Raw genomic sequence first — 48,875 nt, 5'->3', positions numbered from 1 at the left:
TTCAGACGCAAATTTGGATTGCCCTGATTGCCTATTTACTGGTGAGTTTTGCCCGGCATTTAGGACAAGAAGGCTGGACGGTTCAACGGTTACTAAGAATGATCCAAGTAAATCTGTTTGAGAGAAAAACCTTAAAAGCTTTATTCATGCCCGATAAAATACCGATAAAACAAAAGGAAGCTCAATTGAGCCTCCTTTTATGAAAAATTGTGGGACAGCAGTGGATGTTCCCTCTCTTTTTAGGAGAGGGCTAGGGAGAGGTTATAAATTCTGCTAATCTAAAGAAAACAATAAAAACAAAAACTCATGAACAAAAAGATCGATCCTCAACTTTTAATATTCGCCAAATCCATGCGCCATACCGCCACAGATGCAGAACAGCTCATGTGGCAAATCTTACGTGCCAAGCGTTTTATGAATCTTAAATTCCGTCATCAGCATGTGATTACGCCGTATATTGTGGATTTTTACTGTCATGAGCTTAGTTTGGTGATTGAGCTTGATGGTAGTCAGCATGGAGTGGATGATGTTATTGAATACGATGCTGAGCGAACCAAGTTTTTAGAGGCATTAGATTTGAATGTGGTACGGTATTGGAATCATGAGGTTTTGGGGCAAACGGATATGGTGTTGGAGGATTTATGGAATGTGTGTTTTGAGCTTAAAAGCAAAAGCACCTCTCCCTAACCCTCTCCTAGAAGGAGAGGAAAATTTCATTGTGTATCGAACAATAATTAAATTCAAAAAGGATGCTTCCTCTCCCTATGGGAGAGGACTAGGGTGAGGGAAAAGAAAAGGATAATAAGAATCGAAATTTGATACCCAATTATTAGAATTCACCAAATCTATGCGTAACACTGCTACTGATGCAGAAAATTTGATGTGGCAAATGCTTCGCACCAAACGTTTTATGAATCTGAAATTTCGACGTCAGCATGTCATTCAACCTTATATCGTGGATTTTTACTGTTATGAAATTGGTTTAGTGATTGAGTTAGATAGTGAGCAAAGCCCCCAAGGGATCATAAAAACTTGATTTTTAAATTTTGACAGCTATTATTAAACATAGGTGTCCACCTTACTTACACACGAGTAAAAAAAGACAAAAATCAATTTTATATTGAATAACTATCGCTTTTAATGTTTTCTTTATTTTGTTTCATTATTAGATTCAAAAAGTTTAAACGTGTGTCGAAATTTGATTCTAAGAAACAATCTTAAGGATAAACATGTCTACAATTAGTACTTTAGCTGTTGAATTACACCATGTTATTAAAACACATGGCATCGAGATAAAACGCTCCCATCTACATGAAATCATTTCAGCACTTTTTGGTTTTAAAACATTTAATAGTTTAAAGCTGAGTTCTTATCCACTTTTTACAGACTCAATAGATGATCAATTAGATATCGAGCTATTTCAAAAGCGTTGCCAAGAATTAAATATTTCATTTGCTTTAGCACCAGTTATTCAAAAGCATATTTCTGATTATCATCTTTTATATTTAACGGATGAGAAAATCAGTGAGCTTGTTCGAGCAGCATTAGATGATGATTTACTGCAAAATGATGTTCTAGAACGACTAAAGAAAACATTTATAGATTTTTCGAAATTTTCTATCTATCCGTATTTGATTGCACAATTTTATAGTGATTGTGAAAATAATTTTGATGAAAGAAATACTGATATGCATTATCTCTACCAGAGATATTTGCAAGGTAAAGAAATTAGTCCAACTTGGAAGCCAAGCTTAGATTACTTCATTAAAGAAATAGAACGTAATGATGAATATAAAGAAAATTACATGATGTATTTGAAAAAAGCTGCTGAATTGGGAAGTTTTCCTGCTCAATTGCAACTTTATCAATTTGAAAATAATAATCATTATTTTGAGGAAGATACAGGACACTATATTTATTCAACCTATGCACCAAATATTGAATTGGCACTAGCAAAGCGCGGTGATAAAGAATGTCTAAGAGAAATATTTGATCGGATAGTCTACTGTGGTAATTATGAGGAGATCAAAGAATTAACTGAGGATGAGTTAATTGAAGCATGGAAATGGCAGAAATTTGCTGAATATTTGGGTTATGATTTAGCGAAAGGCAATTATAAAACAACAGCGATATACGATCAGGGTAATATTTTTGCTGCTGAAAGTGGTCGGCATGATGTAAATTTATCAAAACTAACATTAGAACAAGAAAATATAGTTAATCAAGAAGTGAAAAATTTGATTAAATTTTATGAAAACTTAAATGAATTTACTTTTAGTCGCTATTTAAATCATTCATCGTATGTAGATTGGGATGGCGAAGATGATTTTAATTGGGAAGATGACTAATTAAAAAATCCCCTCAATTGAGGGGATTTTTTGAATCAAACTACAGCATTAAAGCGCCGCAATCTGTTCCATATTCGCTTTAATCTTCACTAACTGGTCAGCAAATTCAGCCAATTTGACTTTTTCGCCTTCAACTACCGCAGCAGGTGCTTTTGCCACAAAACCTTCATTTGAAAGTTTTCCTGCAATTTGGTCATGTTGCTTTTGAACTTTATCAAAGTCTTTTTGCAAACGACCCAATTCCGCTTTAGGGTCAATTAAACCCTTCATTGGAACAAATACAGAGGCGTGACCGACTACAGATGATGAAGACAATGGTGGTTGTTCGCCCTCTGCCAAGTAGGTGATGCTTTCAACTTTCGCCAAGGCTTTAAACAATGGTTCGATACGTGAAATTTGCGCAATTTCAGCATCAGTGATGTTTTGCATCAATACTGGAAGTAAACGCGCATTACCTAAGCCCATTTCACCACGGATGTTACGTACCGCACCAATCAAACCTTGAAGCCAATGCATATCAGCTTCAGCTTGGTCATTAATCAACGCTTGATCTGCAACAGGGTAAGCCGCAGTCATAATGGTTTCGCCGCCCAAACCAATCATCGGCGCAAGGGTTTGCCAAATTTCTTCAGTCAAATACGGCATGATTGGATGCGCAAGACGTAAAGATGCTTCCATCACTGCAAGAAGAACACGACGAACTTCTGCTTTACGTTCTTCCGATACATTTTCATCATTCAGAACAGGCTTAGTCAGCTCGACATACCAGTCACAGTATTCATTCCAGATGAACTCGTAAATCGCTTGAGCAGCCAAGTCTAAACGGTAAGTAGCAAATGCTTGTTGAACTGCAAGTTCCGCTTTTTGTAGACGGCTCACAATCCATTGTTCAGGCAATTCCCAAAGATCAGGACGTGCAGTTTGACCCACAGTTTGACCTTCAACATTCATCAGAACGAAACGTGTACCATTCCAGATTTTGTTACAGAAGTTACGGTAGCCTTCAACACGTTTCATGTCGAACTTGATGTCACGACCAGTATTTGCAAGTGCACAGAAGGTGAAACGAACTGCATCTGTACCGTAAGACTGAATGCCTTCCGGGAATTCTTTACGGGTCGATTTTTCAATCTTCGCCGCCTGTTTCGGGTTCATCAAACCGGTGGTACGTTTTTGTACCAAAGTTTCAAGATCAACACCGTCAATCAAGTCTAAAGGATCAAGCACGTTACCCTTAGATTTAGACATTTTCTGACCTTCGCCATCACGTACCAAACCATGTACATACACAGTTTTAAACGGAACTTGCGGTGTGCCATCTTCATTTTTCATGAAGTGCATGGTCATCATGATCATGCGGGCAACCCAGAAGAAGATGATGTCAAAACCGGTTACCAATACATCTGTTGGATGGAAGGTATTGAGGAAATAGTTTTCCGCATCTTTCTTGGCGTCGCCAGTCCATCCTAAAGTTGAGAATGTCCAAAGACCAGACGAGAACCAGGTGTCCAATACATCTTCATCTTGTGTTAATTGAACATCTGCAGCAATGCCATTTTCTTCACGCACTTCCGCTTCGTTACGACCCACATAAACGTTGCCATCTACATCGTACCAAGCTGGAATACGGTGACCCCACCACAATTGACGTGAGATACACCAGTCTTGAATGTTGTTCATCCAAGCCATGTACATGTTGCTGTATTGCTCAGGTACAAATTTGATGTCGCCATCTTTCACCGCTTTAATTGCAGGCTCCGCAAGCGGTGCAATTTTCACATACCATTGGTCAGTCAATAATGGCTCAACGATTACGCCTGAACGGTCACCGCGAGGTGCTTTCAAGTCGTATGGTTGAATTTGATCTAACCAGCCTTCAGCTTCAGCTTGTTCAACCAGTTTTTTACGTGCAGCAAAACGCTCTAAACCAATGTAGTCTGCAGGCGCAGCAATGGTTTTAGAAATCTGTTCACCTGCTTTGGCAATGTATTCAAATTCAGCCAACACTTCAGCATTTTTGTTGAAGATGTTGATGATTGGCAAGTTACAACGTTTACCCACTTCATAGTCATTGAAGTCGTGTGCAGGGGTGATTTTTACACAGCCTGTACCGAAATCTTTTTCAACATATTCATCCGCAACCACAGGAACCAAACGACCTGAAATTGGCAGAACGATGTTTTTGCCTACAAGATGTGCATAACGTTCATCTTCAGGATGAACCGCAACAGCCGAGTCACCAAGCAAAGTTTCAGGACGTGTTGTCGCAACAACCAAGAAGTCTTTGCCATCTTTGGTGCGAAGGTCTTTATCTTCAAAGAAATATTTGAAATGCCAAAGTGAACCTTTTTCTTCTACTGATTCAACTTCAAGGTCAGAAAGGGCAGTTTGCAGTTTAGGATCCCAGTTGACCAGGCGTTTACCGCGGTAAATCAAACCTTCTTTATGCAAACGTACAAAGACTTCTTTAACCGCGTTAGATAAACCTTCATCCATGGTGAAGCGTTCACGTGACCAGTCTACAGAAGAACCGAGGCGACGAATTTGACGGGTAATGTTACCGCCAGACTGTTCTTTCCATTCCCAGACTTTTTCAATGAACTTTTCACGACCCAAGTCATGACGGCTGATATCCTGTGCTGCCAATTGACGTTCAACCACCATCTGGGTGGCAATACCGGCATGGTCAGTCCCCGGTTGCCATAAGGTATTTTTACCAGACATACGATTATAACGCGTCAAGGCATCCATAATGGCATTGTTAAAACCATGACCCATGTGCAAGTTACCAGTGACGTTTGGTGGCGGAATCATGATACAGAATGAGTCGCCTTTTTGAGACGGCTTAAAGTAGCCATTCTCTTCCCAGGTCTTGTACCATTTTTTCTCGATCTCGGTAGGATCGTATGTCGTAGCAATATTTTGCGCAGAATCAGTCATAGTCAGAACAGATCAAAAGTGAATAAAAAATTAGGGCTATTGTAGCAAAAAAATTACGGAATGAGGCAGCTTCACCAAATGCAAACTTTATGCAATTGGCATAGACTGAATAAGATCTTATGATAAGAGTGGAATAAAAACAGCACGAATGGTCGCAGAACAATTCTAAAAAGGAGATTATCGGTATGAGCTATTTCATTTCTTTAAAATTAACCCGAGAAACCCATCAGCGTTTTCATCAGATTCATCAGCAATTGAATCAGGGTGAAACTCAAAGTTTAGCCAAACCTTTAGGTGAAGTTTTGGCAGATATTTCCTGTGAAATTGTCGATCAGGTTTTTGGTGAAATTGCGCGTTTATCGACTTCTGGCGATCGAGAATCTGAAAAAATGGTTAAACAAATTTTAGAGACTGTACGTAAATATATGCCATGGTCGGTTTCATTCTTTGGCAATGAGCGTTTAATTCCGATGGTGAATTATCTGAAAGATAGGGCCTATGAGAAAAATGGACAAAATTATATTTCTTATAGTGTCGATCATGTCTTGGTGGTGGAATTGCTGGAATGTGTGGAGCAAATGAAAGAGGGAAATACGCATTATGTTTCGCCAGGCTTAAAAGCATTTACCCAGTTGGTCGATCAAGGGGTGACCAGTCTGGTTCGCGAACCTAAAAACATGTTGAAATTCAATTTAGTGGTGGATAAAACTTTAAATGGCGTGATTCATTTGACCACCCAGATGGGCTATAAGCGTTTGGAAAAACTGGGGACACAGTATGATTCGCAAATGACCCCTCGTTATTTTGATCATTTTTTGATGTTTTTGAATCATGAGCAAAAAAATCAATAACAGATCAACGCATTATTAATTGTAAGTGTAAATAGGAACAGCAACATGGCGAAGCAGGACAGTTTGAACAATAAGGTGGTATGGATTACCGGTGCATCTTCAGGTTTGGGTAAGGCGCTTGCACAAGAGTGTGCCTTGCAAGGGGCACAGATTGTACTCACTGCTCGTCGTATGGATGAACTGGAAAATGTGCGTCAAAGTTTAGTTAACCCAGATCGACATATTTGTGTTAGTGCCGATATTACGGATGAAAATCAAGTTCGCCATGCTTATGAACAAGTATTGAATCAAAAAGGGCGTATTGACTGGCTAATCAATAATGCAGGACTCAGTCAGCGTGCCTTAATTGCCGATACGACTATGCAAACTGAACGTGCCATCATGGAAGTCGATTACTTCTCACAAGTGTTTCTGACTAAAACCGTTTTGCCAACTTTCTTAAAACAAAAAACAGGTCGAATTATCTTTGTTTCCAGTGTGGCCGGTTTATTGGGTACGCAATACCGTGCAAGCTATTCAGCAGCGAAAGCCGCGATTCACATGTGGGCAAACAGCTTACGTGCCGAAGTGGCTGACGAAGGGGTCGGTGTTTCTGTTATTTTCCCGGGTTTTGTTAAGACCAATGTGTCATTCAATGCATTAAATGGCGAAGGCAAACCACAGGGCCATCAAGATGAAGCGATTGAAAATGGTTTACAGCCTGATGAATTCGCTAAAACTGTAGTCAAGTCTCTGTTGAATGATGAAGAATATATTGTAGTTGGCGGTACTAAAGAAAAATTGGGGGTATGGGTGTCACGTTTATCTCCAAGCACACTGTATAAAATGATTCGGAAAACCAAGGTGAAATAATTAAAGCTCCCTCCTTTTTAAAGGAAGAAGCTTTAATGTCCCCCTTTGCAAAAGGGGGATTTTAGGGGGATTCTAAATAGTAAAATGTTAGTCACGATATAATCCCTCCCAACCGCCCTTTAAAAAAGGGAGGAGCTCTGCTATTTGAAAAAAGTTAATGAAATATAGAGAGAGTTGGTGAGAATTTACGATTGAATCGCCGTTCCATAAGCAAACACTTCGACCATCCCGCCTTGCATGCCCAGTTCAGTGGTACTCAATCGCAAGCCCATAATATGCGTTGCACCCATTTTTTCAGCTTCCAGTTTTAAACGCACAATGGCTTCGCGTCGCGCACGTTCAACTATACTTTCATAACTGGTTAAACGCCCACCAAAAAAGTTCTCAATATTGGCAATCACATATTTAAAATAGTCATGTGAAATGACCACATTGCTACTCACCAATTGTCCCTCATGAGGGGAGGTTTTAAAGCGACTGTTATCCAGCGTGATATAAGCTAGTCGATGTTCTTGTTCATCCAGTTCATTTAAATGCTTTCTTTCAACATGGCGACCAAAGCCCCAGCCAACCGCAAATAAAATCACAAAGATGGCAATTTTTAAGATCAAGGCATCCATAGCTTAGCCTTGAGTCGGGAAGGGATTAGGCAATTTTTGTGCATTTGCTTCAACCACCACCGCAGTGCCATAAACAAAAAGTTCAGATGCGCCTTGGGCAATATTCGAAGTTGAAAAACGAATACCCACCACAGCGTTTGCACCGATTGATTTGGCTTTTTCAATCATACGGCTCATGGCTTCCTGGCGTGATTCTTCCAGTAATTCTGTATACGCCGTCAGTTCACCACCGACTATATTTTTTAAGCTGGCAAGCAGGTCGCGTCCAACATGTTTACTGCGAACGGTGCTGCCATACACCACATCAATTTGGCGAATAATAGTATGACCCGGAACAGATTCTAGATTACTTAAAAGCATTTTTTGATATTCAAATAAGAGAGGTTGTAGTGAAGATAGGAAATCAGGCTTTAAAAAGCAATAAAAAAGCCTGCATAGTGCAGGCTTTTTAACAACGCTAAATAATTATTCAGCGCTGTTTGCAGCTTTACGTTCAGCAGTAGATGCTGGCTGTTGAACCGCATCACCGGTGTTGGCTTTAATACCGCCACCGAGTGTTTTATAGACTTCAACCTGGTTATTCATGTTGGCTTGTTCAAGCAATAATAAACCTTGTTCAGCAGCATAAGATGCACGTTGCGCATCCAATACCGTCAAGTAACTGTCAATACCGGCACGGAAGCGGGCATTAGAAAGTCGGTAGGTGGTATTGGTTGCATCAACCAAACGGCGTTGTGCAGCCAAGCGGTCGCCAATATTTTGACGTACTGCTAAAGCATCATTCACTTCGCGGAAAGCGGACTGAATCGATTTTTCATAGTCAGATAATGCAATTTGCTGATCTGTTTCTGAAATCTTGATGTTGGCTTTACGTGTGCCCCAATCGAAGATTGGAAGATCAATACTTGGACCAATTGACCAGACAAATCCACCTGATTTAAACAGGTCGCTTAAGCTGGTTGAAGCATAGCCTGCATTACCGGTCAAACTAATGGTCGGGAACAAGCGTGCTTTAGCCGCAGCAATATTTGCACCCGCTGCAGAAAGTTTGTATTCAGCAGCACGTACATCAGGACGGTTATTCAGCAGATCACTTGGTAGACCAGCACTAAAGGCATTGCTTTTGCTAATACGGGTTACGCGTTGAGTCGGTAACAAGTTTGCAGGAACTGCTTGACCTACCAGCAGGTTAAGCAAGTTCTGTGCTTGAGCAATTTGAGTCTTGTAATTGGCAACATCGTTACGCGCAGTTTCTACAGAAATCTGTGCCTGACGAACAGGGAGTTCACTGTCGATACCGACATCAAAACGTTTTTTGTTGAGGTTATAAGACTCAAGTTGAGCTTTTAATGTTTGATCTGCAAGTTTTAAATTTGCATTGGCAAACGAGTAGTTTAACCATGCTTGAGCAACCTGACCGACCAGCGCAATTTGAGTGGCATCACGTGCGCTTGACGTTGCTAAATACGTATCTAAAGCATTGTCTTTTAAGCTACGAACACGACCCCAAAAGTCCAGTTCATAGGCAGTTACACCTAGACCAACATTGTAGCTGGTCATGGCACCGCTGTTGAGCGTGTCTTGACGAAGCACACTGCCACTGGCACCAATGGTTGGAAGCTGGTTGTTCTGGGTAATTTGGTACTGTTGCTGCGCACGTTGAATATTCAATGTCGAAGTACGCAAATCACGGTTATTGGCTAATGCCAAATCAAGCACTTGGAGTAAGCGTTGATCGGCAAAAAAGTCTTTATAACCTTGCTCAGCAATTGAAGGACCAGAAGCTGAGGTTAAATAACCTTGTTCTGGAATATTCGCTTGAGCTACGGGCTCTGGGCCACGCATGCTTTGACAAGCTGTCAAAGCAAGCGCAAGTGCAGATACCGCAATGCTACGACCTGAAATAGACCATACCTTTTGCATCACGATGCTTGCTCCTGATTATTTGTTTTTTTAGGTTTAAATTTAAAGATACTTCGAATCCAGACATAAAACACAGGAATAAAGAAGATACCCAATAACGTCGAACTGATTACGCCACCCAGTACACCATAACCGACTGAGTGTTGGCTACCTGCGCCCGCACCCGAAGAAAGGGCAAGAGGAAGTACACCAAAACCGAAGGCTAAAGTGGTCATGATGATTGGACGTAAACGCATTTTTGCTGCATGAAGAGTTGCTTCAAGTAAAGGCTCGCCTTTATCTTCTTGCAGTTCCTTGGCGAATTCTACAATCAAGATCGCATTTTTTGCAGCCAAACCGATGACGGCAATAATCGCAACCTGGAAGTAAATGTTATTCGACAGGTTTGGATCTTTAAACAGAACCATACCCAAGAAAGTCAGACCTACTGCGCCAACAATACCGAGTGGAATGACCAGCATGACTGAGAATGGAATTGACCAGCTCTCGTACAATGCGGCAAGACACAGGAACACGATCAGCATGGAAAGACCATAAAGTCCCATGGTTTGTGAGCCAGATTCACGTTCTTCTAAAGATAGACCTGTCCACTCATAGTCAAAGCCCTGCATGCCCATTTGTGGAAGCTTGGTAATGATTTCTTCCATTGCCAGCATCGCATCACCCGAGCTGACACCCGGAGCAGGCGTACCTTGAATGTTAACCGATGCAATACCGTTATAACGTTCAAGACGTGGCGAACCGTAAGTCCATTCACCTGTGGCAAATGCCGAGAATGGAACCATTTGACCAGAGTTGCTGCGTACGTACCATTTGTTTAAATCTTCCGGCATCATGCGTGCATCAGGAACGGCTTGAACATACACTTTCTTCACACGATCACGGTCGATAAAGTCGTTAATGTATGAACCACCCCAAGCAATGCTCATGGTGCTGTTGATTTCAGAAATGCTCACGCCCATAGCGCTGGCTTTTTCATTATCTACATAGATTTTGTACTGTGGCGTATCTTCCTGACCATTTGGACGCACACCAGCCAGGCGTTTGTCTTGCGCAGCCATACCCAGGATCATGTTACGTGCAGTGATGAGTTTTTCATGACCATTACCCGCAGCGTCTTTTAACTGCAAGTTAAAGCCGGCAGAAACACCCAATTCTGGCATTGCAGGAAGCTGCAACGGCATGACATAAGATGCATCTTTAGCAATCACATTTAACGCCATACCACGTTGGATAATTGAACCAATCTGTGCTTCAGGTGTAGTACGTTCGCTCCAGTCTTTTAACTTAATGAAAGCCAGACCGGCATTTTGACCGACACCGGTAAATGAGAAACCTGCGACACTGAATACAGAGTCGACATTGGCTTTTTCACCTTCCATAAAGAAGCCAGTCATTTGGTCAATGACTTTCTCGGTACGATTAAGGGTTGCATTTGGTGGAAGCTGAACCAGGGTCATGACCACGCCTTGGTCTTCGTCCGGCAAGAATGAACTCGGCAAGCTTTTAAACAGGAATAACAAGCCTGCGATTACAACTGCGTAAATTACACCTGCAATGACTTTATGAATCAGCAGTTTTCCTACCCATTTTTGGTAGCCACTCGACATGCGGTCAAAGCTATAGTTAAACCAGCGGAAGAAGCGGGCAAAAACACTGTTGCTTTGTGGCTTGTCTTTTTCATGCTGTTTCAGCAATGTCGCACATAAGGCAGGGGTAAAGGTCAGGGCTACAATCAGTGACAGAATCATGGCGGTCACTAAGGTAATCGAGAACTGACGGTAAATTACCCCGGTGGTTCCGCTAAAGAACGCCATTGGGACGAACACTGCAGACAATACAGTAGTGATACCAATTAACGCACCAGAGATCTGACTCATCGACTTTTCAGTCGCTTCCACTGGATCTAGGTGTTCTTCCGCCATAATACGTTCAACATTTTCGACCACAACAATCGCATCATCCACCAGAAGACCGATGGCAAGTACCATGGCAAACATGGTGAGCGTGTTAATCGAGAAGCCAAACAGGTTGATAATCGCGAATGTACCCAATACCACCACAGGCACAGCCATGGTTGGAATAAGCGTTGCACGCCAGTTCTGCAAGAACAGGAACATGACAATGAAGACCAGAATAATCGCTTCAACCAAGGTCTTAACCACACTTTCAATTGAAAGTTTGATAAACGGTGTGGTATCAAACGCCAACTGATCTTTTAAACCACTTGGATAGTTTTTACGTAACTGTACTAAACGTTCTTCTACGGCAGTCGCCGTGTCTAATGCATTTGCACCAGTGGCCAATTTAATCGCTACACCACCAGCAGGCTTACCATTAAATTTAGAGGTAAACTGATAGTTGTCCGAACCTAATTCAACTTTAGCAACATCACCAACAGTGACTTTTGCACCAGTACCGACATTTTTCAAGAAAATGTTTTTGAACTGTTCAGGCGTTTGTAAAAGACTTTGTGCGTTTACAGTTGCATTTAGTACTTGACCTTCAACAGCAGGCGCACCACCGAGTTGACCCACAGCGACTTGCGCATTTTGAGTACGTAAGGCAGCAACCACATCACTTGGAGTGAGTTGATAACTGCTGAGTTTTGCAGGATCTAACCAGATACGCATGGCATATGAACCACCAAATACCTGTACTTCACCTACACCCGCTACACGGCTGAGCGGTTCAGAAATATTTGAGTTTACATAGTCTTTAATGTCGGCATCCGTCAGTTCACCATTTGGCGAATAGAATGCAAGTACTTGTAGAAAGCTCGCCCCTGATTTAGTGACTTTTACACCCTGACGTTGTACATCTTCAGGAAGTAATGCAGTCGCCGACTGTAATTTGTTCTGTACTTGAACTTGAGCAATATCGGGATCGATCCCTTGTTCAAAGTTCAAAGCGATAGATGCTTGACCGTTACCCGCACTATTTGAAGAAATATAGCGTAAACCGTCAAGACCGTTCATTTGCTGCTCAATGATCTGAGTCACTGTATTGGCTACAGTTTCAGCAGATGCACCAGGATATGTTGCAGCAATGGTCACGGTTGGCGGAGCAATGGTCGGATATTGTGCAATTGGCATTTTGCTGAGGGTTAAAATACCCGCCAGCATAATCACCAATGCAATCACCCATGCAAAGATCGGACGATGAATAAAAAAATGAGCCATTTAGTCTACCCCTTATGTATTTGAAGTAGATTTTTGTTCAGTTTTTGGTTGAGCTTGCTGAGCAGGTTGAGCTGCTTTATTTGCTTCTGCTGCAGGTTGACCCGCACCTTGAGGCGCAGCAGCTTGAGGTTGGTAAGGTTTAGCAACCACAGTTGCACCTTCTTTAACCTTGGCAATACCATCAACAATCACTTTCTCACCCGTTTGTAAACCTTTGGTCACAATCCAGTCTTTACCTTGAACACCAGCAGTTTCAACAGGGCGTGTTTCAACAGCACCTTTGGCATTCACGATCATCGCAATTGCTTGACCAGTCGGAGTACGGGTAATCGCTGCCTGAGGAATCAAGATGGCATTTGGAATCACACCTTGTACAATTTTAGCAGTGGCATACATACCTGGAAGCAATAAATGATTCGGGTTCGGGAACACAGCACGTAAAGTCACGGTACCGGTTTCCGGATTTACACTTGCATCGGAAAAGGCAAGACGACCTTCAACAGGGTAGTCGCTACCATCTTCAAGCTTAAGTTTGACTTTGGTATTGTTACTGCTGTCTAAACTGCCTTGGCTCAATTGCTGACGTAAACGCAATAATTCAGCACTCGACTGGTTAATGTCGATATAGATTGGATCCAAACGCTGAACAGTCACTAATGGATCTGCTTGACTAGCAGTCACTAAAGCACCCACAGTCACTGTTGAACGGTTGGTTTGACCTGAAATAGGCGAACGAACTGTTGAATAACCGAGGTTGATTTCTGCATTTTTGAGTTCAGCTTGTGTTGCAGCAACATCGGCTTCAGCCAGTTTTACCTGTGCAGCAATATCATCATATTCTTGTTTTGAAATGGCATTGCTGCCGACAAGTTGACGATAACGTCCTTCTTTCACGCGCAATACGTTCAAGTTGGCTTGTTGACGGTTGAGTGCAGCACGTGCGCTATCGACGCCAGCACGATTGGTGCGTGAGTCAATTTCATACAACGCCTGACCTTCACGAACATAACTGCCTTCGGTAAATAGACGTTTGAGAATCACACCACTGGTTTGTGGACGGACTTCAGAAATTTCAAATGCCGTGGTACGACCTGAAAGTTCTACCGATTGCTCAACGCTTTGTGGTTGAGCAACAATGACACCGACTTCAGTCGGTGGCATTTTTTGGGCTGCTGCAGCTTGCTGCGCATCCTTTGGATCTTTGCTACAACCAACAAGTGCAATACTCGTTGCTAATGCGCAAGCGGTAAGGGCAGGTGCCCATAGCTTTGCAGACATCATTGTTCCACCTCGATTAGATTTTTATCTAAAAATTAATTTGTTTTCGCTCTACTGAATTTGGCGTACAGCAGATAAAGTAGTGTGATCCAAATAAAACTTATGCTCCAACCTGCCAAGACATCAGAGGGGAAATGTACCCCAAGGTAAACCCTTGAAATTCCCATGATAAACAACCATATAAAAGCACACACGCAAATCAGTTGGTGCTTTGGATGTCTGAGACTTAGATAAATTGCAAGACAACCCAGAGTGGCTGCATAAACACTATGCGCACTGGGAAACGACGCACCATAGCTTTGAACCAGGTGATACATTTCGGGTGGGCGAGGTCTTGAAATTATATATTTGAGCAGCCAAACCGTGGCAATGCTTCCTATAAGCCCTAAACTTGTAAAAATAATATTTGTGTATTTTTTATACCATAATTGGTGTAAATACCAGATTGCGGTTAAAAATAGCACAAATGGCATGCCGCCTAGAGTTGAAAGTGTGATAGATATCGTATTCAAATGCGCTGTACGATGCTGACTCATCCATTCAACCATTGCTAAATCGAACTGGTTAAGTGATGGGATGAAAAGCATTAATACACTGAAAATAAATAAAAAAAATCCTACACCAAGCAATAGGTACGGCATGTAAGGAACCTTTGTTATCTTAGTCGATTGGAGTATGACTAATGAATGATTAAAGTGTACTCATCAGTACACTTTATTTCAAGTGTGTGTAAATTATGCTAATTTCTTTTTTACCGATTTTTTAACATGAAGTAAAATAAAAATAACCAATTACTTATAAGCCGATTTTTGTGATGGCAAGGATTCATCCACTTCTAATGGAATTTTCGGTGGCCAAAAAAAGTCACTCGGACGGGTTAAGAAATGGGTCAGCACCAGTTTGGCTAATGGCTTCCATTGTTCAAAACGAACCCGGCGTGCGCGTAGTGCCACAATAATGGTCAGACTAAAACTCACAAATAAGTTAGTCAGGCCAATCAACAACACCCCTAAAAAAGATACAAAAATCAGGCCAACTTCTGGAGTGCCGTTAATATTGATCAAGCCTTGAATAAAGTTGGCTGAAGCAAATGCAATGTGTCGAATATCGAGTGGCAGACCGAAAATAAAACCAATGGTTCCCATGCTTCCGAGCATAATCCCGAATAAGAAGTTCCCTGCTAACGCCCCTAAATTCCGTTCAATATATGCAGCAAAATGATTTAAGTGTTCTTGACCTAATAACCGCTTTAAACGGGCATGGGCCTGTAAGCGCGGACCCACTTTGCGGTACACCGCCATATTGTCAAAATAACCTGCGATCAAGCCGGAGAAAAACAGACAAACACCGGCAATGGCAGCATGGGGAATAGCCAATGAGGTAAACGGATTCAGTGAGTGTAAGGTTGTGGTCGCCTTGGCATGGGACAGCAATGGTTCATCCATTCCGTATTGCCAGAGCAGGGTAATCACTGCCGCAGTAGGAATGGCAATCGAGATATTGCCGAGAATGGCAATAAACTGGGTTCGGATAATATTAATAATTAGTGCGGCAAGTTCGGCAATTTGCGCAGTTTTAGAGCCTTTTTGATGCTGTACCGTGGCTGCAAGTGCAGCTGCCGTCATGGCCGGTTGTTTGGTCGCAACGGTGAAATGCAGCACGTGAATCAACATGAAACCGAGTGAATAGTTCATGCTAAAGATAAATGCCTGCATCAAGGGAGCCATGACCAGACGCGCAGCCAGAATCTTGAAGGTTGCCATGGTGGCAATAATGACGCCAGCACCAGCAGCTGCCTTGTACATCGACCAAAAACCTTTTTTGTCGGTACTGACATAATGCTCACCGGTTTTACTGGCATTTTCGGTCACTTGTAAGGCAATTAATTCACTGTTATTTGCAAGTAAAGAACGAACACTCCGTTCACTATAAATGGCGGAGGTAATATCGACCAGTAAGGCACTGATGGATTCATAACAAACTTCATTTTCTTCAACAATTAAGTTGATTAACAGTTCGATCCGATCCAGACATTGTTCCAAAAGGGATAATAAATAAGTCAGACTGATACTCACGCCAGTGCGTTTAATGGCACGACGAATTTTTGAAGCCACATCCCGACATTGTTCAATCATCACCAAGGCTTGTGAGGCATCCGGTGGGGCAATCACTGCCAGAGGATCGGTATTTTGATGCAGCTTTTTATAATGCTGAATGAATTCGACAATTTCACGGTTCTGAACAAGAAAAGGCGATTCGTATTCAGTTAACTCGGGTTGTGCATTGATAAATTCAGGATACAGTCCAATCCCACTAATCCGGTAAGACAGCACGGTGATGGCTTTGATCAGCTCATTGTTAATCTTAAGCTTTTCAGCCTGATTACCGTGACCTTGATTGAGTAAGGCAAATAACTTTTGCCAATCCTCATTAGAAATGCTGTCCAACCAGTATTTATCACTACGTTGATAAAAGACGCAACGGACTAAATCCTGCAGTTGACTTTCGTCATTAATCAGCGGTAAAAAATGAGCGCCTATGCGTTGTGCGAGCTGATTCCAAAAACCATCGAGAGATAAAATACCGGTATCGGCATACAAACTGGTCTGTTTGTATTGGCTAATCAGTTTTAAGATAAAACTTTGTAAGGTAGAAACTGCATCGGGTGTAATCAGTAGTGCTTGGATGAGTGCACGAAATTTGCAGTTAATTTCTTCAGTATTGGTTGAGTCGCTTGGTCGAATCCGGTTAACCAGTTCAATTAACAGTGAGTCATCAAGAGCAGCTTGATGAGATTCAAGCTGCTCCTGCATTTTTAAAAATAGATCATTAAAATTTATATGCATAGGCGAAGGTTAAGTCTATTTTTTTCAACATCCATCATTGAATTCGGTTTAAGGCAAGTTGGGTCAGGTTAATCAGTGCTTGGCGATATTCACTATGAGGCAGCGCATCTAAAGCCTGCAGTGCAGATTCAGTTTCTTCAGTGGCACGTTGGCGGCAGTAATCCAGTGCGCCACAATTTTGCACAATGTCAATGACACGTTCTAATTGGGTTGTACCACCCGTTGCAATACTGCGGCGAACAATTTCATGTTCTTCATCGGTGGTTTTTTGCAGTGCAGAGATTAATGGCAAAGTGGGTTTCCCTTCCATTAAATCATCACCAATATTTTTACCTAATGTTTCAGCATCTGAGGTGTAGTCTAAAATATCGTCAATAATCTGGAACGCATTGCCAAAGTGACCGGCAAAGATTCGCAGGGGGTCACGGTATTGCGGTGTACCCGATAAAATGGCAGCACCTTCAGTGGCAAGTTCAAATAAACGCGAAGTTTTACCGTGAATAATATCGAGGTAAGTCTGTTCTGTGGTTTCAGGCTGATGTTGTGCTTGAAGTTGTAGAACTTCACCTTCAGCAATTTCACAGGTTCCTGTCGAGAAATCTTTGAGTAAGGTCATATCGTTTAAATCGACCAATAAATCAAAAGCACGCGAAATCAGGAAGTCACCGACTAAAACCGCAGTCTGGTTATTCCAGGTGGCATTGGCTGTAGGGCGGCCACGACGTAAGCCTGATTCATCGACCACATCATCATGAACCAGCGTTGCCGTATGCAGCATTTCAATAATAGCCGCCAATTTACGCTGACGTTCTATATCTTCTGCGCCACAGGCTTTTGCCGCCAATAAACACATAATCGGGCGCATACGTTTACCGCCCGCTTCAACCACGTGTTTACTGACTGCCATGACTAAGGCAACTTTTGAAGTAATCCCTTCATTAATAAAAGTGTCCATCGCAGCAAAGTCTGAAGCAACAGGAGCGAGAATGTCTTGCTTAAAGTCGATGGCCATGTGAAGAGAAACCTCTAAAAATTGAATTGCTTATTCTATAGTGTAACAACTATATCTCATGTTATGAGCTAAGATCTTAATATAGTTGCTTAAAACCTGATTAAGCAAATGGTTTTAAGTGAGTGATAATTCTGACAACTCATTCTATATGTGATTGAATTGGTATTTCGTGGTTTATAGTAGCGAATTGATTTTAAAAATCTATTTCATTTTATAAAATCCAAGATTGCGATGTAAAAACTAATTTATTTTTTAGATTTTGATTGTTTATAAAATAAACATTCGCTCAGCGCAAAAAAACGCTAAAATGGCTTGTCGTTTGATTTATTATCACTTAATATGTTTGCCCTTGTATATACCCCAGTGGCGCTCGTATTAAGATCGGTATATTCCTTTATCGGCACGACGACACGGGCATGTTTGGAGTACATTATGTACGCAGTAATCCAAAGCGGTGGTAAACAGCACCGTGTTGTTGAGGGTGAAACCCTTAAAGTAGAATTGTTGAAAGCTGAAACTGGTACAACTATTACGTTTGATGACGTATTAATGCTTGTAAACGGCGAAAGCATTCAAATTGGTGCTCCAGTTGTTGCTGGTGCTACAGTAACTGCTGAAGTAGTTAGCCACGGTCGTCACGACAAAATCCGTATTGTTAAAATGCGTCGTCGTAAACATTACCGTAAACAACAAGGTCACCGTCAATGGTTTACCGAGTTGAAAATTACTGCTATTTCAGGCTAATTACGAGGATTATGAAACATGGCTACTAAAAAAGCTGGTGGATCGACACGTAACGGTCGTGACTCGAACCCTAAAATGTTAGGTGTTAAAATGTACGGTGGTCAATCTGTGACTGCTGGTAACATTATCGTTCGTCAACGTGGTACAGAATTCCACGCTGGTACAAACGTAGGTATGGGCCGTGACCATACTTTATTTGCTACCGCTGACGGCGTGATCAAATTCGAAGTGAAAGGCCAGTTCGGTCGTCGCTACGTATCTGTTGAAGCGTAAGCTTTAATAGAAAAAAACCCACATCTGATGTGGGTTTTTTTATGCCTGTAAATGGGTCAAAAACAATCTGGGTTCTTCATCATGATGTAGAAAAATCTACATTGAGCATTAATAACAATACAAAACTTCTTATTTTCTCAATTATTAGGAATAAAAATTGGTTTAAGATGGGACATTGAAGAAATTGCGATACAGCAAATAAAAAGGTGATGAGATGAAAATGCTTCGTAAAACCCTATGTGCTATGACATTAGGTGCAGCAACGCTTGCACCGGTAATAAGTACTACTGTTTTTGCTGCGCCTGTTGCAGCATCGGAGCAACAAGCAACCAACAATTTGGTCAAACAGTTAAGTAATATCCGTAGTTTGTCAGCAAATTTTGAACAAACCACAAAAGCGACTTCTGGTAGTAAAGTGGCTCAGAAAAAAGGCTTAACCGGGCAACATATGAATCAAACCTTTAAAGGGGTGATGAAGGTTGCTCGTCCTGGTAAGTTTTTTTGGGAAACCACAAGCCCGTCAAAACAAACCATTGTGACTTCGGGTAAAACCGTCTGGATTTATGACCCTGACTTGCAACAAGCCGTTCGTCAAAGTCTGGATGATCAAGTAGCCAATACGCCAGCTTTGTTATTGTCGGGGAATACTAGCCAAATTATGAAGTCTTACCGTGTGACGCAACCGGATAAAGGCAAGACTTATTACACCTTGCTTCCTAAAGACCGTGATGGGGCTTTCCAAAGTTTGACCATTAGTTTTGGGGTAAACAAAGCGCCAAGTTTGATGATTTTGGAAGACTCACTCGGTCAAACCACTTATGTTCGATTTAATAACGTGAAATTGAATCCTTCAATTCCGGCATCAACCTTTAACTTTACACCGCCTAAAGGCACCGATATTATTGATCAATAATGAATTGATTTATAATTATTAAATTAAGTCGCAAAGTTTATTTAAAAGCAGTCATACGTGACTGCTTTTTTAGTTTATATTCTGCTAAAAATATAGCGATGCTTTTATAGGCAAAGTGCCTTTATGCAAAAATAGTTCTAAGTTGCAGAATAAGTGTTACAACTCACAATACATAAAGACAAAAATTCAGTAATCAGAAGTGAGTGGCAAAATAACCAAGATCAATGCCTCCCTAAGACAAAGAAAAAGTAACAAAGAAAAAATAACAAAGACTAAAGCCACAAAAAAACTCAGGAGAATTAAAAAAGTGCAAAATAACAAGGTAGTGACCCCATCGGTGGATTATCCGCGTTTCACAAAAGTAAAATCAAAATTTAATACTTATCGTCAGAAAGTCATGGGTCTGGGTGTGACTTGGCTACAAAGAAGATCAAAAAATTCATCTAAAAATAAAGCAGAAAATCCTTATCTCGATGGGATATTTGCTCCTGTAGATGAAGTGGAAAAGCGCGAATTCAAAGTCATGGGTGAAATTCCAGCGCAACTCAATGGACTATTGTTAAGAATTGGACCCAATCCTGTTCATATTGAACATCCGGATTCTTATCACTGGTTCACAGGCGATGGAATGCTACATGCTTTAAAAATTGAACATGGAAAAGCAGTCTGGTTTAAAAGTCATTATATCGAAACGGATTCCGTACAAAAGTACAAGAATAAAGCTGTTAAAGCAGGGTTTCGTCGGGGTCCCGGTGATGTGGTCAATACCAATGCTTTTTATCATGCCAATAAAATTTGGGCAAGTGTGGAAGCGGGCACTTTGCCGGTATGTTTAGACTTAAACCTGAATACGGAAGAACACTGTCTTTTTGATACAGATGCCGATCTGCCTTTTACCGCACATCCACATAAAGATAATAAGACCGGATATTTACATGCCATTTGCTATGATGCGCTGGATATCAAACACGCCTATTATGAAGTGATTGATGAGCAGGGACTTTTGCTGCATTGGGCTAAAATTCCCGTGCAACATGGTCCCATGATTCATGATTGTGCCATCACCGAGCAGGAGGTTTTAATTTTTGATTTACCGGTGACGTTCTCTTTCAAGCAACTCATCAAAGGCAATCCTTTGCCTTATGAATGGAATGAACAGCATGCGGCACGCATTGGCATTTTACCTAAATATGGTCGTGCCGATGAGGTACAGTGGATCCCTATAGCCCCTTGTTTTATTTTTCATGCCGCAAATGCTTATCGAAATGAGCAACAGCAAATCATTCTGGATGTCGTCGTTCATCAGTCAATGTTTAAGAAAACCCATCAAGGTCCATTTGAGCAGCAAAAGACTCAATTGGAACGCTGGGCGATTGATCTGAAGCAGAATACTGTCGATCGACATGTATTGGATGAGCAGGCGCAAGAATTTCCAAGAATTGATGAACGCTATACCGGTGAGCAGCATCGTTATATTTATAGTGTCAGTTTTGACCCTTTAAACATGAGTAAAGCCAATAATTTGATTTGTCATGACCTGCAAACTCGTGAAAAAACTACATATGAATTTGGTGAGCAATGGGTAACGGGAGAAGTCGTCTTTATCCCTGAGTCATCGGATGCGGCTGAGGGGGATGGTTACCTGCTATCTTATGTGCATAATATTAATAAAGAATCCTCCAAAGTCGTGATTTTAAAAGCCCAATGTTTAAATATTCAGCCTCAGGCAGAGATTGTCCTTGGCGTACATGTGCCATTGGGCTTTCATGGAAATTGGGTGGATTTATCTTAAAATCATGGGATTTTCTTGTTTATAACTATCAGGCTATATATTTTAAAAGATACATATTTTAAATTTCATTCGGTTACCGAGCTTTGTATAGTGCAGGGGCATTATAAAAGGTCTTAGGTTGTAAAATTAAAATGGAAATATGCACGAATAAACAATGGCTCTGGGCACTTCCTGTTTCTTTCGCGGCACTTGTCATGACGGGGTGTCAGGAGCGACCTGCACCGCAAACTGAACAGGCAACAACGACGAAGCAGGAAAAGTCTGAATCCATTCCATTAATTCAAGCCAAAGTTGTTCCGGTCAAATTGACCAAGCCAGAAGCTTGCGATGCAGATGGCTGTATGCAATATGACATTCAGACCGTAAAGACCAATGTTAAATGGATTGATGATTATTTTATTGATCGAATTAAAAAAGCAGATCCTATTGCTTTTTCAACCGCACCAAATCAAAAAATCAATACCGCTGAGGGAGCTAATCCTAACTTAAGTCAAAGTTCGACCTATGTGCGCTTTGTGAATCAGCAATATGATCGTGCGACATTTGCCATTCAAACTTACACTTATTCATCGGGTGCAGCGCATGGCATGTATCATCAGGAATTTGTGAATTTTGATTTGAAAACTAAAAAGCGCTTGGCGCTACAGGATATTCTGCTGAAGGGTACAGAACAGCAGGTATTAGATACCCTGTATGACTCAAATAGCATCTGGCTGGATCAACATAGTATTGAACGAACCAAGTTACAGTTGAGCGATAATTTTTACTTCGGTGCCAATGGGATTGTATTTGTTTATCCCTTATATGAACTGGCTTCTTATGCAGAAGGAATGACAGAACTGAACTTGCCTTATGTTACATTGACCAAACTGGTTAAAGCGGAATATCTGCCAAGTTTGCCACACTATCCCACACCTTAATTTTTAGTTAATTCGATGAAATTTGCTGTAATAAGGCACAGCTGTAAGCTCGGTCACTGTCTTTTTTGCTGTTTAGCGCTTACACTATAGCCAGTTTTTTTCTTTGCAAAAGATTGGCTATGATCGACCCGAAATTAATCAGAAATAATATTGAGGCTGTAAATTTAGCCTTGGCAAAACGTGGTGTACAGCTGAATGTAGAAGAGTGGGCTTCACTTGAAGCTCGCCGTAAAGAGCTTCAGTCGAAAACTGAAGCTTTACAGGCAGAACGTAATTCGGGTGCAAAACAAGTTGGCCAAATTAAAAAATCTGGTGGCGATGCATCTGAAATCATGGCACGTATGTCAGCGATTGGTGATGAAATTAAAGCAGCTGAAGTTGCGCTTACTGAATTGCAAAATCAAATTGAAACCAAATCGTTAAGCATTCCAAACATGCCGCATGAATCTGTGCCTGAGGGTAAAGATGAAGACGATAACGTTGAAATTTTAAAATGGGGCACACCGCGTCAATTTGATTTTGAAATCAAAGATCATACTGACCTCGGTGAATGGATGGGCGGTTTGGAATTTGAAACTGCGACCAAACTCACCGGTACGCGTTTCAGTGTGCTGAAAGGACCACTGGCTCGTTTACAACGTGCCTTGACCCAATTCATGCTGGATACTCATACCCTAAAAAATGGTTATACAGAAGCCTACGTGCCTTATTTGGTCAATGCAGATTCTTTACGTGGTACAGGTCAATTGCCTAAATTTGAAGAAGACTTATTCAAATTACAAGGTGAGAAAGAATACTACCTGATTCCGACTGCAGAAGTTCCAGTAACCAATTTCGTGCGTGATGAAATTGTCGATCCAGACCGTTTACCACTCAAATATGCAGCACATACGCCGTGTTTCCGGAGTGAAGCCGGTTCGTACGGTCGTGATACCCGTGGTTTGATCCGTCAACACCAGTTTGACAAAGTTGAGATGGTGCAAATTGTTAAACCTGAAGACTCGATGCAGGCTTTAGAAGAATTGACCGGCCATGCTGAAGGCATTTTGCAAGCTTTAGGTCTTCCATATCGTAAAATCATTCTATGTGGTGGTGATATGGGCTTTGGCTCAATCAAAACTTATGATTTGGAAGTTTGGGTGCCGAGCCAAAATACTTATCGTGAAATTTCAAGCTGTTCATGCATGGGGGACTTCCAGGCACGCCGTATGAAAGCACGTTACCGTGTTGACCAAAAGAAAACTGAATTTTTACACACTTTAAATGGTTCAGGTTTGGCAGTCGGTCGTACTTTGCTTGCGGTGATGGAAAACTATCAACGTGCAGACGGTTCGATTGAAGTTCCTGAAGTGCTTCGTCCATATATGGGTGGTGCAGAATTTATTGATTAATCTTCGGATTGATCAATAAATCGATAAATAGCACATTTTTGTGCATGAAAATTGCTTAAGACAGTCAGATTTAAAATACTGAGGTAATTCGTGGATATCTTTCCAATCTCTTTAAAGTTGCAACAGCAACCTTGTCTGATTGTCGGTGGTGGGCGTATTGCCTATCGTAAGGCTGTACTTCTGGCAAAAGCAGGCGCAGTCATTCATGTGATTGCACCTGAAATTGAAAGTTCTTTACTTGAGATTGTGGAAACTAGCCAAGGGCAATATGTCCAAGCACCTTTTAGTCCAGATATTCCGTTACGCAATTACCGTTTGGTGATTGCGGCCACCAATGACAAAGCGACCAATATTCAAGTTTTTGAAGCTTGCGAAGCTGAAAAAATTCTGGTGAATAGTGTCGATGATCTACCGCATTGCCGTTTTATGGTTCCTGCGATTATTGATCGTTCACCGTTAGTGGTTTCAATTGCCACCAATGGCACCTCACCGGTGTTATCCCGTCAAATCCGAACTCAGCTTGAAGCAACTATTCCACATGGGATGGGGAAACTGGCTGATTTTTCTGGAAAATGGCGTGCTTCAGTCAAAGCGAAAATTGCAAATCCGGATGAGCGCCGTATTTTTTGGGAAGACTTGTATGCCAGTCCACTCAAAGAACAGGTGTTTAATGACAATATTGCACAAGCGGATCGTTTAATTGAACAAGCCTTAACTGAGTGGAAAACGCCTAAAGGTGAAGTCTATTTGGTGGGTGCCGGTCCAGGTGATCCTGAACTATTGACCTTAAAAGCTTTACGCTTGATGCAACAAGCCGATGTGGTTATTTATGACCGTTTGGTATCTCCACCGATTTTGGATTTGTGTCGCCGTGATGCAGAAAAAATCTATGTCGGCAAAGCACGGTCTAATCATAGTGTTCCTCAAGACGGTATTAATGCCTTATTGGTGGAATATGCAGCGCAAGGTAAGCGTGTCTGCCGTTTAAAAGGCGGTGATCCCTTTATCTTCGGTCGTGGTGGCGAAGAAATTCAGGAGCTGTTTGCTGCCGGTGTGGCTTTTCAGGTAGTGCCGGGGATTACCGCGGCTTCTGGCTGTTCTGCGTATGCCGGTATTCCTTTAACGCATCGTGATTATGCGCAAAGTGTCCGCTTCCTGACAGGACATTTGAAAGAAGGTTCACCTGAGTTGCCTTGGCATGAACTGGTCTATGAAAATCAAACCTTGGTCCTATATATGGGCTTGGTGGGATTGGAAAAAATTTGTGCCCAACTGATTGCACATGGCCAACGGTCTAATATGCCTGTTGCGCTTATTTCCAAAGGAACGACACCAGACCAGAAAGTCGTGGTCGGAACCTTGGCAGATATTGCTTCAAAAGTGACAGAACATCAAATTCAAGCGCCGACCCTAACCATTATTGGTGAGGTGGTGAAATTGCGCGAACAATTACAGTGGCAAGGCTAATTCGAGTCCTATTGCATTGAAAGAGTAGAGAAATTCAGTGATTCATGTTGTTTTATACGAGCCAGAAATTCCTGCAAATACAGGGAATATCATTCGTTTATGTGCCAATACCGGTGCGCAATTGCACTTGGTAAAACCGCTGGGTTTTGAGCTGGATGATAAAAAGCTCAGACGTGCAGGTTTGGACTATCATGAATGGGCGCATATGAAAGTTTGGGAAAACTTTACAGAATGCGTGGCGCATTTAAAAGAACAAGGGATTGAAAGTGATGCAATTTATCCCTTAACCACCAAAGGTGTTGAAACACCACATACCTCAGATTTAAACCGTCCGGTAGCTTTATTAATGGGTCCTGAAACCCGTGGCTTGCCGGAAAATGTGCGCATGATGTTTCCGGAAAAACACTGGATCCGTTTGCCAATGGCAGCAAATTCCCGTAGCTTGAACTTGTCGAATGCCACCGCTGTGATCTTGTATGAAGCATGGCGTCAGCAAGGTTTTAAAGAACTGGTCTAATATAAGGCTGAAAAAAAGACGCATTGCGCGTCTTTTTTATGCATGGAATCAACCGATTAATGAGAATCATCAAATTCGTTATGTTGCGGAGCGGCATGTTTGAAACCTTTGGTTTTATAACCCAGGTACAAAATACCAAACATTGCCCACCATAAACCGAATTTCAATGCAGTATCTTCAATTTCTAGCCACATCGCAAAAATGCTTAAGAAGCCCAGTAAAGGAATCACTACAAAGCTGAAAATGTCTTTGATGTTTTTGGTGCGACCATCTCGTAGTGCATAACGTGAAATCACTGACAGATTTACGAAAGTAAAAGCAGTTAAAGCACCAAAGCTGATCATCGAAATCACGATGTCCAAATCCATGAAACCAGCAGTTAAAGCCACCGCACCTACAATCAGAATGTTGTAAACCGGAGTGTAGCTTTTTGGACTGATATGACCAAAGATCTTTTTATTGATCACGCCATCACGGCCCATTACATACATGAGGCGTGAAACCCCTGCATGCGCAGAAATACCTGATGCCATCACGGTGACGATTGCAAAGTAAAGCACCACAGTTTTGAACGCTACCCCGCCTACTGCTAAAAGAATATCTGGTTGGGTTGCAGCGACATCTTCAAAGTAAGTTTTGGGATCATTCGGGAAGTAGATTTGCATGAAATAGGTGCTGATAATGAAGATAATACCTGCAAGCAGTGCCGTAAGGAAAATCGCTTTAGGTAAGGTTTTTTCAGTATCTTTTGTTTCTTCTGCCAGTGAGCTGAGTGAGTCAAAACCGGTAAAAGAGAAACAAAGTAATGTTGCACCGGTAATTAACGGACCTAAAGCCGTCATTTCATTCCAGAAGGGTTCCAGGCTCCACAACTGGTACTTGGCATTCGCTAATGTACCATCGGCATTGACTCCGCCTGCAAGCAGCGTGTAAACCATCCAGGTGAAGTAAGCGATGACTGCCAGCTGAACCAATACAATCAGGCCGTTGAAGTTGGCAACGAATCTGGCACCACGTAAGTTTACCCCGGTCATGAATGCAGTCAGTACGACCACCCAAACCCAATGGTTAACTTCAGGGAAAAGGGCTTCCAGATAAATGACCGCCAAAATGATGTTGACCATTGGTGACAATAGGTAATCTAGCCATGATGACCAGCCGACCATGAAACCGACATTAGGATGGATCGATTTTTGTGCATAAGTATATGCCGACCCTGATGACGGGTAACGGCGGATCATATGTCCGTAACTGATAGACGTAAACAGAATTGCAATTAAGGCAATAATGTACGAAGTTGGTACGTGGTAATGGCTTTCTTCAGAAACCAGACCGAACGTATCAAATAGTGTCATTGGTTGAATATAAGCTAAACCAATAATAATGATGTGCCAGAGTCCAAGCGTTTTTTGCAGTTTAGCTGCCGATTGAGTCCCAGAGATATTTGTCAACGGCGTTATCCTCTTATCGTTGATCAAGGATCAGTCATGTTTACAAGGATCGTTTGAGACGAACGATCCCCCCTATACGAATAAAACAAAAGTGCGCCAATCTACTCTAGTTTGGTATCTTTTGCCAGTATCTTTATGAATTATTAATGCAGAAAATATGCCATTCGATATAAAAATAGAGCTTTAATTTTCCACAAAGTAAAAGCCCGATGCTTAAAAAAACACCAGGCTGATTTTTTGCTATATTCGCTTATTTTTCAATATTTACCAAGCTTTTTTTAAGATCGCTTTTAAATCGCTTAAGGTTGCTTCTTTAGGGTTGTAAATAATGGAACCATCATTTAATGCTTTTTCTGCCACTTCCGCTAACTGTGCTTCAGATACTTTACCAGTTTCACGTAAAGTGCGTGGTAACTTGGTCAGGGTATTTAAGCGATCTCGCATCGTCAGAATGGTTGCAATCGCTTTATCTGCGCGTAAGTGAGCAGGGGTTTGGGCGTAAATATCTGGACCCGCTAAAGGAAGCAAGAGCTCTGCAATTTTGTCGCCATTCACTTCTTTATTGTATTCAAGTACATAAGGTAGGAACAGGTTCATGCATAAACCATGCGGAAGATGCGCAACGGCACCTAAGGCATGTCCTAATGAATGCACTAAGCCCACCATTGAGTTAGAGAAGGCGATTCCTGCCATAGTAGAGGCTTGAGCCAGTTCCAGGCGACCAAACTCATCGGTTGGGTTGTCGAGTACATTGAACAAACTGTTGCTGACTTTTTTAATTGCAGCAGTGGCATAGGCATCACTAATTGGATTTGCAGCCATGCAGGTATAGGCTTCAACCGCATGCGTTAGGGCATCCATTGCCGTCATGGCGGTTAAGTGTGGTGGCAAGGTTTGCGTCATACGCGGGTCAAGAATTGCTGCATGCGGCATCAGGTAATAAGATGCAAACGGCATTTTGACATTTTTCTCAAGGTCAGAAACCACAGCCACCATGGTCACTTCTGAACCAGTGCCCGAAGTGGTTGGAATCACGAAAAATGGTTTTAACGGTTTTGGAAGATTATGCGCACCTGAAAATTTCAGTAAGTCATCACCACCTTCAGTGACCAAGATATTGGTTGCCTTGGAGGTATCAATCACCGAACCGCCACCCACGGCAATAATCGCATCACAATGATTGTCGCGATACGCTTTTGCTGCACTACGAACAGTTTGTACGCTTGAATCGGGCGGTACATCATCAAAAATATAACCAATCACCGCATCTGTAGATTCAAATGCCGCTTCGATCGGAGTCAGTAAATTATTTGCGCGTACACCTTTATCGGTAATAATCAGTGGGCGTTTTGCACCCAAAGTCGCAAGTTCAAATGGAATGTGTTCTAACGCGGCATGACCTGCGATGACTTTTACTGGACAGAAAAATTCGTAATAAGGCTTAGCCATGTTATGCGCTCCGTTTAAAATAAGATTGAGCTAGTTTCAAATAAATATTTGCAGCTCCAGTGAGTTTTTGTTTTAGGCTCAATTCAGTTGGATATTGTTTTACAGCAAGCTCGGCCAAGAGTTTAGGTAAAATCAGCGATTCCATTTTATTCAAGCAACGGACCAAACGAATGGCGAAGGAAATATCACCATCGGCAATCATGCGGTCGTGAGCAAAAGCTTGGGCAGTACTTTCCTGGAAAGAAAAAACTAAAAAAGCATGGGTTAAGTGTTTAAAAGTAATGGTTAGATCAGGTTTGATGTCTACAGATGGTAGTAATTTTAATTGATGGTCTTCCGTGACTTTCGCAATAAAAGCTGGGCCATGGGGAAATACTTTCATCGATAGAACAAAACCCACAGGGAAGTTAGAGACTTCCTGTTTTACTTCATCATCGACTTGACTCGCCATTACCAGACCTCTGCCAATCACATCCATCATGAGTTTGACGTAGGTCAGTTGTAAAGCGGGCTTTACGGATTTGGTTGAAATCACTCGCGCATCCCTTATCTAAAAAATATTTTATTAGTTTAGAGTAAATACTCTAATTTATTTTTATGTCAAAAGCAAAGTTATTGTTGCATGACTTGGACTTGATTAAAGTAACCGCTGTTGTTTAAAGTTTCAATGATATCTGTACATAAATCATTAAAGTGCGGATAGTTCGGAACCAAGTCCATGACACGAACCATTTCCAGTCCTGCATAACCACATGGGTTAATGGTATGAAAGCCAAACAGGTCACAATCAATATTCAGTGCGAGTCCATGATAGCTGCGTCCTTTACGGATTTTAAAGCCTAAAGAACCAATTTTACGTTCTGCGACATAGACTCCAGGTGCATCCGGTTTAGCATAGGCTTCAACTCCGTATTTTTTCAGCAGTTCAATCATTAGATTTTCAGCATAAGACACTAAAGTACGGACATTCCAACCTAAACGGTTTAGGTCAAACATGAAGTAAGCAACCAGTTGACCCGGCCCATGCCAAGTCACTTGACCACCACGATCGGTTTGTACCACAGGAATGTTGCTGGGCATCAGAATATGTTCAGGCTTTCCGGCTTGACCTTGAGTTAAAACCTCATGATGCTGCAAAATCCACAGTTCATCCGGGGTGTTTTCATCACGGTTTTCAGTCAGACTTTTCATGTCCTGAAAACGATCAAGATAGGGCGTAAGTTGGTTAAATTGACGAATAATCAGTGTGGGCTTTAGAACAGCATCAGTCACGTAAAGTGCGTCCTTAAAAATTTTTAAATATTGTGAATGATTATAATGAAATCATGCTTGGATAGGGGGTGATCCACCCATGATTTGCCATTTTTATTGGAAGGAAGAAAATCTTTTTCTATATATAAAAAAACACGCTTCTGAGCGTGTTTTTTTAATTTTCTTAAAGTGCAGTTTTAATCAATGGACATGCGGCTAAATCGGCATACAGCGCATGAACTTGTTCAAGCTCCAAGAAAAGCAGTTGTGCAGTTAAAGAGTGATATTTGCCTGTACGAGATGCTTGAATTTTAATCGTCGTGCTATCAAAGTCAGGGAAGTGTTTCACTAAAATTTCTACAACAGCGACATGTAAATCATCACTCGCTTCGCCAATCAGTTTGATTGGATAATCCATAGGGAAAACCCAAAGATCTTCTCGAAGTTCGCGAGATGGCGTACGGTCTAACATGGTCATAGTAGTCCCCTTATATCAAACGCCTGCATGAATGCAGGCGTTATATGTCTTCTGAATACTAAATGGGGATGCTCGATTGGTTTTCAAGCCCCCATTGGTATCATCAAGAATTAGTCATTTTCCAGGAATGAACGTAAGTGTTCAGAACGAGAAGGATGGCGTAATTTACGTAATGCTTTGGCTTCAATCTGACGAATACGCTCACGTGTTACGTCAAACTGTTTACCGACTTCTTCCAAAGTATGGTCGGTTGGCATATCAATACCAAAACGCATTTTCAAGACTTTTGCTTCACGTTCAGTCAAGTTTTCAAGTACTTCACGAGTCGCTTCTTTTAAGCCTTCTGAAGTTGCAGCATCAATTGGAGATGTGATGTTGCCATCTTCAATGAAGTCACCCAAATGCGAATCTTCATCATCACCAATCGGCGTTTCCATAGAAATCGGCTCTTTGGCAATTTTGAGTACTTTACGCACTTTAACTTCGTCCATTTCCAGACGTTCACCCAATTCTTCAGGCGTCGGTTCACGACCCATTTCTTGAAGAAGCTGACGTGATACACGGTTGATCTTGTTAATGGTTTCGATCATGTGTACTGGAATACGAATGGTACGTGCTTGGTCGGCAATCGAACGGGTAATCGCCTGACGAATCCACCAAGTTGCATAGGTCGAGAATTTATAACCACGACGGTATTCAAACTTGTCTACGGCTTTCATCAAACCGATGTTGCCTTCTTGAATCAAGTCAAGGAATTGCAAGCCGCGGTTGGTATATTTTTTCGCAATTGAAATCACCAGACGCAAGTTTGCTTCAACCATTTCTTTTTTCGCACGGCGTGCTTTGGCTTCACCAATCGACATGCGTTTAGAAATGTCTTTAATGCCTTTAACATCAAGACCAAGTTCTTTTTCGATGTCTGCAATCTTTTGTTGGAATGCAAGCACATCTGGACGTACTTTTTCTAAATAAACTTTTTGCTCAGCAGGTGCTTTGGCAATTTGTTCATCTAACCAGGCTGGATTTGATTCTTGACCCGGGAACGAAGTACGGAAGTGGTTACGATCCATACGACCACGACGTACTGCATAACGCATCACTTCACGTTCAGAAGTACGAATTTGTTCATGCGTACCACGGATCATTTCAGAAATGATGTCGAATAAACGCGGCGTAAACTTGAACATCATGAATACGGTTGCAAGTGCTTGCTGCGCTTCTTCAGCCTGTTTGCTATCGCGACCATGCTTTTCAATGGCAGTTTTGGTTAGTTTCCACGCATTTTCCAATTCGGTGAAACGAACACGGGCAATTTCTGGATCTGGACCTGACTCGGCTTCAGAATCATCATCACTTTCAGCTTCTTCTTCGTCGTCGTCATCCAATTTTACATCTTTTGTTGTTTTAGACGCAGCTTCAGTTTCTTCAACAATAATTTCAGCTTCTTCTAAAACTTCTGGAATTTCTTCATCAGATTCTGGGTCTAAATAACCAGATAAAATATCAGCAAGACGACGTTCACCTTCGGCAACATCGTTATATTCTTTTAATACAACTTCAACTGCATTTGGCCAATACGCAATAGAGTGCAGAACGTCACGAATACCTTCTTCAATGCGTTTAGCAATGCTAATTTCGCCTTCACGCGTTAAAAGTTCAACCGTTCCCATTTCACGCATGTACATACGTACTGGATCCGTGGTACGACCAGGTTCACTTTCAACTGAAGCAAGAACCGCTGCCGCTTCTTCTTCAGCGACTTCATCGGTTGCTTCCGCATTATTACCGTCGAACATGGTGTCATCAGATTCAGGCGCACGTTCATGCACTGGAATGCCGACGTCTTGAAGCATTTGAATAATGTCTTCAATCTGTTCGCTTTCCGTAATCGAGTCTGGGAGATGATCGTTAACTTCAGCGTAAGTTAAGTAACCTTGCTCTTTGCCTCGGCTAATCAGAGCCGCTACTTGCGAAGTAGGGGAAGTCATATCGCTCATCTTTGCTTACTCTTCGTTGAATCTGTGGCAGTGAAAAACCGTGCATGATAGCACAATTCGCTTAAAATTGTTTTGAATTGATTGCTCAAGTATCATTTGGAAAGATGACTTTCATTTAACAATTGTTTTCAATATTGGGCTGGAATTTTTTTTTTCAAGTCCGGCTAAAGGATTGCATTCAAAATATACTAGGTTTTCCGTCCACATTTTGAATATAATTTTACATGCTAATAAATACACAATTTTAGGGTCAAAAAACAAGAGTAAATTGAGGTTATTTTATAAAAAAAATAAAAAAAACTTGACAAGAATTCGGAACAAAGATAAATAGCGCCTAGACCCATTCACTTTTTTTCACCATGAGGTAGTTTTAGTGTCTTCTACAGATTTTGAACTAGACGATAGCTTCAGTGATGATGATGTAAGCTTTGATGAAGCCTCAAGCAAAATTAGTGCTAAAGAGTCTTTGGAAAAACGTCGTCTCATTGATGACCTTCTCGCACAACGTCGTTTGGAGCGTGAACTGAAGGATTTTGATTATGATCTGGATGATGACGACGACTTTGACGATGAAGAAGACTAAATTGTGATTTAGCATAGCCGGCTAAAATGCTATGCTATCCGCAGTTATTTTACTGAACTTGGATTTTAAATGAGTGCTTTAGATTTAGACTTATTGAGCGAATATCTAGACGGCGACCAAAATGAACATGGTCTAGATTTTGCGGCAACTCATGGTTTTTTATGTGCAACTGCAGTTGGACCAGCTTTTGATAAATGGCTCGATGAACTTTTCGATAACAATCAAAAGAAAGTTCCTGCTGAAATGATTGCACAAGTAAAAGCATGGTTAGAAGCAATTCGTCAAAACTTAGCCAATGAAGAAGGAATTGAATTTCCTTTTGAAATTGAAGAAGCGGATGTTGAATCAAGTTTAGGCGACTGGAGTGTTGGCTTCGTTGATGCAATGTTCTTAAACGAAGATGCCTGGTTCACACCTGAACATGAAGAACAGTTGGTAGATTTAACGTTACCAATGATGGTCTTTAGTGGTGTGGATGACGAAGACCCACAAATGGAATCTTTCCGTCGCAATGGTCAGCTTATGGACGAAATTGCTGAAGAAATTCCAGAAAATTTAAATGAAATTTATTTGATGTATCACACACCAAATTAATTCGTTAAATAAAAAAGCACCTTATGGTGCTTTTTTATTTAGACCGATTATAACCAAATTATAAATTAAGCTTGCGTGCGGTCAAATTCGCATACCAGCCATAAGCCAAATGAAATACAGCGCCATGTATGGCGACTAAACACAACATAATGAGGGCTGAAAGTCCTAAACCTGCATTATCAGCCGAATTTAAAATTTGCTCAGCATTTGGATTGATGAGCACTAAGAAAAACATGAAAAAACTGCCAATAATGATGGCAACTGCACTTGAACCCCAAACCAGTTGAATTTTTTCATCAGTGGTAGGGAGTCGATGTTGACGTTTAACAAAATGACCTGCCGAAATAAGTGCTGTAGCAATCAGCGTGGGTAGAAGAGCAATACCTGCTAAATTTAAACCAAAAATAAATACTGTAATGAGTAGCACTAATGCAATGCTATATACAGCAGCAAAGTACAATAAATAATGTTTCATGAACCCATGACCCCAAATACCAATTTTAAAATAATGACTATGCTTTAATTCTATGTTTATACCTGCGGTATAGAATCCAGATAATAACGGTGATGACAACGATAATAATAAAATGGCTGACTTGGCTAAAAATATTCTGCATCAAGGCCTGGTTTTCGCCAAAATAAAAACCCACACAAGCTAAGAATGTCGTCCAGATAATCGTACCTAGACCACTGTAGAACATGAACTTCCAGAAGGGCATGTGACTCATGCCAGCAGGAATGCTAATCAGTGAACGTACCGCAGGAATCATACGGCCAAAGAAGACAATCCGGTGACCATAGTGCTCAAACCAGTCGAGTGACTTTTTGACATCTGGAGATTTTATAAAAAGATATTTTCCGTAGCGATCTACAAAACGAAAAATACTGTCGTGATTAAACTTATAGCCAATCCAATAGAGTATAGCGGCAGCAATCAGAGAGCCTATACAACCCGCGATAACCACGCCAACTAAAAGTAGCTCCCCTTGTGATGCAGAATAGCCAGCGGATGGCATAATGATTTCAGAGGGGATGGGAGGAAAAATATTGTCGAGAAACATGAGTAGGGCAATACCAAGGTAGCCCAATTGTTCCATAATGGAAATAATCCATTCAGTCAGATTCATAAGTTTATAAAAATAATAATGATATCTAAACTATCCTAAAGTGTATTGATTGCAGGGTAAAGTATAGCCAAGTAATCTGTTTGCTTATTCTTGGCTATGAACCAGTGTGTGGATATAGACCTTTCTTAAGCTATATGAAAGCGCAAAAGGAATCACACTAAGCAATGCATATTCAAACAGATTAGGCTTTAAGTGGTAGGCAATAAAGATAGATAAAATAGTGCCAATAACAGCCCCTAAGATCACAATAAAAAGATGTGATTGTTTATCTAAAAGCATTTTTATTTCTTCTAGTTTTTGATGGTTTTTTTCACGAATAAGGTGAACACGTTTCGAATAATTGACTGAACGGCTAATTGGTCTTGGCATAATTTAACTCCTTTTTCACGTTATAAATTAACTTTTTTTCGTTAAAAATTAATGGGTTATGTTTTTATTTTTAATTTTAACCCCAGATTATCAAATTATTTGAGACTTAGCATGCATTAATGGTGAAACTTGGTGATCTTTTCTTATCTATTGTTTATTTTAGGTAAATAAAAAGCCCTCAAGAGAGGGCTTTTTTTATATAACATTACAAATCAGTAATTACAGACGTTTGCGTTTAGCTGCTGCAATTTGAGACTGACGCATGCGGAAACCGGCTTTCTGTTGTTCTGAGGTTTTTTCGATGCAGTATTTGCACGATACACCATGTTCGTAACTTGGAAGTTCAGCTTCTTCAGGAAGTAAGGGCCATCCACATGCATGACATTTAATGTTCTGACCTTCTTCTACCCCATGAGTAACCGCAGTACGACCATCAAATACGAAACATTCACCTTCCCACATGCTTTCTTCAACAGGGGTTTCTTCTAGGTATTTTAAAATACCGCCTTTCAGGTGATAGACCTCATTAAAGCCTTCTTGAAGCAATAGCGAAGTTGATTTTTCACAACGAATCCCGCCTGTACAGAACATCGCAATTTTCTTGTCTTTATGTTGTGCAAGGTTTTGTTTTACATATTCTGGAAATTCACGGAAAGTTTCTGTTTTAGGGTCAACCGCACCTTTAAATGTACCGGCTTTATATTCGTAGTCATTACGCGTATCCACCAGAATCACGTCATCACGTGCAATCAGTTCATTCCATTCTTTAGGATCTAGGTAATGACCTACTAAGTCGCGTGGTTTAACCTCTACACCTAAAGTCACAATCTCTTTTTTGAGCTTGATTTTCATTTTACGGAAAGGTTTTTCATCGCTATGAGATTCTTTGTACTCCATAGCGTTAAAGCCTTCATTGAGCAGAAAGGCATGAATTTGATCAATCGCTTGACGATCTCCAGCCACAGTACCGTTAATACCTTCACCGGCTACAATTAGAGTTCCACACAAGTTAATGCTGTTGACCAAGTCTAAAAGACGTTTTTGAAGATCGGCTGGATCTTGAACTTCTTTAAATTGATATAGTGCTGCAACAACCCAACTTGTGGTCGCTTGCTGTTCTACAGGTGCAAGCTGTTCTACAGTAGCGTTCATGGAATACTCCAAATGTATTATGATAGGACAAAATTCAAGGCGCGTATTTTAACGTGAATTGTATGAATAAGCGAGAAAACCATAACTAAAATATGGTTATTAAGCGAAAGATGCCGCTATAGGCTGTCATTTATCAAATCGATCTTTAGTGAAAAGCATTTGTTAGATGATTTTGTTGATTTCTAAATTATGTAGGAGTGTGTTTTGAGTACTGACCGTCGAATTGCTTCTTTGACCCCATGTGCAGGGCGTTGTTCTACGGTATTTGGTGATTCAGTATGCCGTGGTTGCCGTCGTTTTAACCATGAGGTAATTCAGTGGAATACTTACACGCCTGAACAGCACACTGCGGTTTGGAAGCGTCTGGATGCGCAACTGGATCAAATTTTAGTGCCGATGTTACCGCATGCCGATTTACCTCATGTGGAAGGCTTTGTCTTATCTAAACGGGTACGTTTACGTGATGATGCCTCTAAAGGACGCAAGCTTTATCACGCCCTTAAAATTTGTGAAAAGAATAAAAATTTAGCTGAAGAAAGCGGTTTAGGGATTCAGGGTAAACAGGTGAAACCGCTCTGGCAGGAATTTGAACGTCGGGTGCTGGCTTTGGCTACAGCCAGTTATGATTTCGCTTTTTTACGTGCCGATGGTATTAGCCATAATTTACTACAGATGATGGAAGAAGATTAAACAGATTGTTTTTATTTGAAATTTAAAAAATTAAAAGTGATTGATTGTTAAAATGGTTTAAAAAGTGAATATCGTAGAATACCTGTTGTACTGCATGGCTGTCCTTATCATGATTGCGAGCTTGTTCTAAATATTCCGAATAATAAAAAAGCCCCGAGAGTGGGGCTTTTATTTTTTAATCTTAAAGATTATGCGCTAAGCGATACTGCACGATTTCTTCAATGGTAATCACGGTTAAATGATGGCTTTGTGCATAAGCCAAAACTTGAATGCCCGATGCCATAGTGCCATCAGGATTAGTCAACTCACATAAAACACCTGCGGGTTTTAAACCGGCTAAACGTGCTAAATCAATCGTACCTTCAGTATGCCCACGACGGGTGAGTACACCACCATCACGAGCACGTAACGGAAAGACATGACCTGGACGGTTTAAGTCACTAGCGATCGCACCATCTTTGATTGCAGCTTTAATTGTGGTGGTACGATCTTTGGCTGAAACACCAGTGGTTACACCGGTCGCAGCTTCAATGGTTACGGTAAATGCGGTTTTAAACTGGCTTGAATTGTCTGTCACCATCGGTGGAAGTTCTAGATGATTAGCCAATTCATCAGTCAAGCATAAGCAGACAATACCTGAACCATCACGAATCATTCGTGCCATGGTTTCAACTGTCAGTGTTTCTGCAGCAACAATCAGGTCGGCTTCATTTTCACGGTCAAAGTCATCCATGACCAAAACCGGTTTGCCTTGGCGGATATCTTCTAATGCTTTTTGAATACGTTGTTCAGCTGGGGGAAGGGCTGAAAAGAAAATTTCGGGTTGAATCAAACTAGACATTGAAACGCTCTCGTAAAATAAAATACGGTTGAACATTTCAGGACTGATGCAGAAATGGGGTCGCAGCGATATATCAAATATAAATATCCGTTACGTCGTCTTCTTTCATCCGGACTATACCGTCGGCTTTGGTTTCTCACCAAATCTGCGAGTCAATCTTTTAATAAACTTGACAGGCTCGTGGGCTGATTCAGTCATTGCGCATGCAAGCTGAATTTACCACCGGTGGGGAATTTCGCCCCGCCCTGAAGCGATGTGTAGTTATTATAGACCCGTTTTTAATCAAGGGCGCAGCTTTCTATAGATCAATCAGTCATATCGATAGTAATTCTGCGAATAATAAAGTGAAAATCAGCAGACAATAAAAAAGCCCGCATATTGCGAGCTTTTAATATCTTTAAGTCTTAAGCCACTTGAACAGGAATGCAGTTCGCAGTGTGATTTACAGTATTATTTGGGTTGGCATACACAAGACGTGGTTTATGTGCATTCGCTTCAGCTTCAGTGAAATCACCAAAGGTTGCAATAATTACTAAATCACCGACGTCAGCTTGATGTGCAGCACCACCATTGACTGAAATAATGCCTGAGTTTTCTTCACCACGAATCGCATAAGTGGTGAAGCGTTTACCATTCGTGACGTTCCATACGTGGATTTCTTCATATTCACGAATACCTGCTAAATCCATAAGTACGCCATCAATTGCACATGAACCTTCGTAGTGAAGTTCCGCATGAGTAACTTGAGCACGGTGAATTTTGCATTTTAATAAACGAGATAGCATGGCTGGCGTCTCCTTAGTCGAGCTAAGATTTTATCTTATGGTTAAATCAATCACTTTTTACTGGATCAGTAATCCGCAGAAAACGCATTTTGCTCTGAAAAAAGCATCATGGCAAGCAGGATTGTTCAACAATTTATGGAATGATCAGTTTGGTTTATAAGCATTGATTTGATTCATGGCTTGCTGTATGTCACCGTTTACCAGCAATTTAATGCGAGATAAAGCGTGATCAATGGCATCATCCATTAAATTTTGTTCGCTGCTCGGTGCTTTGCTGAGTACATGTCCGGATACGCGTTCTTTTGCACCAGGATGACCAATACCAATACGTAAACGATGGAAATTAGGACCTGTATGCGGAACGATATCGCGTAAACCGTTATGACCACCGTGACCACCGCCTGTTTTTAGGCGAATTACACCGTGATTCATATCCAGTTCATCATGCGCAATCAGCATCGTTTCTGGGGCAACTTGATAGAATTTTGCGAAGGGCACAACACTTTTGCCAGAGGCATTCATAAAGGTTGTGGGTAAAAGCAGACGAACGTCTTGACCTTCAATATTACCGCGACCACTGATTCCGTGGAATTTAGGATCGGCTTTGAGGGGAATGCCATATTGTTCTGCAAGCCGTTCAACGAACCAGGCACCTGCATTATGGCGGGTTTGGGCATATTCCTTACCAGGATTGCCCAAACCGACAATTAGCGAAAGTTTTGACACTAATTATACCGTTAACACTTATGCGCGTTTAAAGTCAGCGTGCATAGGCGTGTTTTTAGCTGGGTGACGTTGTAAAGCTTGGATTTTAACGCTTTCAACTTTGTCGCCCACTTGAATTTCAATTACTTCTTCAAAGAAAGAATTGTCTTCAAGAAATTTAATAAGTTGACGAAGTTCTAAAGTAACAGTTACAGGAGCAGCTTCGCCACCGTAAATGATTGCTGGAACTTTGTTTTCTAAACGAAGGCGGCGGCTCGAACCTTTCCCTTGTACTGATTCGTCACGAGCTACTGCATTTAATACGAAGTTTGCCATGATGACATTTCCTCATTGAGTTTAATTGACTGAACCTTCGACCAGTTCAGTGATAGAAGCCCTACCAGAGGGCAGGGCTTTTAAAATTTAGCGCTGTATTATAGATAACTATCAAACATTGCGCTAATAGATTCTTCGTTGTTAATACGACGAATTGTCTCAGCAACCATACTAGCGACTGAAACTTGGCGAATCTTACCAAGTTCTAATGCTTCTTGAGAAAGAGGAATAGTGTCTGTTACGACAAGTTCGTCGAGTACAGAATTTTTCAAATTCTCAAGGGCTTTACCAGAAAGTACAGGGTGAGTTGCATAGGCAACCACACGGCGAGCACCAAATTGTTTCAGTGCATCAGCAGCTTTACACAAAGTACCGGCAGTATCCACCATGTCATCCACGATTACGCAGTCACGATCTTTCACATCACCAATCAAATGCATCACTTGTGATTCATTTGCTTTTTGACGACGTTTATCGATGATTGCGAGATCGATATCACCCATTTGTTTAGCTACAGCACGTGCACGAACTACACCGCCAACGTCTGGAGAAACAACCATAAGATTATGGTGTTGCTGTTGACGAAGATCAGCAAGTAACGCAGGAGTACCGTAGATATTGTCTACAGGGATGTCGAAGAAACCTTGAATCTGGTCAGCATGAAGGTCGATCATTACAACGCGGTCAATACCTACAGTTGTCAGCATATCTGCTACAACTTTTGCAGTGATTGGCACACGGCTTGAACGAGGACGACGGTCTTGACGAGCATATCCGAAGTAAGGAATGACAGCAGTAATACGACCTGCGCTTGCACGACGTAAAGCATCGGCCATAACGAGGACTTCCATCAGGTTGTCATTCGTTGGGGCACAAGTAGGCTGTACGAGAAATACGTCTTTACCACGAACATTTTCAGTAATTTCGACAGCAATTTCACCGTCAGAAAAATGACCTACAGATGCTGCACCTAAAGGAATGTGCAGGTGGCTTACGACTTTTTGGGCGAATTGTGGATGTGCAGTTCCACTAAAAACGACAAGATTGGGCATGAAGCACCCTTGGCGGTTGGAATGTTTGAAAATAGATGGCAGGGGCGGCTGGATTCGAACCAACGGATGCCGAGATCAAAACCCGGTGCCTTACCACTTGGCGACGCCCCTAATGCGGCAGAACTTTAATATTTTTACTGTTCTATGTCAAGGTAAATTAACAAATGAACATGCAAACTTTGTTCTGTCTTTTTTGAGAAAATGGCAGGGGTAGCTGGATTCGAACCAACGGATGCCGAGATCAAAACCCGGTGCCTTACCACTTGGCGATACCCCTAAATTTGATCACTGTAGTCTTCATTCAAACGACTGGTTTAAATGGCAGGGGCGGCTGGATTCGAACCAACGGATGCCGAGATCAAAACCCGGTGCCTTACCACTTGGCGACGCCCCTAATACAGTAATCTACAGATGAAAATGATGGCAGGGGCGGCTGGATTCGAACCAACGGATGCCGAGATCAAAACCCGGTGCCTTACCACTTGGCGACGCCCCTATCATATAACCTTGAGATGACGTAATGGTGATTCATTTAAACTATTGACCAAGTAAGCTTTACAAGGTGAATGAGCTAAAATCTCATCAATATTCATATCAGCAGTTACTTCAGTAAAAACACAAGCACCTGTACCTGTAAGTTTTGCAATACCGAACTGGTCTAAATAGTGCATCGCTTCATTCACTTCAGGATATAGACTTCTTGCCAAAGGCTCAAAGTTATTTCCAAAATTAAATGGTGTTAACTGATAGGCGCAAAATTTAGTAGGCTTCGTGTCTCTTGTCAACGTTTTTTGTGAAAAAAGCAGTTGAGTGCTGATAAAACAGTCAGGTTTCAGCACAATGTATTGTTTTTGATCTAAGTCTATGAATGTTAAGTGTTCGCCAATGCCTTCTGCCCAGGCATTACGACCATGAACAAAAATGGGAACATCGGCACCGAGTTTGAGCCCCAGTTCTGCCAATTGCTCAATGTTTAAACCACATTGCCATAATTGATTGACCACAATCAGGGTTGTCGCCGCATTTGAAGAGCCACCGCCAAGTCCTGCACCCATCGGAATGTTTTTTTCAATGCGGATATTTAAGCCTGAACATGCTTTTGCATACGGCTTTAAAATCTGTGTGGCCTTGAAAATCAGGTTGTGTTCTAAATCGACGCTGCTTAATCCATCAATTGAAATCGTCAAGTCATCTGTTTGAGTAAATTCTAGCCAGTCAGTTAAATCAATCAGTTGGAAAATGCTTTGCAATTCATGATAGCCATTGTCACGACGACCGGTGATATGCAAAAAAAGATTGAGCTTGGCAGGAGAGGGAACACGAATCATAGAATTTTGAACTTTTTTTGAAGATTTAGCGATTTTGAATGACCATTGTAATACGGTTTTCCTGACCGGATTCAAGCGTCTGCTTCAAAATCAATTTATTCGGTAATTGCGCTTGAGCGTTATAGCTTAAATCAACAGTCCAGCCATCTTCCAAAAACTGGATTGGACGATTGCTTTCATCTTTGCTAATTGTCGCTTGTGTGGTTGCAGGCTTGGCTTGAACCCAATCCACCAGATGGGTGATCGGTGCTTGCCAGCCAGTGGCACGTTCAAGTAATTCTTCTGGGGTTTCAGCTTGAATGAGTCCCGTTTTGGCGCTGTTTAAGGTGACTTGACCTGGAGTACCTGAAATTTGCGTTTTACCCACCCCTAAAATTCCGCTTAACTCGATGTCAAATTCATCCTGTTGTTGTACCCAGGTAAAAAATGCACTGCCAGATTGTCCTGGTGTTTTTACTCCAATTTTACCTTGCAGGTTAAAATTGTTTGCTGCTTCAGGTATTTGGGAAACGTTGGGAGATTGAGGTTGCGTATACTGCTGGCAACCTGTCAGAACCAGTGTGCTTGTGGCAATCAAGGTTAAGCTGAATTTTGAAAAAATACGCATAAAGATCATTAACTCTTTTTCAGGTGTGGCGGTAACAATAACGATTTAAGTTGTTCTAATTGAGGATCATTGGGGTGATTTTTTTGTAATTGTTGTAACACCTGATTAAATTTTGTCAGATCGCCTTGCATATAGAGCGCTTTTGCATAGCGCACACCAATTTTAACACTTTGACTAATCTCATACGCTTTTTCTAAAACTAGCGCCGAGGTTTTAAAGTCGTTTTGTAAAAAGGTAATATAGCCGAGCGTATCCAAAATAGAAGCTTGTTCTGGTGCAAACTCCAACGCATGTTCAACATACTGTCTGGCTTCATCCAGTCGTCTATTTTGTAACGCCAGTGTATAGGCGTAGGCATTCAGGTAGGTTGGACTATTTGGCTCAATTTCCAATAATTTTTTCAATAATTTATCAAGCTTATCCTGGTCTTGATAAGGGTCAAGCAGGAGCACTTCTGAATAGATCAGTTCAGGGTCATCCGGTATGTTTTTAATGGCTTCATCTAACAGGCGCATGGCTGCTTTTTTATTGTCCATACGTTTTAGAATATCTGCCTGAGCCTGATAGAGGAAACTGGCATGTTGTGGGTAGTTCACCCGTTCCTGGGTTAAAAACCGTAGCGCATCGCTAAGCTGTTTTTGCTCTGAAAAAATATTAATCATGTTTCGGCGTGAAACCGTGTAGAGACTGCCATCCACCAAGCGGTAATAGGCTTTTGCCGTTTCAAAATGTTGTTTTCTTTCGGCATTCACGGCTAAGTAATAATAAGCTTCATTTTGATATTGGTTGGAATATCGAAGTTCAACTAAAAACTTTTCCGCCTTTTCATATTCTTCTAAATCGATACTGGTTAAGCCTGCAATGAAGAGGGCTTCTTCCTCATGTGGCCATTTCTTGAGAATATTTTCGAGTTTATCCAGGGCTTCCTTGGATTTATTAATTTTAATTAAATATTTAATTTCAGCCAAGCGAACTTCTAGATTGGATTTATGTTTGTGACTGGATCTGTCATACCATTTTAGTGTGGCTTCTTCATCACCTAAAGCGCTGAGTAAATTGGCTTTCATTAAGATAAAGCCGGTGACTTTAGGACGTTTTTTAAGTGCACGATTAACCGTAACAAGCGCTTGCTCTAACTGCCCATTTTGCGCTTCCAGGCCTGAAATCAGTATCAAGACTGATGGATTGTCTCGTTCTTTACTTTTGCTTAATGCATCCAGTAGAACTTCTCGATCTTCAGGTTGTTCCGGTGCAATTCCGACCAGAATCTTTTCCAGGTCTGCATTGGGGTCAATATTTAAAATTTTATCGAGTGTTTCGGAGGCCAGTTCATACTCATGCGATTTCAGGGCAATATGTGAAAGATAAAATAAAGCTGGAACATCTGTAGGCTCCTGAACCACCCAATGCGTTGCAATGTCGAGCGCAGCTTTTAGGTCATTTTGTTCCAGTGCAATATTTAAAGCACGCTGTTTTACCGTGGTTGAACTGCTTTTAATTGCAAGCACGGTGTAGTTATGTAATGCTGTTGGAATGTCGTGATACGTCAGGGCAAACTCAGCAATCATGCTTTGTTTTATGGCATTATAGTTTGAATTGGCATGATAAATTTCTCCGGATGCTCTAATATGAGCACTCGAAGCCATGCTACCCACAAGTAAGAATGTGGTAGAATATTGCTTAATTGTCGTGCCGCTTATTCGGCTATTTGTTTGACGCAATTTTTCTTGATCCAAGTAATGCTTTTTATGACACCAATATTGCACAATAGCATAAATTTAGCGAAATGATGATCTGATATGTCTTTCTTTGCATTGGGTGTCAACCATCAAACCGCTTCTGTAGAACTGCGTGAACAGATTGCTTTTAACCCTGAAAAGTTAACGCAACTGCTTGCCGAGCAAAGCCAAAACCATGACTTGAATGATATGGTCGTGGTTTCTACATGTAATCGAACTGAAGTTTATGCGATGTCTGAAGATGCAGACATGGTAATGAATTGGCTCGCCCAGGCAAATGGCCTAGATGCTAAACAATTGTTAAATCATGTCTATCGCTATGAAAATGCGCAGGCTGTAACACATTTGATGCGGGTTGCCAGCGGTCTTGATTCCTTAATGTTAGGTGAACCGCAAATTTTAGGACAAGTAAAGTCTGCGCTTTCTCTGGCTAAAGATGCGCATACCGTTTCTCCAAATTTAAACCGAATTTTTGAATATGCTTTTTACGCAGCCAAGCGGGTTCGCTCGGAAACTGCGGTCGGTAGTCATGCGGTTTCCATGGGTTATGCAGTTGCCCAACTTGCACTTCAAGTCTTTAGCAAGCCTGAAAAACTGACGGTGATGGTGGTTGCAGCTGGTGAAATGAATACCCTGGTGGCGAAACATCTGGCTGAAATGGGTGTAGGTAAAGTGCTGATTTGCAACCGAACGCGTGCCCGTGCTGAAACGCTGGCGCAGGAAATTGCACACCGTGTTGATGTTGAAATTATCGATTTTTCCGAGTTGGCGGCAAACTTATACCGTGCAGATGTGATTTCTAGCTGTACCGGAAGTCTGCATCAAGTCATCGCTTACAAGGATGTTAAAACCGCATTAAAAAAACGTCGTTATCAACAAATGCTGTTGGTGGACTTGGCTGTTCCGCGTGATATCGATCCCAAAGTAGAATCATTAGATGGCGTGTATTTATATGGCGTTGATGATTTACAAAGTGTAATTGATGACAATCTTGCACAACGTCGCCAAGCGGCTGTTGAAGCAGAAGTGATGGTCAATCAATTGGCCACAGAATTGCTCACCCAGCAAAAAATCAATAGAGCGGGCAATACCATTCATGCTTATCGTGAACAAGGCGAAGTGCTAAGACAGGAAGAGTTGGCTCTGGCGATGTCTCGAATTGCCGCGGGCGAAAATGCCGAGCAGGTTCTACAGGAATTTTCGCATCGCTTAACCCAAAAATTACTTCATCCAACCTCTATTTTATTACGCCAAGCGGCGAAAGCTGAAGATCCAAGTTGTTTTGAATGGATGCGTGATGATTTGGAAGATATCTTTGCAAAGCGTCGTAAAATCAAAAAATAATTGATTAATTTTTTTGGTTTTAGCGTATGGCCACTTATTCTTCTATAAGAGTAAGTGCCCTTTTTTTTGCAATCTCAGAAATGCGCAGTTTCAGATTCTTCATTTCTGCAATGCTGCTAAATTTTTTCGATTTCATCTTTTTCGTGAGATATTCATACTGTAATTTTGTTGATAAATCCGCTGCAAGCTTATCTGCTTGCTCGGGTGATGACGTGTAATCGCTGACATTCGCATTCTGTAAAATATGCTGTAATTCATGATGGTATGCTGCACATGCACCTAAGACATAATATTGCGATAATTCAGTATCATCCGGTAAATCATCAAAAATCACATTAAAGATATTCAAAATTTTAAACAGCAATTGATCTTGTGAAATTAAAGCACTTAGCGGTTCAAAATGAATATACAAATAGGGATGATTCATCAAAATTGCAATTACATATTCTTCAGCATCAATTTTGGTACTAAAGCTTAAAGACGCGTCATTGTTGACTTGCGGCTGCCATTTACGGCTATAACCGAGCTTTTCACGGAAATATTGCTGCAACAAATAACGGTAAGAACCATGTTTAGGCAACAGTTCAGTGAGCTGTTTGAGTTCACCCATGACCTGACTTTTACCTTCAGGCGATGTGCTGTTATGGTTCTGGGTTAAATAGGCAAAAATAAACTCAGATAAAAGTGGTGCAGCTTGCAACATGCGTTGGAAGCTTTCTAAACCTTCACGACGAATGAGTGAATCCGGATCGTGATCATTGGGGAGTACGAAGAACTTGAGTTCACGACCATCATTTAATAATGGCAGAGCAATTTCTAAAGTACGACGCGCCGCTTTTTGTCCTGCAGCATCACCATCAAAAGCAATAGTAATACGTTGATTTTGCTTAAATAAAATATCCAGGTGTTCGGTGTTGCTGGCTGTCCCTAGTGTTGCTACAGCTCCATAGATGCCATATTGCTGCAAGGCAATGACATCCATATAACCCTCAACCATCAACCAGTCTTGAGCTTTTTGCTTGCGTCCTTCATATAAACCATAAAGCAGTCGGTTTTTATGAAAGACATCAGAATCTGGTGAGTTGATGTACTTGGGTTTGATTTCGTCATTTAAAGCACGACCACCAAAGCCAACTACACGGCCTTTAGAGTCGCGAATCGGGAAAATCACACGGTCACGTAACAAGTCGAAGCCACGACCGCTGTCACTGGTACGAATTAGCCCCAGTAACTTTAGACCTTCTATGTCTTGAGGGAAGGCTTTTTCAAGGTGTTGCCAGTCTTCAGGTGCATAACCTAAACGCCAATACGCAATAGTTTCAGCACTTAAACCGCGTTGTTTGAAATATTGCTGTGCAGTCTGACTATGCGGTAATTGCTGCTCATAATAGAGTGCAATATTTTCCAATAAATCGTATAAGTTACCGTCTTGAGGAAGATCTTCAAATGCTGCTGGCGCTTGATCAAACGCCGCAAATGGATCATTGCCATAGAATGCATCCTCTTGCATTTGGAATTCTGCAAAAGGGTCGTGATCCATTGCTATCGGTGATGGGGCATTGGAATTTTGTTGTAAATTCACCGAAGCATTTTGAGTATTGGCTTCAATTTTTTTCGCAACAGGCTGAGGCTTCGCTGCTTCACGTTTGTATTTGAGTTTGGTTGAATCGTGATTATCTTTAGGAAGTTCAATGCCGGTTTGACTGGCCAGATCTTTCATCACATCGACAAAATTACGACCGTCAATATCCATTAAAAAGCGAATGGCGTTACCGTTAGCCTGACAACCAAAGCAATGAAAGTACTGTTTATCCCGATAAACATGGAACGAGGGCGATTTTTCCTGATGAAAAGGGCAGCAGCCTGAATAGGTGCGACCAGTTTTCTTAAGTTTCACGCGCTGACCAATCAGATCGACAATATCTGTTCGATCTAATATTTGATCAATCGTGTGTTGAGGAATAGCCATACGTATGCAATCGAGTTGTGATCTATCTATTAAAAATGGCTGACAAATGGGCTGTCAGAATTTAGGTAAATTAAAAGTGCATCAGCTGTTAAAAGTTAATTTGTATACCTTTTGCGCAAAATGATCAATATGATCCGTTAAAATAACAAAAGGGCAAGTATGATAACTTGCCCTTCATGAAAATGCGAACAATAAGCTTGGCTTATTTAGTTGCTGGAGCTTCTTCTGTCGTCGGTTCTTCAATCGTTTCCTGTTTCGGTGCAGGAATGCTGCTTTCAGTTTGTGGTCGATCTAACAAACCGAAACTTAAACGATTGGTGAGACTACTTTTTCCCCCATCTGCAGAGCTTTGTTGCTGCTCTGTCTCTGTTGAAGTCTGTGCTTCACGTCCAAACACACCTAAAGTTGCGCGGTTAATCCAGCTGCCTTCACTGTGTGCAGCACGAAGGTTTACACTACCATCCGCTTTAACGAGGTTTGGATAATTGAGCTTTAACACTTCAATATATTGCTTTGAAGTTTGGGTATCGCCTAATTTGTCATAACCATAGGCAATCGTAGCTAAAGCTTCAGGCACTTGCGGGGTTTGTGGATAGTGTTCAACCACCCAAAGTGAGCGTTCAACTGCAGCTAACCAAGCCTTACGTTTGATATTAAAACGCGCCGCATTCATCTCTGCTTCAGCCAACTCTGTGCCAATAAATTTCATACGCTGTGCTGCATCGACTGCATAGGTGCTCGATGGGAAGCGACGAATGAAATCCACAAAGTTCTGATAAGCCACTTTTAAATAGCTGACATCACGGTGGGCCTGCTTTAATGAGGTATAACGTAATAGACCATCATAGTTTTGTTCCATGTTCGCGACCCCACGAACATAGTAGGCATAGTCCACATTCGGATGTTGTGGATTTAAACGAATAAAACGTTCAGCAAGGGCAATGGCACCTTCATAATCTTTTTGTTGAAATTTAACGTACAACAATTCTAATTGTGCTTGTTGTGCATAATCACCTGTAGGGTAATAAGTATCTAACGCTTCAAGGTGCTTAGCCGCGTCAGTATATTGACCACGTTCAAGGGCTTTTTCAGCTTTTTGAATATAAACTTGCTCGCTAGATTGTGGTCCTGTGTCCACAACATCTTTCTTTGGATTACT

Annotated in this window: 45 protein-coding genes, 4 tRNA genes, 2 pseudogenes and 1 riboswitch (1 of these 52 only partly in view); of the genes and pseudogenes, 18 read left to right on the top strand and 33 right to left on the bottom strand. The window is 41.4% G+C overall.

Annotation, left to right across the window (positions count from 1 at the left end; all coding sequences use genetic code 11):
* The 4 genes and pseudogenes from E0409_RS06255 to E0409_RS16685 form a co-directional block, all read left to right on the top strand.
* A pseudogene (locus E0409_RS06255) lies at window positions 1-203 on the top strand (IS4 family transposase); the annotation flags it as partial.
* Between the two features lie 103 nt (window positions 204-306).
* On the top strand, window positions 307-687 hold the full coding sequence (locus E0409_RS06250; protein WP_131288883.1) for an endonuclease domain-containing protein: 381 nt from the start codon (window positions 307-309) through the stop codon (window positions 685-687).
* A 124-nt stretch (window positions 688-811) separates the two neighbouring features.
* Window positions 812-1,009, top strand: a pseudogene (locus E0409_RS06245) (endonuclease domain-containing protein); the annotation flags it as partial.
* Window positions 1,010-1,229: 220 nt separating this feature from the next.
* The gene (locus E0409_RS16685) at window positions 1,230-2,348 is read left to right on the top strand and encodes a hypothetical protein (protein ID WP_252151777.1); all 1,119 of its coding nucleotides are present in this window, start codon (window positions 1,230-1,232) and stop codon (window positions 2,346-2,348) included.
* Window positions 2,349-2,396: 48 nt separating this feature from the next.
* On the opposite strand, the gene E0409_RS06235 is transcribed toward E0409_RS16685, so the two are convergent.
* Window positions 2,397-5,288, bottom strand: a complete 2,892-nt coding sequence (locus tag E0409_RS06235; RefSeq protein ID WP_131288879.1) for a valine--tRNA ligase — start codon at window positions 5,286-5,288, stop codon at window positions 2,397-2,399.
* Between the two features lie 185 nt (window positions 5,289-5,473).
* Between E0409_RS06235 and E0409_RS06230 the strand changes: the two genes are divergently transcribed.
* Window positions 5,474-6,139 (top strand): hypothetical protein, encoded by a 666-nt coding sequence (locus tag E0409_RS06230; RefSeq protein ID WP_131288877.1) that lies wholly within the window; start codon window positions 5,474-5,476, stop codon window positions 6,137-6,139.
* A 45-nt stretch (window positions 6,140-6,184) separates the two neighbouring features.
* Window positions 6,185-6,991, top strand: coding sequence for an SDR family oxidoreductase (locus E0409_RS06225; RefSeq protein ID WP_131288875.1), 807 nt, complete (start codon window positions 6,185-6,187; stop codon window positions 6,989-6,991).
* A gap of 185 nt (window positions 6,992-7,176) precedes the next feature.
* Here E0409_RS06225 and E0409_RS06220 read toward each other — a convergent pair whose 3' ends face one another.
* The 8 genes from E0409_RS06220 to sdsA form a co-directional block, all read right to left on the bottom strand.
* Window positions 7,177-7,611, bottom strand: a complete 435-nt coding sequence (locus E0409_RS06220) for a YbjQ family protein (RefSeq protein ID WP_131288873.1) — start codon at window positions 7,609-7,611, stop codon at window positions 7,177-7,179.
* A gap of 3 nt (window positions 7,612-7,614) precedes the next feature.
* Complete coding sequence (locus E0409_RS06215; protein WP_131288871.1) at window positions 7,615-7,971, bottom strand: YbjQ family protein; 357 nt, start codon at window positions 7,969-7,971, stop codon at window positions 7,615-7,617.
* A gap of 105 nt (window positions 7,972-8,076) precedes the next feature.
* Window positions 8,077-9,534, bottom strand: a complete 1,458-nt coding sequence (adeK, locus tag E0409_RS06210) for a multidrug efflux RND transporter AdeIJK outer membrane channel subunit AdeK (RefSeq protein WP_131288894.1) — start codon at window positions 9,532-9,534, stop codon at window positions 8,077-8,079.
* Window positions 9,534-12,716, bottom strand: coding sequence for an efflux RND transporter permease subunit (locus E0409_RS06205; protein WP_131288869.1), 3,183 nt, complete (start codon window positions 12,714-12,716; stop codon window positions 9,534-9,536). Before E0409_RS06205 ends, adeK begins: the two co-directional genes overlap by 1 nt.
* Window positions 12,717-12,728: 12 nt before the next feature.
* A complete protein-coding gene (locus E0409_RS06200) occupies window positions 12,729-13,997 on the bottom strand; it encodes an efflux RND transporter periplasmic adaptor subunit (protein WP_131288867.1) in 1,269 nt (422 codons plus the stop codon).
* A 32-nt stretch (window positions 13,998-14,029) separates the two neighbouring features.
* Window positions 14,030-14,635 (bottom strand): phosphatase PAP2 family protein, encoded by a 606-nt coding sequence (locus tag E0409_RS06195; protein ID WP_131288865.1) that lies wholly within the window; start codon window positions 14,633-14,635, stop codon window positions 14,030-14,032.
* 150 nt (window positions 14,636-14,785) lie between these two features.
* Window positions 14,786-16,840, bottom strand: a complete 2,055-nt coding sequence (locus E0409_RS06190; protein ID WP_131288863.1) for a site-specific recombinase — start codon at window positions 16,838-16,840, stop codon at window positions 14,786-14,788.
* 34 nt (window positions 16,841-16,874) lie between these two features.
* Entirely contained in the window at window positions 16,875-17,852 is a 978-nt protein-coding gene (sdsA, locus tag E0409_RS06185; protein WP_131288861.1) for an All-trans-nonaprenyl-diphosphate synthase, read from the bottom strand.
* Between the two features lie 432 nt (window positions 17,853-18,284).
* Between sdsA and rplU the strand changes: the two genes are divergently transcribed.
* The 8 genes from rplU (at window position 18,285) to E0409_RS06145 (ending at window position 25,869) form a co-directional block, all read left to right on the top strand.
* Complete coding sequence (gene rplU / locus E0409_RS06180) at window positions 18,285-18,596, top strand: 50S ribosomal protein L21 (RefSeq protein ID WP_086196864.1); 312 nt, start codon at window positions 18,285-18,287, stop codon at window positions 18,594-18,596.
* Window positions 18,597-18,614: 18 nt separating this feature from the next.
* Window positions 18,615-18,869 (top strand): 50S ribosomal protein L27, encoded by a 255-nt coding sequence (gene rpmA / locus E0409_RS06175; protein ID WP_067723977.1) that lies wholly within the window; start codon window positions 18,615-18,617, stop codon window positions 18,867-18,869.
* 214 nt (window positions 18,870-19,083) lie between these two features.
* Complete coding sequence (gene lolA / locus E0409_RS06170) at window positions 19,084-19,782, top strand: outer membrane lipoprotein periplasmic chaperone LolA (RefSeq protein ID WP_131288860.1); 699 nt, start codon at window positions 19,084-19,086, stop codon at window positions 19,780-19,782.
* 307 nt (window positions 19,783-20,089) lie between these two features.
* Complete coding sequence (locus E0409_RS06165; protein ID WP_252151776.1) at window positions 20,090-21,574, top strand: carotenoid oxygenase family protein; 1,485 nt, start codon at window positions 20,090-20,092, stop codon at window positions 21,572-21,574.
* A gap of 131 nt (window positions 21,575-21,705) precedes the next feature.
* Window positions 21,706-22,494 (top strand): DUF3298 domain-containing protein, encoded by a 789-nt coding sequence (locus E0409_RS06160; RefSeq protein WP_131288858.1) that lies wholly within the window; start codon window positions 21,706-21,708, stop codon window positions 22,492-22,494.
* A gap of 119 nt (window positions 22,495-22,613) precedes the next feature.
* Window positions 22,614-23,885, top strand: a complete 1,272-nt coding sequence (serS, locus tag E0409_RS06155; protein WP_131288856.1) for a serine--tRNA ligase — start codon at window positions 22,614-22,616, stop codon at window positions 23,883-23,885.
* Window positions 23,886-23,975: 90 nt separating this feature from the next.
* Window positions 23,976-25,352 (top strand): siroheme synthase CysG, encoded by a 1,377-nt coding sequence (gene cysG / locus E0409_RS06150; RefSeq protein WP_131288854.1) that lies wholly within the window; start codon window positions 23,976-23,978, stop codon window positions 25,350-25,352.
* Between the two features lie 37 nt (window positions 25,353-25,389).
* Entirely contained in the window at window positions 25,390-25,869 is a 480-nt protein-coding gene (locus tag E0409_RS06145; protein ID WP_131288852.1) for a tRNA (cytidine(34)-2'-O)-methyltransferase, read from the top strand.
* Between the two features lie 56 nt (window positions 25,870-25,925).
* On the opposite strand, the gene E0409_RS06140 is transcribed toward E0409_RS06145, so the two are convergent.
* The 6 genes from E0409_RS06140 to rpoD all read right to left on the bottom strand — a co-directional run bounded on the left by E0409_RS06140 (window position 25,926) and on the right by rpoD (window position 32,495).
* On the bottom strand, window positions 25,926-27,320 hold the full coding sequence (locus E0409_RS06140; protein WP_131288850.1) for an APC family permease: 1,395 nt from the start codon (window positions 27,318-27,320) through the stop codon (window positions 25,926-25,928).
* Window positions 27,321-27,584: 264 nt separating this feature from the next.
* On the bottom strand, window positions 27,585-28,769 hold the full coding sequence (locus E0409_RS06130) for an iron-containing alcohol dehydrogenase (RefSeq protein WP_131288848.1): 1,185 nt from the start codon (window positions 28,767-28,769) through the stop codon (window positions 27,585-27,587).
* A 1-nt stretch (window position 28,770) separates the two neighbouring features.
* Entirely contained in the window at window positions 28,771-29,304 is a 534-nt protein-coding gene (locus E0409_RS06125) for a hypothetical protein (protein ID WP_131288846.1), read from the bottom strand.
* Between the two features lie 77 nt (window positions 29,305-29,381).
* Window positions 29,382-30,041: a lipoyl(octanoyl) transferase LipB gene (lipB, locus tag E0409_RS06120; protein ID WP_131288844.1), complete on the bottom strand. Its 660-nt coding sequence runs from the start codon at window positions 30,039-30,041 to the stop codon at window positions 29,382-29,384.
* A gap of 163 nt (window positions 30,042-30,204) precedes the next feature.
* Entirely contained in the window at window positions 30,205-30,492 is a 288-nt protein-coding gene (locus E0409_RS06115) for a YbeD family protein (protein ID WP_131288891.1), read from the bottom strand.
* A gap of 116 nt (window positions 30,493-30,608) precedes the next feature.
* The gene (gene rpoD, locus E0409_RS06110) at window positions 30,609-32,495 is read right to left on the bottom strand and encodes an RNA polymerase sigma factor RpoD (protein WP_131288843.1); all 1,887 of its coding nucleotides are present in this window, start codon (window positions 32,493-32,495) and stop codon (window positions 30,609-30,611) included.
* A gap of 373 nt (window positions 32,496-32,868) precedes the next feature.
* Here rpoD and E0409_RS06105 point away from each other — a divergent pair, with 373 nt between their 5' ends.
* Window positions 32,869-33,078 carry a PA3496 family putative envelope integrity protein gene (locus tag E0409_RS06105; RefSeq protein ID WP_067723989.1) on the top strand — a complete coding sequence of 70 codons (210 nt, stop codon included), beginning with the start codon at window positions 32,869-32,871 and terminating at the stop codon, window positions 33,076-33,078.
* A 69-nt stretch (window positions 33,079-33,147) separates the two neighbouring features.
* On the top strand, window positions 33,148-33,672 hold the full coding sequence (locus tag E0409_RS06100) for a YecA/YgfB family protein (RefSeq protein ID WP_131288841.1): 525 nt from the start codon (window positions 33,148-33,150) through the stop codon (window positions 33,670-33,672).
* A 58-nt stretch (window positions 33,673-33,730) separates the two neighbouring features.
* Here the strand turns inward: E0409_RS06100 and E0409_RS06095 are convergent, their stop codons facing one another.
* The 4 genes from E0409_RS06095 to trhO all read right to left on the bottom strand — a co-directional run bounded on the left by E0409_RS06095 (window position 33,731) and on the right by trhO (window position 36,320).
* Complete coding sequence (locus tag E0409_RS06095) at window positions 33,731-34,147, bottom strand: ABZJ_00895 family protein (protein ID WP_131288839.1); 417 nt, start codon at window positions 34,145-34,147, stop codon at window positions 33,731-33,733.
* A 37-nt stretch (window positions 34,148-34,184) separates the two neighbouring features.
* Window positions 34,185-34,799 (bottom strand): DedA family protein, encoded by a 615-nt coding sequence (locus E0409_RS06090; RefSeq protein ID WP_131288837.1) that lies wholly within the window; start codon window positions 34,797-34,799, stop codon window positions 34,185-34,187.
* Window positions 34,800-34,883: 84 nt separating this feature from the next.
* Window positions 34,884-35,168 carry an FUSC family protein gene (locus E0409_RS06085; RefSeq protein ID WP_131288835.1) on the bottom strand — a complete coding sequence of 95 codons (285 nt, stop codon included), beginning with the start codon at window positions 35,166-35,168 and terminating at the stop codon, window positions 34,884-34,886.
* A 219-nt stretch (window positions 35,169-35,387) separates the two neighbouring features.
* The gene (trhO, locus tag E0409_RS06080) at window positions 35,388-36,320 is read right to left on the bottom strand and encodes an oxygen-dependent tRNA uridine(34) hydroxylase TrhO (protein WP_131288833.1); all 933 of its coding nucleotides are present in this window, start codon (window positions 36,318-36,320) and stop codon (window positions 35,388-35,390) included.
* A 204-nt stretch (window positions 36,321-36,524) separates the two neighbouring features.
* Between trhO and E0409_RS06075 the strand changes: the two genes are divergently transcribed.
* Complete coding sequence (locus E0409_RS06075; RefSeq protein ID WP_131288831.1) at window positions 36,525-37,010, top strand: DUF1289 domain-containing protein; 486 nt, start codon at window positions 36,525-36,527, stop codon at window positions 37,008-37,010.
* 181 nt (window positions 37,011-37,191) lie between these two features.
* Here E0409_RS06075 and ribB read toward each other — a convergent pair whose 3' ends face one another.
* The 12 genes from ribB to E0409_RS06015 all read right to left on the bottom strand — a co-directional run bounded on the left by ribB (window position 37,192) and on the right by E0409_RS06015 (window position 44,385).
* The gene (gene ribB / locus E0409_RS06070) at window positions 37,192-37,851 is read right to left on the bottom strand and encodes a 3,4-dihydroxy-2-butanone-4-phosphate synthase (protein WP_131288829.1); all 660 of its coding nucleotides are present in this window, start codon (window positions 37,849-37,851) and stop codon (window positions 37,192-37,194) included.
* Window positions 37,852-37,944: 93 nt separating this feature from the next.
* Window positions 37,945-38,107, bottom strand: a riboswitch (FMN riboswitch).
* 148 nt (window positions 38,108-38,255) lie between these two features.
* On the bottom strand, window positions 38,256-38,636 hold the full coding sequence (gene panD / locus E0409_RS06065) for an aspartate 1-decarboxylase (protein WP_131288827.1): 381 nt from the start codon (window positions 38,634-38,636) through the stop codon (window positions 38,256-38,258).
* 144 nt (window positions 38,637-38,780) lie between these two features.
* Window positions 38,781-39,362 (bottom strand): aminoacyl-tRNA hydrolase, encoded by a 582-nt coding sequence (gene pth / locus E0409_RS06060; protein ID WP_131288825.1) that lies wholly within the window; start codon window positions 39,360-39,362, stop codon window positions 38,781-38,783.
* Window positions 39,363-39,380: 18 nt separating this feature from the next.
* On the bottom strand, window positions 39,381-39,677 hold the full coding sequence (gene rplY / locus E0409_RS06055; RefSeq protein WP_131288823.1) for a 50S ribosomal protein L25: 297 nt from the start codon (window positions 39,675-39,677) through the stop codon (window positions 39,381-39,383).
* Window positions 39,678-39,775: 98 nt separating this feature from the next.
* Window positions 39,776-40,729, bottom strand: a complete 954-nt coding sequence (locus E0409_RS06050; RefSeq protein ID WP_131288821.1) for a ribose-phosphate pyrophosphokinase — start codon at window positions 40,727-40,729, stop codon at window positions 39,776-39,778.
* Window positions 40,730-40,765: 36 nt separating this feature from the next.
* A tRNA-Gln gene (locus tag E0409_RS06045) sits at window positions 40,766-40,840 on the bottom strand.
* 91 nt (window positions 40,841-40,931) lie between these two features.
* Window positions 40,932-41,006, bottom strand: a tRNA-Gln gene (locus E0409_RS06040).
* A 42-nt stretch (window positions 41,007-41,048) separates the two neighbouring features.
* A tRNA-Gln gene (locus tag E0409_RS06035) sits at window positions 41,049-41,123 on the bottom strand.
* 27 nt (window positions 41,124-41,150) lie between these two features.
* Window positions 41,151-41,225: transfer RNA gene (locus E0409_RS06030), tRNA-Gln, on the bottom strand.
* Window position 41,226: 1 nt separating this feature from the next.
* Entirely contained in the window at window positions 41,227-42,057 is an 831-nt protein-coding gene (ispE, locus tag E0409_RS06025) for a 4-(cytidine 5'-diphospho)-2-C-methyl-D-erythritol kinase (RefSeq protein ID WP_131288819.1), read from the bottom strand.
* Window positions 42,058-42,082: 25 nt separating this feature from the next.
* Window positions 42,083-42,664: a lipoprotein insertase outer membrane protein LolB gene (lolB, locus tag E0409_RS06020; RefSeq protein ID WP_131288817.1), complete on the bottom strand. Its 582-nt coding sequence runs from the start codon at window positions 42,662-42,664 to the stop codon at window positions 42,083-42,085.
* An 8-nt stretch (window positions 42,665-42,672) separates the two neighbouring features.
* Window positions 42,673-44,385 (bottom strand): tetratricopeptide repeat protein, encoded by a 1,713-nt coding sequence (locus E0409_RS06015; RefSeq protein WP_131288816.1) that lies wholly within the window; start codon window positions 44,383-44,385, stop codon window positions 42,673-42,675.
* Window positions 44,386-44,463: 78 nt separating this feature from the next.
* Between E0409_RS06015 and hemA the strand changes: the two genes are divergently transcribed.
* Window positions 44,464-45,747: a glutamyl-tRNA reductase gene (gene hemA / locus E0409_RS06010; RefSeq protein ID WP_131288815.1), complete on the top strand. Its 1,284-nt coding sequence runs from the start codon at window positions 44,464-44,466 to the stop codon at window positions 45,745-45,747.
* 34 nt (window positions 45,748-45,781) lie between these two features.
* Here the strand turns inward: hemA and E0409_RS06005 are convergent, their stop codons facing one another.
* Window positions 45,782-47,716: a DNA primase gene (locus E0409_RS06005; RefSeq protein ID WP_131288814.1), complete on the bottom strand. Its 1,935-nt coding sequence runs from the start codon at window positions 47,714-47,716 to the stop codon at window positions 45,782-45,784.
* Window positions 47,717-47,918: 202 nt separating this feature from the next.
* Window positions 47,919-48,875 carry the 3' portion of an outer membrane protein assembly factor BamD gene (locus E0409_RS06000; RefSeq protein ID WP_131288813.1) on the bottom strand. It continues 75 nt past the right edge of the window, so the window shows 957 of its 1,032 coding nt (coding positions 76-1,032); its start codon lies off the right edge, out of view; the stop codon is at window positions 47,919-47,921.

Origin of the sequence: Acinetobacter sp. ANC 4862, from assembly GCF_004336635.1 — a bacterium.
Taxonomy (GTDB): Bacteria; Pseudomonadota; Gammaproteobacteria; order Pseudomonadales; family Moraxellaceae; genus Acinetobacter.
This window is presented reverse-complemented; position numbering and strand designations above follow the sequence as displayed.

What these genes read in the sequence shown, in the direction of transcription:
- E0409_RS06250 (WP_131288883.1), top strand. Translation starts at nt 307, where the DNA reads ATGAACAAAAAGATCGATCCTCAACTTTTAATATTCGCCAAATCCATG.
- E0409_RS16685 (WP_252151777.1), top strand. Translation starts at nt 1,230, where the DNA reads ATGTCTACAATTAGTACTTTAGCTGTTGAATTACACCATGTTATTAAA.
- E0409_RS06235 (WP_131288879.1), bottom strand. Translation starts at nt 5,288, where the DNA reads ATGACTGATTCTGCGCAAAATATTGCTACGACATACGATCCTACCGAG.
- E0409_RS06230 (WP_131288877.1), top strand. Translation starts at nt 5,474, where the DNA reads ATGAGCTATTTCATTTCTTTAAAATTAACCCGAGAAACCCATCAGCGT.
- E0409_RS06225 (WP_131288875.1), top strand. Translation starts at nt 6,185, where the DNA reads ATGGCGAAGCAGGACAGTTTGAACAATAAGGTGGTATGGATTACCGGT.
- E0409_RS06220 (WP_131288873.1), bottom strand. Translation starts at nt 7,611, where the DNA reads ATGGATGCCTTGATCTTAAAAATTGCCATCTTTGTGATTTTATTTGCG.
- E0409_RS06215 (WP_131288871.1), bottom strand. Translation starts at nt 7,971, where the DNA reads ATGCTTTTAAGTAATCTAGAATCTGTTCCGGGTCATACTATTATTCGC.
- adeK (WP_131288894.1), bottom strand. Translation starts at nt 9,534, where the DNA reads ATGCAAAAGGTATGGTCTATTTCAGGTCGTAGCATTGCGGTATCTGCA.
- E0409_RS06205 (WP_131288869.1), bottom strand. Translation starts at nt 12,716, where the DNA reads ATGGCTCATTTTTTTATTCATCGTCCGATCTTTGCATGGGTGATTGCA.
- E0409_RS06200 (WP_131288867.1), bottom strand. Translation starts at nt 13,997, where the DNA reads ATGATGTCTGCAAAGCTATGGGCACCTGCCCTTACCGCTTGCGCATTA.
- E0409_RS06195 (WP_131288865.1), bottom strand. Translation starts at nt 14,635, where the DNA reads ATGCCGTACCTATTGCTTGGTGTAGGATTTTTTTTATTTATTTTCAGT.
- E0409_RS06190 (WP_131288863.1), bottom strand. Translation starts at nt 16,840, where the DNA reads ATGCATATAAATTTTAATGATCTATTTTTAAAAATGCAGGAGCAGCTT.
- sdsA (WP_131288861.1), bottom strand. Translation starts at nt 17,852, where the DNA reads ATGGCCATCGACTTTAAGCAAGACATTCTCGCTCCTGTTGCTTCAGAC.
- rplU (WP_086196864.1), top strand. Translation starts at nt 18,285, where the DNA reads ATGTACGCAGTAATCCAAAGCGGTGGTAAACAGCACCGTGTTGTTGAG.
- rpmA (WP_067723977.1), top strand. Translation starts at nt 18,615, where the DNA reads ATGGCTACTAAAAAAGCTGGTGGATCGACACGTAACGGTCGTGACTCG.
- lolA (WP_131288860.1), top strand. Translation starts at nt 19,084, where the DNA reads ATGAAAATGCTTCGTAAAACCCTATGTGCTATGACATTAGGTGCAGCA.
- E0409_RS06160 (WP_131288858.1), top strand. Translation starts at nt 21,706, where the DNA reads ATGGAAATATGCACGAATAAACAATGGCTCTGGGCACTTCCTGTTTCT.
- serS (WP_131288856.1), top strand. Translation starts at nt 22,614, where the DNA reads ATGATCGACCCGAAATTAATCAGAAATAATATTGAGGCTGTAAATTTA.
- E0409_RS06130 (WP_131288848.1), bottom strand. Translation starts at nt 28,769, where the DNA reads ATGGCTAAGCCTTATTACGAATTTTTCTGTCCAGTAAAAGTCATCGCA.
- E0409_RS06115 (WP_131288891.1), bottom strand. Translation starts at nt 30,492, where the DNA reads ATGTTAGACCGTACGCCATCTCGCGAACTTCGAGAAGATCTTTGGGTT.
- rpoD (WP_131288843.1), bottom strand. Translation starts at nt 32,495, where the DNA reads ATGAGCGATATGACTTCCCCTACTTCGCAAGTAGCGGCTCTGATTAGC.
- E0409_RS06100 (WP_131288841.1), top strand. Translation starts at nt 33,148, where the DNA reads ATGAGTGCTTTAGATTTAGACTTATTGAGCGAATATCTAGACGGCGAC.
- E0409_RS06095 (WP_131288839.1), bottom strand. Translation starts at nt 34,147, where the DNA reads ATGAAACATTATTTATTGTACTTTGCTGCTGTATATAGCATTGCATTA.
- E0409_RS06090 (WP_131288837.1), bottom strand. Translation starts at nt 34,799, where the DNA reads ATGAATCTGACTGAATGGATTATTTCCATTATGGAACAATTGGGCTAC.
- E0409_RS06085 (WP_131288835.1), bottom strand. Translation starts at nt 35,168, where the DNA reads ATGCCAAGACCAATTAGCCGTTCAGTCAATTATTCGAAACGTGTTCAC.
- trhO (WP_131288833.1), bottom strand. Translation starts at nt 36,320, where the DNA reads ATGAACGCTACTGTAGAACAGCTTGCACCTGTAGAACAGCAAGCGACC.
- ribB (WP_131288829.1), bottom strand. Translation starts at nt 37,851, where the DNA reads ATGTCTAGTTTGATTCAACCCGAAATTTTCTTTTCAGCCCTTCCCCCA.
- panD (WP_131288827.1), bottom strand. Translation starts at nt 38,636, where the DNA reads ATGCTATCTCGTTTATTAAAATGCAAAATTCACCGTGCTCAAGTTACT.
- rplY (WP_131288823.1), bottom strand. Translation starts at nt 39,677, where the DNA reads ATGGCAAACTTCGTATTAAATGCAGTAGCTCGTGACGAATCAGTACAA.
- E0409_RS06050 (WP_131288821.1), bottom strand. Translation starts at nt 40,729, where the DNA reads ATGCCCAATCTTGTCGTTTTTAGTGGAACTGCACATCCACAATTCGCC.
- ispE (WP_131288819.1), bottom strand. Translation starts at nt 42,057, where the DNA reads ATGATTCGTGTTCCCTCTCCTGCCAAGCTCAATCTTTTTTTGCATATC.
- lolB (WP_131288817.1), bottom strand. Translation starts at nt 42,664, where the DNA reads ATGCGTATTTTTTCAAAATTCAGCTTAACCTTGATTGCCACAAGCACA.
- hemA (WP_131288815.1), top strand. Translation starts at nt 44,464, where the DNA reads ATGTCTTTCTTTGCATTGGGTGTCAACCATCAAACCGCTTCTGTAGAA.
- E0409_RS06005 (WP_131288814.1), bottom strand. Translation starts at nt 47,716, where the DNA reads ATGGCTATTCCTCAACACACGATTGATCAAATATTAGATCGAACAGAT.